This window comes from Arthrobacter sp. fls2-241-R2A-200 (assembly GCF_030209745.1).
In the GTDB taxonomy this organism is placed as follows: Bacteria; Actinomycetota; Actinomycetes; order Actinomycetales; family Micrococcaceae; genus Arthrobacter.
In genome coordinates this window covers 55,332-111,168 of sequence record NZ_JARVRJ010000014.1, presented here as the reverse complement: position 1 = coordinate 111,168, position 55,837 = coordinate 55,332, and the positions used below count along the sequence as shown (strand labels likewise).

The window sequence follows — 55,837 nt, the reverse complement described above, 5'->3', positions numbered from 1 at the left end:
CTTCGAAGTCCGTTTCAGTGCCCATGACTTCCTTCCATTTGCTCGCAGAGATGCCCGATCACGGGGTCAAGGACGGCCAGTCCATCCATGACACCCTTCGGGGATCCCGGGAGGTTGATAATAAAGGTCTTCCCCGAAACGCCGGCGTGGCCACGGCTCAACATCGCCAAGGGTGTTTTGGCAACTCCTGCCCGCCTGATGCCCTCCATGAGGCCGGGAATATGCCGATCCAGTAGCGGCAACGTCATCTCGGGAGTCCGGTCGTCGGCGCTGAGGCCGGTACCTCCGCTGGTGATCACCACCGCAGGATCCTGCGTAAGGAGCGCCCTCAATGCAGCGCCCACCGGTTCGCCGTCGGGAACCACCATGGTGGGGAACGTGGTAAAGCCGTGTTCGGTGAGCCAATCCTGGATGACCGGACCGGTCTCGTCCGGGTAAAGGCCCGCCGCCGCGCGGGTGGAGGCAATCACGACGCCGGCCTTCCGCGGCCCGTGGTGCGGCTCGCAGGCGTTCATGAGCGGGGCTCGGGTGACGCGGGCTGCTCGGCGTCCAGCGACCAATCGCCGCTCTTTCCGCCACTCTTGGCGAGGACCAGAATGTCGGTCAAAACGGCATGCTTGTCCACGGCTTTGATCATGTCGTAGATGCTGAGCGCGGCAACGGACACTGCCGTCAGCGCTTCCATTTCGACGCCGGTAACTCCCCGGGTCTTCACGCTCGCCAGAATCCGGACCGCGTCGGCTGACAATTCAAAGTCCACGGTGACTTTGGCCAGGGGCAGCGGATGGCACAGCGGAATGAGCTCAGGAGTTTTCTTGGCGGCCATAATCCCCGCCACCCTGGCCACCGCGAGCGCATCGCCCTTGGGCAGCTCGCCTGCGCCAAGCAGGGCCAGGACGTCGGGCGTGCTCCGGACAGTCGCTGTGGCTGTTGCCTCGCGGGTTGTCTCGGTCTTCCCGGACACGTCCACCATCTGGGCGGTGCCGTCATGCCGCAGGTGGGTCAGGCCGGGAGGGTTTTTGGGATGTCGATTCACAGCATCCATACTTCCACCTCGGCGCCGTCGGGAAGTTCTGTGACATCGCCGGGGATGTGCACCAAAGCGTTGGAACGGGCCAGCGCGTGGACCAGGTGGGAACCTGCCCCGCCTTCCAAGCGGACTGAACCGTCCCCTTGCAGTGTGCCGCGTCGAACCTGGTGCTTACCCTGTGGGGAGGTCAGGCTCTCCCCCAAGCGTGCAGTCCGGGACGTCCGCAGTGCCGGGGCGCCGTGAACCAAGGACAACGCGGGCCGGAGGAACATTTCGAAAGAAACCAAGCAGCTGACCGGATTACCCGGGAAGCCCAGGAACGGCACCTCGTCGAACGTGCCCACGCCTTGCGGCCCCCCGGGTTGCATGGCAACATGCACAAACTCCACGGGCTGGGCCGCCATGGCCTGGCGGACCACCTCATAGGCGCCCTTGCTCACTCCCCCGGTGGTGAGGATCAGATCCACCGGGTCCTCCGAAGCTCCCGTATGCCGGCGCAGCAGCCGCAGGAGGCTGCCGGGATCGTCGTCATTGATTCCGGCCCTCACTACTCCGAGGCCCGCCTGGCGCATGGAAGCTTCCAAGAGGGTTCCGTTGGAATCGTAGATTTTTCCTGCCGTGAGCTCCTGCCCCGGCTCCACCACTTCATCTCCGGTGGTGACCAGGAGCGCGCGCAAGGGCTTACGGGTCTGGACGGTCATCATTCCGAAGGCCGCCAGGAGGCCGAGTTGGGCGGGGCCCAGCAAAGTGCCTGCGGCGAGTGCCGCGGTCCCTGCTGCGATGTCGCTTCCCGCGTCCCGAACGTAGGTGCCCGGTTTCACTGGCGGCAGCTGCACCACGGCGTCGGGTGTTTCCGGTTGCGGAAAGGAGTCCGGCGTCGCCTTTTCGATGGGCACGACGGCGTCTGCCCCCTCGGGGATCATGGCCCCGGTCATGATCGGTGCGGCGAAGCCGGGGCGGAGCGGTGCTGGCACCGCACCTGCCGGGACCGGTTCAGCGACACTGAGCTGCGCGCCGTCGTCGGGAATGTCCTGGGAGCGCACCGCAAAACCGTCCATCTGGGAATTCGCGAATGGCGGCAGCGACAACGGCGCTCGGACATCCACGGCGAGCACTGCGCCCAGCGCTTCCAGCAACGGCAGGTCCTGGGCGCCCTTGGACCCGGAGATCCCCGATAAGAGGTCCACTACTGCCTGGCGATGGTCCTGGACGCTTCTGGGCACGGTTTTCCTCCTGCGGCATGCCGGCTCAACGTTAGGGTCCGGACGTAACCAGCGTAGTTCTTCGGGTCACAGTTCTTTCAGGTCACTTTGAGATTGATGGTGTGGTAGCCCGTAGCACCGTCCGGGGCCGCAGGAGCCCGGTCTTCGGTCTGCGCAGTGCCGGTGGAATCGGTGGCGCGCACCTGGACTTCGTAGTCACCGGGGCCGAGATCGAAGCTGCATTGCCACTGATACCACGTGTCCGTGGAAATCGCGCTGGCAAGAGTCGCCTGTTGCCATGGTCCACGGTTGGTCCGCAGCTCTACACGCTCAATCCCCCGGTGCTGGGCCCAGGCAACTCCACCGAACTGCACCCTGCCATGTTGGACACTGCGGCCGTTGCGTGGCACATCGATCCGTGATTCGGTCTTGATGGGTCCGTGATCACTCCATCCGCGCGGCGTCCAGTAACCGATGTCATCGGCGAACCGCGTGACTTTCAGCTCCGTGAGCCACTTGGTGGCCGAGACAAAACCATAGAGCCCAGGCACGATCATCCGGACGGGGAAACCGTGCTCCAGGGGTAGCGGTTCACCATTCATTCCTACAGCCAGGAGCGCATCCCGGCTGTCGGTCAAGGCCTCCAAAGGTGTGCCGGCTGTCCAACCGTCACTGCTGGTGGAGAGCACCATGTCCGCTCCCGCCTTAGGTCCGGCCATGGCCAAGAGTTCCCGGACCGGCCATCCGAGCCACAAAGCGTTGCCGATCAGATCTCCGCCTACCTCGTTGGAAACGCACGCTATGGTGATGTGCCGGGCCGTCATGGGCTTGGTCAAGAGGGTGGCGAAATCGAGTTCAACTTCCCGGTCCACCATCCCGGTGACCTTGAGTTTCCAGGTAGGCGGATCGATCCCCGGCACCGTCAAAGCGGTGTCGATGCGGTAAAAGTCCCGGTTCGGGGTGACGAGCGGGCTGATACCGTCCACGGGCAAGGTCGCCCCCGGCGGGATGGCTTGCGCTGCTGTTGCCGGCGCCGGGAGTGCCAGGGAACTCCGAAACCCGGAGGCAGCCGCTGTGGCCCTCGTCATCACGGTGGTCAGGGTTCCGGCAACGACGGCGGCGATGGACGTTCCCGCCAGGGTGTTTAGGAAACTGCGCCGCGCAATGGGCGCCGGGGCGTGAGCTTCCATTCCCGGTGCGGGCGGGCGCGGGGTCCAGGTGGCGAGCCGCCGGATCAGCGCCCGGAGCAGCAACATCGTCACCACGGCGGCAACGACCGGCGCGAAGGCCGCTTGCGTGGTGGCCTGCGCACGGGTCACGACGGCGGTCAGCCCGGCGATCCCTGCCAATCCAGCCAGCGCGAGGCCCAGGCCCGCCCGACGACGCTCCAGGATGCCGGCCAGCGCTGAGAGGACAGCGGCTACTACCACGATGGAAACGATGAGTACGGCCTTGTCCGAGGTGCCGAAGAGTTGGATCACCAGATCCTTGACACCTGGCGGCACAGCATCGATCACTGCGCCGCCGAGGGCTGTTACCGGCGAAACTGACGGGCTCAGGAGGCCGGCGACCAGCTCACCGACGGCGACTCCGGCTGCACCGGCGGCGAGGCCAGCGGCCGCGGCCCACAACCTAGGCCTGTTCATGAAGTGCCTCCCGGGCAGTGGTGGGTGGTTCGAGGTGCCGCGCATTTCGGGTCGGTGGTGTGGTGGGAAGGGACAAAACGAAGCGGCAGCCGCCGTCGACGTTCTGGACGGCGACCGCCCCGCCATGTGCCTTCACGATCCCCGCCACCATGCTCAGTCCGATTCCGGCCCCGTTGTAGCGTCCTTGCAAGGGGTCGGAACTGCTGCGCGACGAATCCTTTTGCCAGCCTGTTTCGAACAGGTGCGGCAGATCCTCCGCCGGAATGCCACCGCAATGGTCCTGCACTGAAACCACTGCGTTCCCGTCATCGCTCCCGACGCTGACATGGACATCAGTATCCGGTTTGCTGTAGAGGATGGCGTTGTGAAGCACGTTCCTCACGGCGCGGGCCAGGCTGGGTCCATCGGCCACCGCCATGCACTCCCTGTTGCCGCCGCCGTCGAGCCTGATACCGCGTTGCGCGGCCAAGGGTGTGAGGTCTGAGATGGCGTCGCTGACCAAGTCATAGAGATCCAGGGCCTCAGCCCGGAGCAGGAGGCTCCCGGCCTGGATTTTGGACAGTTCCAGAAGATCGTTGACCATGGCCGTCATCTGTTCGGTCTGGCCGATGATTTTCCGGTAGTAGCCAGGGACATCGGTGGCCATGCCGTCCTCGAGCGCTTCGGTCATGGCGCGCACACTCGCCAGGGGTGTCCGCAGATCGTGCGAGATCCAGGACATCAGCTCCCGGCGCGCGGTCTCCATGGCCGCTTCACGTTTCCGGGACTCGGCCAAGTTGCGGCTGCTTGCTTCCAATTCGGTGGCGAGCTCTGCCAGTTCTGACGTCATGGCCGGAACGGGCCTACGGCGGTCTTCGACGCCCGAATCGAGTGTTTCACCCCGGCCCAGGCGACGCGCGGGCTCCACCAGCTTGGCGGCGTTGCGGGAAACGCCCGCCCCGAGCATGAGGGACAAGCAAACAGCCACCGCCGATGCCATGCCCAGGATGTACCACATGACTTCGAGGTCCCTGGCGGAGATGAACATGGCGTTGAAGGCGCTGACCATGCCGGCCACCAGGACGGCTACGGTGGCCAGGACCACGAGGCAAATTTGGGTCAGCACCGAAGCCCTGCCAAGTGCCCGCAGCAGCGCCAGCGCTCCTGCTCCAATCACCACGGCCCACAGCAGGACCCAGGCGAGGATCGTGACGAGTTCATTGCCCTGCATGCCCGGATCCTTTCGCCTCGAAGCGATAACCGACGCCCCACACGGTCTTGATGAGTTCGGGCTTGGTGGGGTTGACCTCAATTTTTTCCCGCAAGCGGCGAACGTGCACCGTCACCGTGGAAAGGTCTCCGAAGTCCCAGCCCCACACGGCCTTGATGAGGTCTTCCCTGCTGAATACCTGGTTTGGCCGCCGCATGAGGAATGCCAAGAGATCGAATTCCCGGGCGGTCAGGGCCAAGGGCGTGCCGTGATGCTTGACCGTGCGGGCCGCTGGATCGAGTTCGATTCCGCCGGCTTCCACCGGAGGTTCAGGCGCGAAATCCTTGATGCTCCGGCGCAATACGGACTTCACCCGCAGGACCAGTTCCCGGGGTGAGAAGGGTTTGGTGACGTAGTCGTCAGCACCCATCTCCAAGCCCAGGACGCGATCTTCTTCTGCCCCCAGGGCGGTCACCATGATCACCGGGACGGTCATGCTCAGGCGCAGCCGCCGGCACACCTCAACTCCGTCCAAGCCGGGAAGCATCCTGTCCAGGATCACCAAGTCCGGTTTACGTTCCGCTGCCAGGGCCAGCGCGGTGAACCCGTCCCCCGCGACATCCACTTGGAATCCGGCCTTGAAGAGATATCCGCGCACAACATCGGCGATGGTCTGTTCGTCCTCTACCAAAAGGATCCGACGGTTTCCCGGATCCGCCGATACCGCCGCATGTGTGGTCACGCTTTCAGCATAGGTACGCGAAGGTGCCTCGGCACGCGCTGCGGGCACCAAGTGGGCAAGTGTACGAATTCCGTAAGGACTTCGACGCGCTACAGCGGCGAATGGTCACGTCCCGGGCGCCGATGCCGGCCTTGGTTCAGGAGTTGCCGGCTACCGGGGTGGAAGGGCCAGCGCAGCCCGGCCATCCCTGGCCCGCCTGGCGCGAAGAGATCACCTCGAGGAACAGATTCAGCAAAAACTAAGGGACGGTACGGCTGACATTGGTCGAACCGTTCGATGTGGAGAACGCGTCCGACGTCGCATGGACCGGCAAGAACCTCCGTCCTGGTTTTTAGAGTTCCTCGGCCAGGTCAGGTTCCGCAGAAAGTCGAGTAGTTGCCGAAATCCTCCGGCGCGCCCTCCGCGTATCGTTCCAGGCCGGGACGCTCGGTAAAGGGCTCGGTGACGGCCACGAGAAGTTCGTGCAGCGGAGCAAGCTTTCCATTCGTAGCCGCTGCAAGCGCCTCTTCCACGAGGTGGTTCCGGGGAATATACGCCGGGTTTACACTGTCCATCAGTTCCGCGTCGGGTTCAAGCGCAAGCCACCGCTCCGCCCAGGCGTCAAAGGCCGCAAGGTCAAGGACCATCCCGTGCACGGGACCGAGGTCTCCGCGGGCGGCCTTGCCCAGGCGCCGGAAGAACAGGGTGTAATCCACCGGGCCGTCTTTCAGGATGGCAATAACGTCATCGACCAGACTGGACGCGGCAATGTCTTCTTTTGCGCCGCTTGCAAGGCCGAGTTTGGCCTTCATACCTTCGGACCAGGCTTTGCTATAGTTTTCGCGGAACCCGCCGAGCGCCTCCATTGCCAGAGCCACGGCCTTCTCCTGGTCCTCGTGGATGAGCGGCAATATGGCCTCGGCAAGGCGGGCAAGGTTCCATTCGGCCAGCACAGGCTGATTGGCGTAGGCATAGCGTCCGCTGACGTCGATGGAACTGTAGACGGCGGCAGGATTGAACGCGTCCATGAACGCACACGGGCCGTAGTCGATGGTTCCCCCGAGATGGTCATGTTGTCCGTATTCATGACCCCGTGCACGAATCCCACCAGCATCCAGCGCGCCACCAGGGCTGCCTGTGCAGCGCCGACGGACGAGAGCAATGCAAGGTAGGGGTTTTCCGCCTCGGCATCCTGCGGGTAGTGCCGGCTGATGGCATGGTCTGCCAGCCGTTTCAGCAGGTCCATGTTTTCAGTTGCCCGGGCATATTGGAAACTACCAACGCGCAGGTGGCTGCCCGCTACCCGTGCCAGGACCGCGCCGGGCAGCATAGTGCTGCGGCGGACTTGCCTCCCCGTTGCGACGACGGCCAGCGAGCGGGTAGTGGGGATGCGCAGCGCGTGCATCGACTCACTGATGAGGTACTCCCGCAGCATAGGCCCGAGGACTGCCCGGCCGTCTCCCGCACGGGCGAAGGGCGTGCGGCCCGAACCTTTCAGGTGGATGTCGACGACGCGTCCGGCGCGATCGGTAACCTCACCCATAAGTAGGGCGCGTCCGTCGCCGAGCAAGGGCGAATAGCCGCCGAACTGGTGGCCGGCGTAGGCCTGTGCCACGGGCGTGGCACCGTCGGGAACGTGGTTCCCGACCAGGAGCCGCACCCCTTCGAGGTTGCGCAGGTACTCAGGGTCGAGGTCCAGGTCCTTAGCCAAGGCCTCGTTCAGCACGAGGAGCTCGGGGCCCGGCGCTTCCTCGGCCTGCCAAGGGACGGCGAGTTCGGGCAGTTCGCGGGCGAAACGGCCGTCAATAGTGACAGTGGACTCGGCTGCTGCCGTCATGGTTCATCCTTCTCGCTGTGATTTGGAGATGATTCGCCCATTCGTTGCCGCGAATTGGGCCAGCAATCGGTACTCGGGCGGGCAGTCCCGCTAATGTTCCAGGTCGTCGGGCTCGAACTCACTGAGCGGTGACCCGCCGAATTCTTCCTCTTCGTCGCTGGCGTCCGCTTCCCGTCCGGTGGGGGCTTCACCGAAATCGATGTCTGCTGCTGCTTCCTCAAGTGTGGGCGTGTCCGGCTTGGCCCGCTCGTCCCCGAGGCGGGTAAGCGGCTGGGCGGCTTGTTCCCGCGTCTTCCCGTCGCTCAGGAAGTCTTCCTCTTCACCCGAGACAGCCTCGTCTGACGTCAAAGGGTCCTCCTGCGCAACGTCCAGCTCATCGTCAGGGAGGTTCTGCTCAGTCATGATGATGCCTTCCGCGTTGACCTGAGAGCATGTAGTACTAAGCCTACTGACGATTGCTGGGGATGTGAACATCGAGGGGTTCAGAGTCCGAGGTCCTTGACAGCGGTGACCCAGTTGGTCGCGATCGCCTTCCGGGCTGCGGCGAGGGCGACTTTGTGCGAGCACACGGCCTTGTTCAGTTTGGTCTCGACGGCGTCTTTCGGGTTGGTGGTGCCCGGGGCGCCGACCCGGTTCGGTTCCGGCCACAGGTTGGAGACAGCATTGGTACCGCCCAGCTGGAGCGAAATCAGGTGGTCGTACTCAGTGGAGGACGCACGGGTTTGGCCGTACTGGGTCAGGCTCAGGGCCTTGATCTTGTCAGTATCGGAGGAGGGGGCCCGCACGGTGTTCGTGTAGCCGGACTTGCAGATCGTGGAGCCCAGGTTGTCCTGCGTGACGGCGGGGTCCACAGCGCCGGGGGTGCAGGCCGGGTCTGGCAGGTACAGCCCGGCCGGCGCGTCCACGGTGCGCACCTCGCACTGGCCGGCGACGAGGTTTTCATCGATGGCGACCTTGTCCGGTGAATGCACGACCCTCACGTCCGCCGCGGTGCCGGGAAGCGGTCCCGCCGGGACCGCTGAAACGGAAGGGGCGGTCCCTGCGGCCGGCGCCGAATCCGCTGAGCTGTCCTCGCCGTCGGCCGGAGAGGACGGGGCTGCGGTGGCTGCAGCCTTCGGCGAAGCACTGCGGGTCTTCTGGGAGTTGGCGTAAAGGAAACCGACGACCACGAGTGCGGCAATAATCAGTGCGGCGAACAGAACAAGGCGTTTGCGGGAGAAAGTCATGGGTCCTATGTGTACGGCGGGCGGCGATTCTGTCCTCAAGCGTTTGTAGGACGCAGAGTATCTTCCCACCTCAAGCGGTCAAGCGCTGTCAGGCGCGACGGTTGGAATGTCTAAGACCGACCGGTCATTTCGCCACCGCAGCCTGTCTCGAGGTCAAGTTCGTGATCTGACACTCTCTGAGTTTCCGGGCAGCGTTATCCATCTTCAATACGTTCCTTCTGTGGCTCGGGATCATCTTCTTCGTTGTGATGCTGACCGGGCTGTATACCCTGGCCGCGGGTCGGCGTTCATGGGTCCCCGTGGACAGGCGAGGAAGCGGAGGAATCCTGCTTGTTGCAGGGACAATTGGCTGGACCGTCTCATGGGGGTCTTTGGGTCGTCGCTGCCAAGGCAGGATGCCCTAGAGGCCGAGGCGTTCGGCGATGCGCATCAGCTGGTTGGGCCGGTCCTCGTGATCCAGGACGATCATCGCCCCGGCGCAGTGCTTGGATGCGGCGGTGACCTCCAGGGTGTCGCCCTCTTCATCTGCGTCGAGTGTCTTGTGGCAGTGGAACGAAACGTCAGCGTGCAGTGCGTCAGCGATGTCCTGAGCGCGCTCCTGCGACAGGAACGGGACGTGGTCGGTGCGGAAGGGACAGTCCCCGCAGGGCCGCTTGAGGTTGAAGGCGGTGACGGGTGAGGTGGCCATGGATCTCATGTGTCCTGAGTTTCCCCTCGCCAGCGTCAATAGGTGCCGCCGCGCCTATCCGAGCTCTCACTCGCGTCTCGGTAGCATGGTGATGATCACCGGCTTGCGGAGGGAAACGAGGTTGCCTTGAAATGTCCGCGTCGCTGTTTCAGGTGAGCGTCCTCCGTGCCGTCGGCTGCTCGCTTGCCGTCCTGACGCTGACCTTGGCCATGGGACTCTCGCCGGCCCTGGCACAGGACTGCGGTGTTCTCACGGTCGTTCCAGGGGCGTGCCAAAGTCCGTCTACCCAGCCGCGTCCGGGCCCAACAACCAAAGCAACTGCAACCCCGGCGGCGTCTCCAGCAGCGGCGTCCCCTGCAGTAGCGACCCGTGGCCCGGCAGCACCCCCGGTGGCAGTACCTGCGCAGGAAGCCCCCGTTGTGGCTCCCGCTGTGCCTGCTACGTCCCGTCCAACTGCCTCCGTGCCCGAGGTAGGCCCGCAGACCGGCGCCACGCCGATTCCTGCCATCGCGGCTCCTGTGGGGCCTACCGCTGCAGTCACTGCCGCCGCACCCGCCACCGAGTCACCTGCCATCGCCCCGTCAGGGGCGCCGGCTGGAGCCACCAATTATCCGCAGCCCCCGGGAAGGACTGGGAAGACTGTGGCGGGTGCCGGGTTGCTGGCGCTGGGCGGGCTGTTCGTTGCCGGCGCCGCCCTTGCTGGTCTCACAGGGGGCCGGCCTTGGCGTGGCCAAGGTGGACAGGGAAGGTAAGCCCAGAGGTTCGCTGAGCTATAGAGTATGTGGCTATGACCGCATCAGTCAGCAAGGTCCCGGGCCGAACCGTCCAGCGCGTCGTCATTGTCCACGGGTATGAATCTTCGCCGGATGCAAACTGGTTTCCCTGGCTCCAGAGGGTTCTCGAAGCTGAGGGCAAAGCAGTCACCGTGGTTCCTCTCCCCGATCCGGACTCTCCTGACAAGGGAGCATGGAAGGACGCTGTCAGCTCGGCGCTGGGTGTGCCCGATGCGAGAACGGTAGTTGTGGCACATTCACTTGGGGCGGTCACCTCCCTCCGAGCACTCGCGGCGCTGCCTGAGCCGTGGGAACTGGGCGGCCTGGTCTTGGTGGCCGGCTTCACGGACCCGCTGGAAGCACTGCCGGAACTCGATGGCTTCCTGGCATCGGAGGTTGACGTTGAGCGGGTAGCAAAGAGCATTGGGCAACGAACAGTCATCCGCTCCGAGACCGACCCCTTCGTACCACCTGAAGCATCCGATGACCTCGCCCGGCGCCTGGACGCGCGGCTGCAGGTTTACCCGGGAGCCGGACACTTCATGGCAGAAGACGGCGTCACAAAGTTCCCGGCTCTTCTTGACGCGATTCGGCTCAGGTAGGGGCTCCGGTGAATTAGAGCCCGGGCGGCCAGCTCCGCTTGTCGGGCCTCCGGCGCAGACCCGGCATCAAGCCTCCGGTGTGGTCCTACGGGAGAGGTAGAGACCCACGATGTCGCCGCCGGTATTGAGCAGCATCTTCCTGAGTCCTGGCCGTTTCAGCTTCCCGGTTCTCGCGTTCCCCCGCCTTCTGCTGACCCGTCTTAACCCGAGCAGGTCGTTAATCCAGGTCTGACACTCCAGCTCGTCCCCGCGCTCCGCCACACCACCGATTTATGTGCCCTGCAGGCGGCGGCCACCGTGACACACCGGGCTCAGGTCAACAACCTCGGATCGGAGGTGCCAGCCGTGTCACCATGAAGGAGCTCGAACGTGGTCGGGTGCTCCGGCCGTGGCGTTGGACGGTTCCCAAAACTCTCTTCCCTTTGCGTAGATTCGTCAGCATACTTACTATTCAAAGTGTCCAGGAAGGAGTCCGCCATGAGCATCACCGATGCTACTCTTACCGCAGTCCTAAACCTGCATGATGTACCGATAGAGCTGCACCGTGATCCGGAGCTGCGCGCCGTCGCGTACGTCTTAGCCGCCCTGCAGGGACCAAGCAACGACGTAGAACGGCGCTTCTACGACGCTAAAACGACTCTCTCGACCGTGCCGCGCCGGGCGAAACACCCCGCGAGGTAACCAACCGCGAGATGCTCACGGAGATCCATACAACCCGGCTGTTCTACCGACTCGGCCAACTGCGCACCGGGGTGGATCTCCCACCCCACGAAACGGGCTGATCCTGCGTATGCCTGCAGGAAGGATCGGTCCGCGTCGGCGGAGAGTGCGAGGTTACTGCCGCCTACGAAGCGTTAGGCCTACAAGAACTTGCCGAGCGCGTAGCACGTCCGTGTCAGTGACGAGTCGCAACATCCGCGCAGTGACCAAGTGCAGGAGGACGCCAATTCCGATCAACAGAATACCCGGGAAGGGAAGCAGTAGCCGGGCGATGAGCAATGCCGGCAGCATCCCGCCTAACGCCACTGCGTGTCGGAAAGGTCCGGACAGTGGAAGACCCTTCCGAGGCTGCAATTGTAGGTACGCGTGAGCCAACAGGCCGGTTGCCGCCCAGGTGCCGATCCCGAACGCAATTGCTGCTCCGGCTGCTCCGGCCCGCGGCACCAGAAGGAAGAGGGCCAATACCTCGGTCGCCGCTGCCAGACTCGCCCGGACGGCAACCTGCCTAGCTGCGCCGAGCGCCACGAGTGCCTGGAGAAGCATCTGGGCAAGCAGGAGACCAAGCGCACCGATCGCTAGAACGCGGACGAGAGAAGAGGCGTGACTATAACTTGCCGGAAAGGCAATCGCCAGTATCGGCTCCGGCGCGATAATTAACGCGAACTGTATGGGCAGGAGGCTTAGAGGTACGTACCGCAGAGCAGCTAGGAACCATGCATGAGAATCGGGGCCGGGACCATGATGCGCCAGGTAGGGAAACACTACGCTGGACAATGTTATCCCGACGAAGAAAACGGCGCGTGCCAAGATGTTGGCGACCTGGTACTCCGCTACAGCGGCGTTGCCCCCTGGCCCGTACGCAGATAAATAGAGCACGTCAACCGTCATCACAACACCTAGGGCTATTATCCCGATACCAATGGGGACAGACTGGCGGAACGTCGCGAACGCAGCCAAGGGTCCTCGCCTTGGGATTCGACTCGCCAACGCGAAGAGTCCACCTAGCGTCGCAGCCAAGGAGCCGAGCAAGAAAGCCAGTGCGACTCCGGGCACTCCCAAGCCCAGAACCCCGCCCAGCGACACTCCCACTACGAATCGAATCGCTGTTTCCACTGACTGAACGAAAGCCATGCCGCCAAACAGACGGCAACCTTGAAATGCGCCCAGGAACACATTGTTAATGGCGATCAGCGGTATCGTGCAAGCGACTAGTCCGATAACGATCGGTCCTGCGTCCGGCAGTGGTACTCCCGCGACTCCCTGCGCTACCAGCAGACCGACTAACAGAGCTAGGCCCAATGCGGCATTGCCTACAAGCGCAGAGCGGAACGTTGCGGCGCTGCCGTCCTCCAGGCCGTCCTCCGCCTGCGCCATTCGACGGGCAAGTATCGGGGGCAGCGCCGCGTTCAGAATGAAAGAGCTCAACCCGAAGAAGGACTGCATGACGCTAACGCGTCCGAAATTTTCCGCAGTAAGAAACCAGGCAAGCGCAACCCCGAAACCATAGTTCAAGGCTGAGTTGAATACGAGCCGAAGGACCAGTATGGCACCGCCTGCAGCCCCGCTTGCGGGCTGGCGCACCCCTTGGACTACCGAGATGCGCCAATCGCGCCACGATCTGGTCATGCGCCCCATCTCCAACGGTAGGAATGGATACCTCGGACGGCAAACCCCCAATGGGCCTCGGCGGCCAACGAGTCATCGCACGCCACTCTTACGTAGTGACCCAGCTACCGGGACGCGTATAAGCTCACGACACTTATCGCACGAGCCTCGTTGACCTCGCGAACTGTGTCATGCGCCTCCTCGTAGAAGCCGAGAGGTGCTGCCGAGCCTGGCCCCGCAATCGATCGATCGCTACGCTCTGCATCCAAGCTGTCGATCCGACGAGGCTGCCCGAGAACATTGAAATTTTCAGCTGCTCTTGCACTCCGGTTGCGAACTCTCGTTTATGAGGCTCGTCCTCGCCGGCTATCTGCACCAAGCGCAGATGTGGCTGCTCACAGGCATATGTCAGAACGTCTTCGAACATCTGGATGCCCGGCGCATATTGCCGAAAATTCTCATCGTAAGCGGTCTTCAGCGCGTATACGACACCCGACTGTTCGAGTGACAAACTGATCGCGATTAGCTTGCCGCTCAACCTCAGGAAGTGCAGTCTGAGTAGTCCCTGATCCGCGGCCCACGCAGATAGCTCCTGGTAGAACTGCGTCGTGGAGGGTCGCGACAGGATGGCAGTTCCTTCGTTTCCCTTCCACCCTGCCGCTTCCAAGGTGAGTGCTTGGGCGAGTAGATTCTGCAGATCTTCCTTGCCGTCATGGACCGAGGACGAGATCTCTCCGAGTTGAGCCAGCTTGCGGCGCCTACGCGCCATATCCTGACGACGCGATCGCCCCAGCACCGCGTTCCGGACTGTCTCCCAGGGCTGGCTCACGTCAACGTAGGTCGATCGTCGGATGACATCCCGGCTTACCCGGTAGTCCTGCTCCGCAGCTGCTTCAACGATGGCTTGTTCCGTTGCGCCCACTGGGATAAACCGCATATCCACGCGCTGAGCATTCTCAAGAAGCCGCGGTACTAGGACCCGAATCGCATTTTCATCGGTCGATAGAGGTTCGAATGCAGGCGTTTCAGCATTGACCGGGGCGCGGAAGCCCAGTTGCGTTGGATTGAGAGGCAGCAGGGCAGCCAACTGTCCCCCTCGATGCGCCGAGAGCACCTGCAGCGACCGCCCGGGCTGGAAAGCCCTCATCCACGGGCGGAACCAACCTGGGCGCATGTAGGGCGGGGCGTCGGACGACAGGGCAAAGTCGTCCCATTCCTGCTCCAATGAGTCGTCCAGCGGCCGCAACGCACAGATGTATTCAGCTGACATGATCAACCTCGCCCGACTCGTGGAGTTTCCCTTGGCACGGCACGATCCTCACTATCGCCCATCCTGGAACCCGTTGTCCAGAGCCGTACCGAAAAGCCCCTGTACCCCATTGGAAACAAAACCCACCGGGTCCGTTTTCCCGTTGTCACTGGGAATTCCATCTCGGGGGAGCTCATTTCTCAGCGCGTGCGGAGCTACTCCGACGGGAAGCTGCTTTGGATGCGAGCGGACATTCGGCATTTCGCAGAGCTCAGCGGCCAACTTGCCGATTGACAACCGTGTTCCGCAACCGCCTGGTGGCCAGAATAGTTTTCTTCACGCCATAGAAAACTTTGGGTGAGCTGCGGACCAGAGCTGTCTTCGTTGCAGTTTCGGCGCGTGCCTTGGCTCTGTAGGTCAGGGGCGGATTTCCCAAGGGCTCGATGATCTGCGAGTGGGTCGCGAAGTCGAATTTGTAAGGCTCGGCGCCCTGCAGGAAATCGAATGATTTATGGCCTTGCCGGAAGCTGTCCTCCATCATCCGAATGAGGAGTTCCTTGCCGACACCGTACGCGGCAAAGGCGGGGTCATAGGCAGGAATAAGGGCCAGGTATTCGTCGTGCCAAAGGAACCCGGCGTGTAGCGCCACGTATTGATCCGCAACTTTCAGCGACGAGACTATCAAGTGCCCGTCCAGGAAGAGGCGTCTCAGCATCGCGCGCGCCCGGACGTTGTCCAGTGTTTCGTTACCGCCCCCGTACTGCTCGCATTTCCAGGCACAAAGGAGTTCTAAAGCCTGGATGTCGCGGTCATCAAACAGGTAGGCAACCTCCGCAAAGTTGGCGAGAAGCTTGGCACGCCGTTGGCGCATATGTCTCAGCAGATTCCTGCTGCGGGCGTGGATGAACTCTTCGTAGTTCTCCCAGCTGCCAAATCTATCCCAGACGACGAGAGGCGCGGGTTCCTGCCCGGTGTAGGAGGCGCTTGCCTCGGGATGGAGGTCGTCGAGCGTCTGGGTAGACGTAACCACCTTAGGAATGAAGCGCACAGGCTCGGCGGCGGCCTCGTGCTGCGGGAGAGGCTTTATGTAGTCATAGAAGGGACCGCTGACAAGAGGCCTTTTGCCGTCAACTTCTGCTAGGCGAAAGAAGTGTCCGTTTACGCTGTATATCTTGAATCGAAAGTCCTTGGCCTGATAGAAGTCGCTGGCCAGCGCTGTGAGGAACTCGTCAGAAGCAAAAAAGTCCACGCCGGACCCCCGTTGTTGGCCGTCCAATAAGTAGACTTATTATTGCCCGATCGACACTGGCGGACAATACTTATTTTGCCACAGTCCCTTAGTCCTACGGTTTCCGTTCTTGGCCAAGCGGTCATGCCTTCCCGATGGGAGCATCCGTACTCCCTGTAGCCTCGCATCAATAGGTACGGTAAACGCGGGTTCCCTCCTGAGGTGAAAGGTCCGTCCGGGCCCGCAGCGCCCCCAGCACTTGATCAGGGCGGCCAACAACTTCGGCCCTACACCGGCCTCCTGCCCGGCCGGGCTTGACGGCTCTTAAGACACAGGCACCCCACAACGCCGCCCTGCCATGCTCCCGCCGCCCTGTCCGGATCAGTTCATCCCAGGATCCTGGACTTCACTGTACGGAGCCGCCCCGATACGTTCGGGCCTTAGGCTGCGCCGAGGTTTTCAATGAGTCAACTCGAGGCCTTGCCGTCTCCTCCAGCTGCCCGATAGTCTGGCCGGGAAATACGTACCATGAAAGCGGCATCCGGCGGACCTCTAGGCGGAACCCTTCCCTGCGGGGCCATCACGTGCCGTACCGCGCGGGGCCTTTGGCTCGTAAAGGGGAGCAAGGTTTTAGTCGGCTGCTCATTGTCGTCCCATCCGGACGCAACTGGGCACCAAACCAGGAACAGCGATCGGACGAAGGATGCAGGACGCCGCGCAGGCAGTGACCGAAGAGGCCACGCACCCCAGACATCGCCAGACAGCGCCGGTACGGGGCTCCATGAGCCCTCCGGTCATGGCAAGGCTAAGGGGCTTCTGCGTATTTGCGGGCTGGGTTGCCGCAGCCTTTGGGGTCCGGGCCATCGGCCTGACCAAGGGTTTCGAGCTCTGGGTGGACGAGATGCTCTATGCCCTTCTCGGCGATTCGGTTAGCAGGGGGCACATTCTTCCCACACTGCCGGACGGCCCGTTTTTTCTGCATCCGCCCGGATTCTTTTGGGTTGAAGGCGCAGTTATCCACCTGTTTGGAATAACCGGCAATAATGTGGATTTGGTTATGCAGCTTCGGTGGCTCAACGCCGTTCTGGGTGCTGTGACAGTGGGGCTCGCCTTCCTGCTGGTGAGGCATACGGCGAACAGAACCGCGGCCTGGTTGACGGGTGGCTTGTTGTCCTTCGAGCCTTTCGTGCTACGCAGCAACAGCCATGTCTTCCTGGAAACACTCGCCATGGCAGCTGTCCTGGGCGGGCTGCTCATTGTCGTAACTCAAATGGGCTCCCGATCAACCGGCAAACGTACACTGCTCCTCGTCCTCGCCGGCCTCCTGCTGGGGTACAGCGTCCTGACGAAGGACTTCTTTGCCCTCTGCACGGTGGTTCCTGTGGGTGCCGCCACGGTTTGGCGACAAACCCTGCGCCGGCGTGAGGCCGCCGGAATTCTCTCGGCCATGTTGCTGCCTTACTTGATCTATATGTCCATAGTCGTCGGGCAAGGGATGTTTCCGGACTGGCTCCGGGCCAAAACGGCTGGCATTATGCGCCTCATTGGGGTGCAAAAAGATACAGGCTTTTCTGCGGCGGGTTCACCCAGCCTGGTCTCGCGCCTGATTGATAACGCCAGTCACTTTGGTTCCAGCTACATCCTGCTCGGATTGTGCCCCGTGGCCGCCACGCTACTGTGTCTCAGTCGGCGTCCTGAGCGCCGGCTCATTGGCCTGATAAGCCTCAGCCTTGGAGTGTACGGGGTCTACAGTGCGGTTTTTGGAACCTTCGAGGAGCAATACGGCTACGGCGTGATGATCGCCGGGGTGCTGAGCATCGCGGTGTTAAGTGCGGAAGTTTTTGAACGCGGTCGCCGGTCGCTCAGGTCCATCCTCCTAGTCAGCGCCGTCCTGTTGCTGCTGCTCACCACGGTCCTCGGCGTGAGGCTAGAAACGTCCACTGACAACGGCTTTGCGCAGGCCCGACGGTGGGTCCAGGAAAATTTGCCGGCACAGGCCAAGGTCAGTGTCACTAACGACACCGGAGAGCTCGCTTTCGCCGACGATCCTCGCTTCGGCGTTTGGCCGTCCCCCTCCTTGATGCTTGGTAGCGGGGCGAACTACGTCTTGACCGCTTCTCTTCCCGCTAGTCAGGGCTACGCATATATGGACCCGGGGATGCTGCCGTGGTTGGAGAAGAACGCCAAGCCAGTGTTCTCAGTGGCAGGCTTAACGAACGGTACAACTACCCTGTGGTTCGTCGACACTGCAACTCTCGATGCCGGGGTGCGTGCCGGAGTCAGATAGCCATCGTTCTGCCCATGACCTGGGTGTATGAGCCGGGACAAGCCTATTCCCCGTTGCACATTCAGGGCTCGCAGGAAGTCACGTTGCCTCTTATTTGGTTGTTCGGACCGGCCGCCACGTTGAAGTCCCCGCTTCGGCAAAAGCGATTATCCGTCACTTGGATGTTCTCGAGCTGCCCAGAGAGATCGGTGGAGGCGCCCTCCAAGTCGACAAAGATATTGCCCTTCACCGTGACATCGTGCACCGCTTTGCTTGCGCCGCCGTAATAGCCCGTTCTAATGCCGGAGGGAGATCCCCAGAACCGGTTGTTAGCGATGGTGATGTTATAGATCTCAGACCCCGCCACAGCTAGTTGCATTGCCGCTCCATGGGAGCCGCCGCGGACGTCGTTTTCCAAATATGCGACGTCATGGACCGTGCCGCCGATCGTCTGCGCTACCAGGCCGTCGTCGCCGTCCTCCCCCTGACGTTGGTCTACGTGGTTGCCGACAACCAGCCCGGAATATGAGTCCGTTATGTGGATTCCGTCGAGCTGATCATACTTGCCGCTGGTCGCAACCACTGTTGAATTGTTGTGTACGCAGAAGTTGCTGCTGCCCACTACCGCTATCGAATAAGTGAAGGGGTTCTTGGTTGCCACCCCTTCCACCACGGCGTTCGTGGAGTTCCGTACGTCGACAAGATATTCTTTCAGCCGCCCGGACACATTGCCATCAATAACATCCCCGCTCTGGTCGGCGGTTAGGTCGGCTATGGTGACGTTCTGCGATCCATTGGTAGTGATGAGCGGGTGCCCGCCGAGGGGGCCTTTGGCCTTGAGGAAACGTGACGTCGCCTTTAGCACGGTGCCCGGTCCCGAGCCCTTTAGTGCGACGTTGGCCCTAAGGACCAAGGGCTGATTGATCTGGAATTCTCCAACGGACAGCTGGACTATCCCCCCGCCGCTGGCCGTGGCCTGATCGATCGCTTTCTGGATTGCTGTTGAGTCCCCTGCGTCGGACGCACTAAGGAGAGAGACAGAGGTGGCGCCGCTACCTGTGGCGGTACATGGCCCCACTTTTTTCCCGTTCTGGCTAAAAGCCGAGATGGTCACTATAGCGACAAGCACAACGCCCACCAAGAGGAGCACTTGGAGTCGGTTAGCCCTCATGAATGAACCTTCGCACGCACCGCAAATACATTTCACCGAACGGGGCCATGCGGCGTGCCCAGCTGAACGTTACCGGGACCTGAATAACGTGAATTCAGCATAGCGGACCTACGTGCCCGCGTCCTGTCCTCTCAGCCCCGAAATACCCAGCCCTACACAGGGGCGGATACGAAGCGGCATGGCGGGTTGGGTTGCTGTTTCAGTTTCATCCTCTGGATGCTCCTATGGTCGTCAAATTCAGACATCGCTTCACAGTCTCGGTCTTGAGGACGGCAGTGATAGCCGCGGTGGCGCGGTAGGTGATCAGCGGCACCGCGAGAGACAGCCGGTTCCTTGAAATACCGGGTCAGGCCCATCACGTCCACTATGCGGCGGCCGCCCCCACCGCAGCCGGCGTTCTCAGCGCCAGCTCCTGACCAGTGTCGGCCCAGCCTTGGATTAGAGTTTTAGGCCTCCAGCGTCTGTGTGTTCACCGCATCGAACACCGCTCCGACGTCCTGGGGTGGCAAGTCCAGTCCGTAGATCTTCTTTGCGGCCACCGGCTTCTGCTCGTAGGTGAGAATGGTCAGAAACCTCTCGGGGCAGGAGACAGGCCAGCCGGCGTCAAAACGAAGCTCAGGCCACAGCAACAAACGCAGGTTCGGCAATGGCACCATATTTCTGAGCTACGCGGTGAAGGCGTGATGCGCCTTGAGCGGAGCCAGACGTCGCACTCCTCCCCGGTTAGTGCAAGCCCTACCCGGCGTCCCCACACAAGAGCCCGGCGTCCTCGCCGGAGGACGCCGGGCAGCGGAGGCGAAGTGTGGGAGAGCATGGGTCTGCTTGCCCGCGCTCACATTCCGCCAGTCATTCAAGCAAGGAGGGAGCGGGTGTGGTCGTTAAGGAACATGCCCCGGGGGTCGAACTCCCGGCGAACCTGGATGAAGGTGTCCAGCTCCGGATACAGGCGCTCGAGCCGACTTCGGGTCATGAAGTGAATCTTCCCCCAGTGCGCACGCGGCTCGAATTCTTGCAGTACGGAATCGGCGTCACGGAAAAACTGCCAGTAGTCGGTTCCGGGCTCGGTGGTCAGGGTGATGACAGTGCTGTCGCGGCCTTGGAACTGGGACATGTAGGCGTCGTCGGCCTTCACCCAGCGCACTTCCACAGGGTATTTCTGCTCGCGGTACCTGGTGCGGATCAGGTCCTGGATGGCTTCGACGGCGGCTAAGCCGTCCTCGCTGGCGACAAAATACTCGAGTTCGTGGAACTGGGTGGTGAACCCGCCCGGGTAGATCCGGTATGACCGGTCCAGCCGGGCTCCTTCAACATTGGAGAGTTGCCGTTCGTCCTCAATGAAAGCTACGTTGTAGCGCTTGGTGTAGCTGCGGCCGGCCATTCGGTGATCGGGCGATCCGGGGAGATCCAGCAGCTCGCAAGAGTCGTTCTCAGGGCACCAGAGGAACGAGTAGTGCCTGTTGCCGACAATGTCCGACTGCCACGTCGAGGTGGTTTCCAGCCACGTAGGGTAGGTGATCTGCTCCTGCAGGTAGTAGCTGTCCTCGACGGCCAACTCGACTTCCAGGAAAATCCCCAACGTGCCCAATGCCACCTGCGCGGCCCTGAGTTCGCGGAGTTGGCCTTCGCCAATCTCCACGATCTCGCCATAGCCGTTGATCAGTTTCACCCAGCGGAGGTTGGAGGAGAAACTGCCCAAGTCTTTCCCCGAGCCGTGGGTGCTGGTGGCGAGTGCGCCCGCGATTTGCTGCTTGTCGATGTCCCCTTGGTTACCTAAGGCCAGCCCTTGATCCCACAACGCGTCGCCGAAGGCGTTGATGGTGGTGCCGGCCAGTGCCCTGGCCCGGCGGCCCAAGCGATCGGTTCCGGTGATGGCCGAGAGGCCGGACATGTCCATCAGGACCCCGCCCGTCTGGACCAGCGGGGAGGATGAGTGGCCTGAGCCGACCGCCCGTACCGGCAAGCCTTCGCGAATAGCGAAACGGACGGCGTCGAGGGCTTCTTGTTCGTTCCTGGGCCGCACGGTGAAGGCAGGTGTCGCGCTTTGGTTCCCGCCCCAGTTGGTCCACGTGGCATCGGTGTCGAAAGGGGCCGTGGGGGTAGAGGTGGAGGGTGCACCCACTGCTGGAATGTTGGTGGTCATGGTGGAAGCTCCGTTGCTTTGTTGTGTGCTCATGCGCCGTGGTTGATCATCACATGCTTGGTGCGCGAATAATCGTCCAAGGCATAGAGGGAGAGGTCGCGGCCGTAGCCGGAGCCTTTGAATCCGCCCCACGGTACCTCGCAGGCCAGGACCAAGTGCGCATTAACCCAGACCGTGCCGAAGTCGAGCTGCTTGGGGATGCGGAGCGAGAGGCTGGAATCCTTCGTCCACACCGACGCGGACAGTCCGTACGGGCTCTCGTTGGCCCTGGTGACTGCCTCCTCCGTGGAAGAAAACGTCTCCACGGTGACTACCGGGCCGAAGATCTCGTGCGTGGCGATGTGCGCCCCGGCCGGAACATTGCTGATGACTGTGGGCTCGATGAAGTAGCCGGGGCCTTCGATTGCCGAACCTCCGATAGCCACGTTGAGCCCCGCTGCCCGGGCCTCAGCCAAGGATTCCTTGACCCGTTCGAAATGTGGGAGCGAGATCATGGGGCCGATTTCGATGTCGTCCCCCGCCTCGGGTGACCCGAGAACCAAAGTGCTGACTTCACGGACCAGGTGCTCGGTGAACTCTTCGGCCACGGACTCGTGGACCAGCACGCGGCAGGCGGCGCCGCAGTCCTGGCCGGCGTTCCAGAACCCGGCATTGCGGACGCCCGCGGCGGCTGCACGGAGATCGGCGTCGGGAAAGACAACAACCGGGGCTTTGCCACCGAGCTCCAAGTGGACTCGCTTGACCGACTTCGCGGCGGTTTCCGCCACGGCCTGGCCACTGACGACGCTGCCGGTCAGGGCGACCAACGCGATGGAGGGGTGCTCGGACAACCGCTGCCCAACGGTCCGTCCGCGGCCCGTGACCACGTTGAGGATGCCGTGCGGGATGCGTCCGGCCACGAGTTCAGCAAGTTTCAGTGTGGACAACGGGGTCTGCTCGGAGGGCTTGATGACGATACTGTTGCCGGCGGCGAGGATGGGAGCGATCTTCCAGGCGGCCATCAACAGCGGGTAGTTCCACGGGGTGATGACGCCCACCACGCCCACGGGTTCGCGGAGGATCACGGACGTATGGTCTGTGGCGTAGTCGCCGCCGGCCATGGATGTCAGGGCGCGGGAGGCGCCGGCCATGAACCGGAAGGTGTCCACTGTGCTGGTGACGTCGTCCGCGGCCACTGCCTGGGGCTTGCCGGTGTTGGCGGACTCGAGGACTTCGAACGCAGCACGGTTCTCTTCGATGATGTTGGCGATGAGGTTCAGGACATCGGCGCGTTCCTTGGGGGTGGTGGCACCCCAGGTTTTTTGGGCCGCGACGGCGGCGCTCACCGCGGCGTCGACGTCCTCAGCCGTCCCGGCCTGTACGGAGGTAATGACTGCTTCGGTGGTGGGATTTACGACGTCGATCAGCAGGCCCGCGGAACCCGGGACGAATGATCCGTTGATGAAGTGTCCCGAGGGAGGGAGCGGCAGGGCTGTGCCGGAAGGAGAGGTGGAGCGTCGGACAGCGAACTGCTCGGTCTGGGTGGTAGTCATGATGGTTCTCTTTCAGATGAGGGGGCTGATCAGATCAGATCTGCGGTGACAGCGGCAGCGGGGAAGGGTGCGGGTTCAGTTTGCCGACGGAACACGCGGGCCGCGACGTAGTAGAGGGGAGCCACCACCACGAGTCCGACGATCCAGGAAATGTCCACGCCGCCCATCGCCGCGGCCACAGGGCCCGTGTAGATGGCGGTGGCCGAGAAGGGGACCTGGATCAGGGCACCTGTCAGGTAGGAGCCGATGGCGATCCAGTTGAACCGCCCATACACACCGCCGTCGCGCTTGAAGAAGTCTTCAACCTTGTAATCGCCGTGCCGCAGAAGGTAGTAATCCACCAGGTTGATGGCCGTCCAAGGGACCAAGACGTACATCAGGAAGGACAGGAAGTTTGTGTAGAAGAGGATGAAATTGTCCCGGGCAAAGAGCGCGATGCTGACTGCGACAACGAAGAGGATGACCGCCGCAATGCTGCGGGTTTTGGCGCGCGGCAACCAGGTGGGCCTGAACGTTTGCCCGATGGTAAGGGTGCATAGGACGCCGCAGTAGAGATTCATGGCGTTCGACGCCGCGACGCCGAGGCAGAAGATGCCGACAATGATCAGGGTCCATGGTTGGAGCAATGCACCGAGGCTGCCGACGATTTCGACGTCGCCGGTGCTCATGGACACGGCGAGCGTGCCGACCAAAGCGCCGAGGATCATAGGGAACAGGGTTCCCAGGACACAGCCTGAGTAGGAGGCCCAGAACGCGGGCGCGGACCCCGTGCCCTGCGGCATGTAGCGGGAGTAGTCGGAAACGTAGGGCGCGTACGCCAACTGCCACAGGGCAGAGACGGAGATGGTTCCCATGAAGCCGACCCAGTTGAAGTTGCCCTTCTCCAGGAAGTTCGCGGGCAAGCCGTGGACCACCAGGATCCAGCCGAACGCAAGCAGCAATGCCAACCCTGCGGCCACGCTCAGGACCCGGGCGTATGCGTGGATCAACCTGTAGCCGAAGATGGTGGCGATGACGCTGACCACGCCGATGATGAGGATGCCGCCATCAACGCTGATGCCTGGGCTGACTGCGGCCATGGCCTCGCCGCCGAACACCAGGTTCGCGGCGAAGAACCCGAGGTACATCACAACTACGATGACAACAATCAACAAGGCGCCGAAGGAGCCGAATTGCCCGCGGGTCTGGATCATCTGGGCCACACCCAGTTGGGGGCCTTGGGCGGAGTGGAGCGCCATGAAGATGCCGCCCACCACGTTCCCGATGATGATGCCAACGATCGCCGGAACGAAACCCAGGCCGAACACCGTGGTGGCGAGCCCGCCGGTCACGATGGTCATGATCATGATGTTCGAGCCGAACCAGATGGTGAAGAGGTCCCGGGCCTTGCCGTGACGCTCATTCAACGGGATGGGCTGGATGGTTTTGTCTTCGAGCCGGGGAACTTCGGCGGAAGCATTGGGCTTGCTCATGACGCGCTCGATGAGGCAGATTGGAGTTCACGGGCAGCCGAGGCGTTGCTACGGTTGACCATCAATCCGAGCAAGTCGAAGACCAGGGTCGCCGCTGCAACGGAGGTGATGTCCGCATGATCGTAGGCGGGAGAGACTTCCACGACGTCGGCACCAACGATGTTGATGCCGTCCAGGCCGCGGAGCAGCGCCAGGAGTTCGCGGGAGTGAAGCCCGCCCATCTCTGGGGTGCCCGTGCCGGGGGCAAAAGCCGGGTCCAGGACGTCAATGTCGATGGAGACGTACACCGGGGTGTCGCCGATCCTCTCCTTTACCCGCTGGATTGCTGCGGGGACGCCAATCACGTCCAGGTCCGAGCAGCGTAGGATCTGGAAGCCGAACTCGTGGTCGCGGAGGAAATCGTTTCGGTCATAGACCGGACCGCGGATACCAACATGCATCGACTTATCCTCCACAAGGAGGCCCTCCTCGAATGCCCGACGGAAGATGGTTCCGTGGGTAATGGGCTGGTCGAAGTAGGTATCCCAGGTGTCCAGATGGGCGTCGAAGTGCAGCAGAGCCACCGGACCACGAACCTTGTTCAAGGCCCGGAGCATAGGCAGTGCGATGGTGTGGTCGCCGCCAACGGCGATGAGCCTTTTGTCCTCCCCGATAAGGGGCAATGCCTGCTCTTCGATCTCGCGGACTGCGCGGGTGATGTCGTAGGGGGTGCAGGCGATGTCGCCGGCGTCCACCACTTGAGCTTCATAGACCGGTTCAACGTTCAGCTCCGGGTGGTATCCGGGGCGGAGGAGCCGGGAGGCCTCGCGGACTGCGGCAGGACCGAAACGGGCTCCGGGCCGGAAGGAAGTTCCGCCGTCGAACGGGACTCCGACGATCGCGACGTCGTAGTCCGGGACGCGGTCAATTTGGGGGAGACGTGCAAACGTGCCGAGACCTGCGTACCGGGGCACTTTGGTTGCGTCGACAGGGCCGATGGGCTGGTGCGTTGTCATTCCGGGTCCTTAGCGTGAGGGGTGTGCTCGCCGTTGAGCGGGAAGTAAGTAATTCCATTCTTGGTGACACGGATCACTCGGAATAGGGTTACATTGACTACAAATGGCGGAGCCGTTTAGACGAATGTCTAAACGGCTCTGAGTCCGCGCCATCGCCGCAAGAACAAGGGAACTGGAGCGCGTCGGAATGGCAATTACCGTGGCTGAACTCATAGACGAACCTCAACTCGGCCTTGCGCTCTTGGCCGGATCCGCGGGCCTCGACAACCGCATCACCTGGGCGCACACGTCCGACCTGCCCAAGTTGTGGGAATGGGTCACAGGCGGTGAACTCATGATGACCAATGGCCTGTCCATACCCCCCGACGCGGAGGGCCAAGTGGCGCTGGCCGAAGCCCTCATGGACAGTGGTGCGAGTGCTTTGGCCATCGGCGAGAAGATGCACGCACCGCCGCTCACCAAGGAATTCCTTGAGGCCTGCAACAAACTGCCGCTGCCCTTGCTCAGCATCCCCTATCCCCTGCCCTTCATCGCCATCGCCCGTTCTGTCGCCGAGTCCTCCCTGCTCGAAGAATCTCGGCGACTGCGCCAGACAGCCCGCGTTTACGATCTGCTTCGAACAGCCGGGGCCTCGGAGGACGACTGGCAGAGCCTTGTCCAGAGGCTGGCAACGGAGCTCGACGCGGATCTGTTCGTAGTGGATCGTCGCTGTCTCCATCCTTGGCACCCAGACGGACACGAACTGCCGGACTTCCTCGCCGATTCCTGGGCTCCGATGTCCGGGCAGGTATCCCTCGCCGGGAAGAATTTCCAATGGCATCGGACACGGGGCAGGCACGTGCTGACCATGGATAATTCCGACGCATGCCAACGCGCTACTGGTGGTGCTGCCCAAGAGCGAACCACACCCGGACGCCGTCGTACTACTTCACGCCGCAACCGTGCTGGGACTGCAGCTTTCCCGCATCGTCCTGTCACTGGAAGGCCGCCACCGTCTGGCCGGCGAGTTCATGCTGCAGGCCATGGATGGACGCTTGGGCGTTGCCGAGATGGAGAGCCGACTGGCAGATTTCGAGGTTCCTGCCCAGAATTTCTTGCTCGCCTCCCTGACGGTGGAGGACGGCGGCAGGCTTGCTGACGTACACATCGAATTGTGGAGGCACGGTGTTGCTTCGGCATCCCTGAAGCGGAACAACAGGCTTCATGTGGCGGTCTCGGCTGATGTGGCCGACGATCTACTGGTGCATTGCGCAGGTGTGGCCGCCTCGATCGGTATCAGCGCCCCGTCGGCCGTTGCTAACATCCAGCGGGCACTGCAGGAATCACTCTGGGCCCTGGGTTCCGCCCGCGCGAACAAGGTGGGACTGGCCCACTATGCGCAGGGACCGTCATGGCTGGGACTCACCGGGTTCGAGGAAGGAACCGCGCTGGTCCGGCGACTACTGGGGCCCATTTTCGACTACGAGCAGAGCCAGGACGGGGACCTCATTCTCACGCTACGGACGTATCTGAACTCGCAGCGTTCGTGGCAAAAGACGGCTGCGGCGTTGTTCGCACACCGGCAAACCATCATCTACCGGATGCGGAAAATCGGTGAACTGACAGGGCTGGACATGGGTGAAACATCGACGGTGGCCCAGTTGTGGTTCGCACTCCAGATTCACGAGGCGATGCACCAATAGCTTGTGCTTCTTCCGACGGACCCGCTATGGTGCGAACCGTGTCACCAGGTCGTACAACGCTTTTGATCGCCGTCGGAACTGCGTGCAGGGCTATGGAAGCGGTGTTCTCGGGGAAGATGTTGGATTGGATGGTCGACATCCCGTTCGCCTCGGACCTCTGGATGAAGGCGTCGAGAAGTTGATTCCCGAGCCCGCGGCCGCAGGCTTCCTGGGCAATGAAGATGGAGTGCTCGACGACGCCGCGGTAGACCGTCCTTGAGGATATCGGGGAGGCGGCGACCCACCCCACGATGTTGCCGTGGTCTTCGGCAACGAGGCGCAGCTCCGGGTGGCGGGTAGCGTTGAAGTCTCCAGCTTGGCGGTGCGGTTTCGAAGGTGGCATGGCCTGTACCGATGCCAGCAGCTCAGATGGCCTCGACCGCTGACCAGTCGCCATGTTCCATCGGGCGGACTACCAAATGGTTGGTGCTGGTCATGGTGTGGCTGGTTCCCTGCTGCCCGTGGTGCGGCCCGGTAGCGAAACCAATCGTGACCGGGACGGGTTCCGACGATGCGCAGCACGAAACTGCCGCGTCTGCCGTATCGGCGGGAAGGCTGGTGGAGCAGACCCCGGTTTCGGGCAGTTCCAGTTCCAGTGCATCTGCTGCTGCTGTGTCTCCGGCGAGGGCGGCTGCGATGGAGCGGACTTGTTCGTAGCCGGTGGCCATGAGGAAGGTTGGTGCCCGGCCGTAGGACTTCATTCCTGCCAGGTAGAAGTCTTTCTCGGGGTGGGCTAGGAGCCGTGCGCCGTGGGGCGGGACGGTTCCGCAACTGTGGAAGTCCGGATCAATCAATGGTCCCAGCGCTTTAGGGGCGTCGAGTGCCGGGTCCAGGTCCAGCCGCAGTTCGGAAAGGATGCCCAGGTCCGGGCGAAAGCCGGTGGCCGGGATGACTTGGTCGACCTCCACCGCCCGGCCGTCGGTTGCGTGGACAGCCACGCCGGTGTCGGTGGTCTCGATGCGGCGGGTGTGGAAGCTTGTCAGGAGCTGGACGGCGCCGGAGTCGACGGCGGTGCGCAGGCGGGTGCCGAGCTGGCCCCGGGCGGGGAGTTCGTCGGCGTTGCCGCCGCCGTAAGCCCTGGCGGGGGTGGCGGCGCGGATGGCCCAGACGACTTCGGTTCCGGGATTGGTGCGTGCAAGGCGGGCGAGGTCCAGGACCATGTTCGCGGCCGAGTGCCCGGACCCGATGACGAGGGTCCGGTGGCCGGCGAAATGGCCTCGCGTGACGTCAGGCAGGGCCCCGGTGATGGTCCCGGCGGCGCGGGCTTCGGTTTCGCCGGGGACGGGAAGCCCGTTGGAGCCCAGCGGTGCGGGGGTGTTCCAGGTTCCGGAGGCGTCGATTACTGCCCGTGCCGGAACCTCGGTCATTTCTCCGTTGTGATGTTGGATGTGGAGCAGGAACGGTACTTCGTCGCGGCCCTGGCACGCTGCGCTGCGTGGGTGCCGGAGGGTGAACTGGGGAAATCGAACTGCTCAGGACCATAACCAATCGTGCAAACGGTGACAATTTCAGGCGTGAGAACCCGCAAGGCTGGTTCTCACCAAAGAAACTTTACGGGGACCACACCATGAAATCCAGAACCACGCCTGGAACGAGCCTCACCTAGTTCTCTCCCGAGAAGCCGCCCAAGTGTAGCTCGTTGAGCAGATTGTTTTCTTCTGCGTCGGTGAGGCCGGCGCCACGATTCTCAGCTGAAGTCAATGGAGGCTCTTGCGCCAGGATGTCTGTGAGCGTGTCGCGAAGGGGACGCAGTGTCAGCCCCGCTGCAACCGCGCGCGTATTGGCGCGCGCGTTCATGCCGTACCAGGCATGGTCTGCCAGCCACAAGGGCAAGGACCGCTTACCGGACCACGGGTTCACCCCCTGAGCCAGGAGCCAGTCCTCTGACGCTGTGACCACAGGACCTGCATGGTGGGCGACTGATCGCGCGATCTCGATGTGTTCCGGGAACCGCACAGGATTCCCGACGGCGTTGAAGATCCCGCTACTTTTCTCCTCCGCGAGGTGGAGGAGCCAAGTAGCGAGGTCGCGGACATCAATGAGTGCGGTGGGGAGTTCCGGCGTGTCCTGCACAAGCACAGCACCGGCTTCGTTGGAGGGATTGGCGAACCGGCGAACCCAATACGTCGTGCGCTCCGAAGGATCACCGGGTCCGCCGATGAGTCCGGCACGAGCGATGGCGGTACGGTCGGGACCGTAGGCTTCCAAGACAGCATCCTCACAGGCCACCTTCGCAGGCCCGTAGTCATCGGGTGGGCTTATTCTGTCTGCTTCCAGTGGAGGTAGGCGGGGCGCGTCCTCGTCAGCACCTACTTCTTCCTGAGAGGCATATACGTTGCAGGTCGAAACGAACACATACCGGTCCGCGAGCCCTTGAAGGTCTCGGACTGCCCTGCGGACATGAATGGGCTGCCTTGCCACATCGATAACCGCGTCCCAGTGTTCCGCCGCGACTCCAGTCAAAGCAGTGTCATCATCCCGATCGGCGCGAACGAGCCGAACTCCGGAAGGCACGGCATCTCCTCTAGCAAGGCATGTGACCTCATACCCCGACGTCAGAGCAGTCTTTGCCACCGTGTATCCGAGCCACGCCGTTCCCCCGAGCACAAGAATCTTCATGACTGGAGAATTCCAGCATTCATTCAGCAACGCATCAGTTTTCACCCTCAGCACAATCAACCAAAGTGTGGCCGGGACAGTACGCCGAGGAAGTCGGTGGTAATCAGGATCTCTCCTCCCCTGGCGTGTCTTGGGCAGGGCTGTGAGACCAATGGCGTGCCTCCCAGATCAAAGCGTGGAGCGTCAGCGCAGTCACCATCGCCAACGCTGCAGCCGCGAGGAAGAACGGAGTGAACTGTCCGAGATAGAAGTACCACGGCGGCGGAAGTTCCTGCTGGAAAGCGCTGGAGTAGCCGGCAAAAGATGAGTAAGCCATGGATCCGTAAGCACCTACGCAGCCAACCGAGCCTAAGATCACGGCTACAACCCACAGGACAACGACGAAGGGGTTGACCCTCGGCCGGTGCCCGGATGCCATCACCGGGGTCTCCGCTGAACCCCGTTCCCTGACTTCACGGACCTCGACCCGCTCGATCCCCTCGCGGGCGGGTACCCCGTCCAATTCATTCTCCATGACCCGTTCCCGTTGAACACCGTGCCACCTGTGGTCACGCGTCGTACGCGCTATGCCTGGACATCGCTCGCCTCTTTCTGCCCGTCGTTCCCATCGTGCCAGAGAGGGATACGACCGCTAAGGCACAGCGTTCAACAAGGAGGCCGTCGCGCCGCGACATATTTCTATCGGCCCGGAGCGGAGTGCTCCGCAGGGCTGTCCCCCGTATCCTCTGTGCCTTGGGCGACGGCTTCGGGCTCTTCCTCCGGCTCGAAGGTGTTCAGCTCCGTGCCCGCACCCAAGCCGACCCCGCTTGCCGGGTCCGCAACGATGCCATCTCGCCCCAAACCATCGGGACCAGCCTTCCCGCTCTTGGTGGAATCTTGTTCACTACTGCCTGCCGTCATGGTCGCCTCCAGGATCAAACAGCTGCTGACGGGCCCACGGTAACACTCAGATTCGGGCAGAGTAAGCACGCTGCATGTTTCGCCATGGGCACACCAAACACCACATCCTGAACGCGTTCGGGTCAGGCAACTGCTTTCTCGACAAGGCTGCGGATCTTTGCCTCCGTCGCGGCATCCAGCGAGGTGATGTTCCACGCAACCGGGTGCATGTGTACACCCTCCTCGAAGGCAGGGTTCACAACCTCACCGAAGCCGAACGCGATAAAGTCCTTATCCGGTTTGATGTAGCAGACGTCCTTTCCGTCCTTCACGTAGAAAGGTAGCCCCCAGCGGACGATCGGCTCTAACGAGGGCGCGGCCTCCCAGATGATGCTATGGAGGCGTTCGCCTATCTCGCGGTACTGCGCCGGGGCTTCACCGAGTTTGGCGAGGACGGCCGCGTCACCCTTTTTCGTGAACATCGTGGTCAGGTCTCCTTCATGTAGTCCCTAGGCAATTGTTATAGCCGGCTCCGGCTACCGCACTCATGACGTGATCGTACGCCCGCGTCGGATACCCAATCGACTTCAACCGTGCAGTCGGTCGATCTCATCGGACAAATCCTTGTCGTCTACCCCCCGATAACGGCACGACCATCTTCGCAACTGGACGCCGAGACCCATGTCCCGCAAGATAATAAGTATGCTGAGGAATTCGACGTCGAAAGAGCGCCCTGCGGAACACCCATGGCAGGAAAAGTCATGGAGGGAACAGTCATGAGCGAACAGCGACGACGGGACCTCGGTGAGTCTGATGCCCCCATTGAACACCAGCTCAAAGAGTCGTTCGACAAGACGATCGGTGAGGGTGCCGAACGCCTGCACCGGACAACGAGGAACATCCTCGTTACAGGCGTGTTCGGTGGTTTCGAGATCGGCCTCGGAATCATGGCGTACCTCGCTGTCTTGCACGAGACGGGGAACCATCTGCTGGCAGGGCTGGCTTTCAGCATCGGGCTGGTTGCCCTCCTGCTCGCCCACAGCGAGCTGTTCACCGAAAACTTCCTGATGCCTGTTGCCGCTGTGGTTGCGAAGGAAGGCAGCCTCCCTCAACTGGCAAAGCTCTGGGTTGGCACCCTCGTGGGGAACCTGGCTGGTGGCTGGGTGTTCGTATGGATCGTGATGCAGGCGTTTCCCGAGTGGTCCAAGGTGGTGGCTGAGAGCGCGCACCACTACATTGACGTCCCCTTGTCGCTGCAGACGATTGCCCTTGCGATCCTTGGCGGCAGCACCATCACCCTCATGAGCCGGATGCAACAAGGCACCAACAACGACGTTGCCAGGATCGTTGCCACGATCATCGGCGGGTTCCTGCTTGCCGGACTACCGCTCTTCCACTCAGTACTGGACTCCTTGTTGATCTTCGCCGCGATCCATTCCGGAACGGGAATCGGCTATGGCCAATGGCTGGGCTGGTTCGGCTATACCCTTCTGTTCAACGTAGTGGGCGGGATCGCACTGGTGACTCTTCTCCGGCTTGTGCGCACCAAGGAGCTGATCGAGGAACGGCGCGCAGAAGTGTCGGCCGATCCTGGCCCACGCAGCGAATCATGAAGCAGTCACGTTTCCCAGGAGACGGCAAAGCGGGCTTCGATGTGTCACTGCTCACCAGTGTGGCGTAGCCTGAATTTATGACTGTTCAGCTGGGCATCCCGGCACTTCCCAGTGGTGACCGTGCCGGCGGAAACCTTGCAAGCGGCTTGGTACCGCCTCCACGCCCGGCTGATACTCCGGCCGGGCTGTGGGATCGTTACGGTCGGCGCGCCACGGACATGCGCCTGTCTTTGACGGACAAATGCAACTTGAGATGCACCTACTGCATGCCGGCCGAGGGGTTGGAGTGGCTCTCCAAACAAGCTGTCATGACCAAGGACGAGATCGTCCGGATCGTTCGGCTAGGAGTGGAAGCACTGGGAGTGCGGGAGTTGCGGCTTACCGGAGGTGAGCCGCTGGTCCGCGCCGACTTGCCGGACATCATCGCGGCCATCCGCGGTAACCATCCGGAACTGCCCATCTCCATGACCACCAATGGCGTCGGGCTGGACAAGAAAGCCGCCAGCCTCAAGGCCGCCGGCCTGACCCGTATCAACGTCTCACTTGATTCCCTCCACGAGGAAACCTTCACCAAACTTACCCGGCGCCCCTTCCTGGACCGCGTCCTCGCCGGCGTCGATGCCGCTTGGGCCGCAGGCCTCGGACCGGTCAAGCTCAACGCGGTCCTGATGCGGGGCATCAACGACACCGAGTCCCCCGACCTCTTGGAGTGGGCTCTGGGACGCGGTTACGAACTGCGATTTATTGAACAGATGCCCCTTGACGCTGACCACGGCTGGACTCGTCGCACCATGATCACGGCCGCGGAAATCCGCACGCTCTTGTCCCGCGACTTTGTCCTCAGCCCGGACAGCCGCGCAAGGGATGGCGCCCCGGCCGAAAGATTTGACGTTCGACGCCGGGACGCAGCGTCCGGTGAAGCGACCGGGCCGGTGCTTGGCACGGTAGGGATCATCGCCTCGGTCACCGAGCCCTTCTGTTCGGACTGCCGCCGCACCCGCATCACGGCTGAAGGCAAGATCATGAGTTGCCTGTTTTCCCGTGAAGAATTCGACCTGTTGGGCCTGTTGCGCTCCGGTGCCACGGACGCAGAGCTGGTGGCGCGTTGGCAGGACGCGATGTGGGCAAAGCCCAAAGCCCACGGCATGGACCACACGGGCCTGGGAGCACCGGACTTCGTCCAGCCGGACCGCAGCATGAGCGCCATCGGAGGCTGAATCCTTGCTTGTACGATACTTCGCTGCCGCACGCGCAGCGGCAGGTGTGGACGAGGAAGTGCACGCGCTTCCGGAAGGAACCAACCTGCACGCGCTACTCGAGGTGGCCCTCGCCGTCGAACGTCCACTTCCTCCCGAAGGCACTCCGCCGCTGGCGCGTATCGTGGCCCGGAGCAGCTTCCTACGCAATGAGGTTGCCGTCCGGGACCACTCCATGGAATTGGGCTCGGAGGACGTCATCGACGTCCTGCCTCCCTTCGCCGGAGGCTAGAGCCCTCACCCGCCAAAGACCCGGCCCGCTAGAGCCCGAAGGTCTCGTTGTCCTCGAAAGGCCCGACGACGGTGATGGTGCGCGGAGCCTCGGCAAGTTCCCGGGCCAGTTCCTGGACCTCGTCAACGGTCACTGCTTGGATTCGTGCGAGCGTCTCATCAATGTCCTGGAACTCTCCGGACACCAGTTCCGCCCGTCCCAGCCTGGACATCCGGGAGCCGGTGTCTTCCAGCGCCAAGACGATCCCGCCACTCAGTTGGCCAACAGCCTTCCGGAGCTCTTCCTCGGTGATCCCATCCTGGGCGAGCTTATCCAGCTCAACACCGAGCAGATCCACTACCTGCCGAACCTTCGACGGCGTGCATCCGGCGTACATGCCGAAGTACCCGGCGTCGGCGTAAGCCGCCGTGAAGGAATAGGTGGAGTAGACAAGGCCGCGCTTTTCCCGGATCTCCTGGAACAACCTTGAGGACATTCCCCCGCCCAGGACAGCATTCAGGACGCTCATCACGAACCGACGATCGTCCGTGGCCACCATCGTGGGGCAACCCATAATGATGTTGGCCTGCTCCACCGGACGTTTGACCACATGGAGGCCGGGCGTTCCGGAAATGACGGCCTGGTTCGTCGCACGGCGCTGGACAGGGGAAACTCCCGGCTCAAGCTGCCAGCCGGCCGCGGTCAGGGCATCGAGCACCAGGTTGCAGACGACGTCGTGATCCAAGCCACCGGCGGCGGTAATGACAAGTTCCTCGGGCCGGTAATACCGCTGGTAGTGCTCCCAAACCGAGTCCCTTGCCACAGCTCTGATGGCATCCGGAGTTCCACCGATCGGACGGGCCAACGGGTGGGTGCCCAGCACCGCCTCAACGAACTTTTCATGGGCAACATCTGTGGGGTCATCGCTATCCATGGCGATTTCCTCAAGGATCACATCGCGTTCCTGCTCAAGTTCAGCGGGATCCAGCACGGCACCTGTGACCATGTCCGCAATCACATCGATCGCCATGGGGAGGTCGGTGTCGAGCACCCGGGCGAAGTAGCAGGTGCTCTCCTTTGCCGTCGCCGCGTTGGATTCCCCGCCCACCTCGTCAAAGGCGGACGCGATCTCCAGTGCTGTGCGGCGCTTGGTGCCCTTGAAGAGCAAATGCTCAAGAAAGTGCGTGGACCCGTGCTGGCCCTCGGCCTCATCACGCGAGCCAACTGCCACCCAGAAGCCAATAGTCGCCGAACGCTGCCCGGGCATGGCCTCGGTGAGGACGCGGACGCCGCCCGGTAGCACCGAGCGCCGAACCACAGACCCGCCTTCGGCTCCGTGGATCAATTCGCCACCAGGGAGAGTTTGCTCCAAGGGCAAGGGTACGACTGTCATCAAAGCCTTTCGGGTTAAGGTCCGAAGGGGCCGGTGGAGCTTTTTCAAGCCCACCAGCCCCGCCGGGTACTACTTCAAGGAACTACTCTGCGGAAGCTTCTACAGCCTCAGCCGCTACGTCCTCGGAGGCTGCGCCTTCTTCATCGGCGACAACCGGTGACAGCGAGAGCTTGCCGCGGTCATCGATCTTGGTGATCTCCACCTGGACCTTCTGGCCCACGGAGACGACGTCATCAACGTTGTCCACGCGCTTGCCGTTGGCCAGCTTGCGGAGCTCGGAGATGTGCAGCAGGCCGTCCTTGCCCGGGGTAAGGGAAATGAAAGCGCCGAAGGTGGTGGTCTTGACGACCGTACCCAGGTAGCGCTCGCCGATTTCCGGAACCTGCGGGTTGGCAATGGCGTTGATAGCGGTTCGTGCTGCATCTGCAGACGGACCGTTGGTGGCGCCAATGTAGACGGTGCCGTCATCTTCGATGGAGATGTCCGCGCCGGTGTCTTCCTGGATCTGGTTGATCATCTTGCCCTTGGGGCCAATGACCTCGCCGATCTTGTCCACGGGGATCTTGACGGCGATGACGCGCGGGGCGAACTCGGAGAGCTCGTCCGGGGTGTCGATCGCGGCGTTGATGACCTCGAGGATGTGGAGGCGCGCTTCACGGGCCTGCTTCAGTGCTGCTGCCAGCACGGAGGCGGGAATGCCGTCAAGCTTGGTGTCCAGCTGGATAGCCGTGACGAACTCCGACGTACCGGCTACCTTGAAGTCCATGTCACCGAAAGCGTCTTCGGCACCAAGGATGTCAGTCAAGGCTGCGTAGCGGGTCTGGCCGTCAACCTGGTCAGAGACCAAGCCCATGGCGATACCGGCAACGGCTGCCTTCAGGGGCACACCGGCGTTGAGCATGGAGAGCGTCGAGGCACACACCGAGCCCATGGACGTCGAACCGTTGGAACCGAGAGCCTCGGATACCTGGCGGATGGCGTACGGGAACTCTTCACGGCTCGGCAGGACCGGAACCAAAGCGCGCTCTGCGAGGGCGCCATGGCCGATTTCGCGGCGCTTCGGGGAACCAACGCGGCCCGTCTCACCGGTGGAGTACGGCGGGAAGTTGTAGTTGTGCATGTAGCGCTTGCGCGTTACCGGCGACAACGAGTCGATCTGCTGTTCCATCTTGAGCATGTTCAGCGTGGTGACACCCATGATCTGGGTTTCGCCGCGCTCGAAGATGGCAGAACCGTGAACGCGCGGCAAGACCTCAACCTCAGCGGTGAGCTGGCGGATATCCGTCAGGCCACGGCCATCGATGCGGATCTGGTCCTTGAGGATGCGCTGGCGGACAACCTGCTTGGTCACGGAGCGGAAAGCTGCGGACAGCTCCTTCTCGCGGCCTTCGAAGTTTCCGGCAAGTGCCCCAAGGACCTCGTCCTTGAGCTCGTCGGAAGCGGCGTCGCGCTCCTGCTTGTCGGCGATCTGGAACACAGCGGCCAGCTTCTCGGCCGCGGCAGACTCAACTGCGGCGTAGACGTCGTCCTGGTAGTCAAGGAAGACGGGGAACTCGACAGTGGGCTTGGCAGCGCGGGCTGCCAGGTCTGCCTGTGCATCGCACAGTGCCTTGATGAACGGCTTGGCAGCCTCGAGGCCCTCGGAAACAACCTCTTCGGTGGGAGCGGTGGCGCCCTGTTCCTTGATGAGGTTCCAGGAGTTGTCGGTGGCTTCTGCTTCGACCATCATGATGGCGACATCGTCACCTGCAACGCGGCCGGCAACGACCATGTTGAACACGGCGTTCTCGAGCTGCGAGTGCTTCGGGAAGGCAACCCACTGCGAACCCTGCTCATCGGCGATCAGTGCAACACGGACACCGCCGATCGGGCCCGAGAACGGGAGGCCGGAAAGCTGCGTGGACATCGACGACGCGTTGATCGCGACGACGTCGTACAGCTCATCGGGGTTGATCGCCAGGACGGTGACGACGATCTGGACCTCGTTGCGCAAGCCCTTAACGAAGGCAGGGCGCAGCGGGCGGTCCATGAGGCGGCAAGCCAAGATGGCTTCGGTGGACGGGCGTCCCTCGCGGCGGAAGAACGAACCCGGGATGCGGCCGGCAGCGTACATGCGCTCTTCGACGTCGACCGTCAGCGGGAAGAAGTCAAAACCCTCGCGCGGCTGCTTGCCTGCCGTGGTGGCCGAAAGCAACGCAGTGTCGTCGTCGATGTAGACCATCGAGGCGCCAGCGGCCTGCTTGGCGAGGCGGCCGGTTTCGAAGCGAATGACGCGCTTGCCGAAACGGCCGTTGTCGATAATGGCTTCGGAGAACTGGATTTCGGGACCCTCCATAGAGAGTCACCTCCGTTTCTGTTAGCGGAAGTCCGCCGCATCAACCCAGGCCTCTTCTTTATTCCTGGCCTGTACGACACCCGGTCATCGATCGAGATCCACGGGCGTTCACGGCCACAGAGGGCCTTCCCGGGAATCACTACCGAGGACCGCGAATGCGCGATGCGGTTGATTCCTGTTTTTAGTTTTTGGTGAAGAAGGTGGCCCGTTCCGCCGGGGTCCGGGCCACGCCTAAAGGCAGACTAGCGACGCAGGCCGAGGCGCTCGATGAGCGAACGGTAGCGGGCGATGTCAGTGTTCTTCAGGTAGGAAAGCATGCGCTTGCGACGACCAACCATGGCCAGCAAACCGCGCTGGGTGTGGAAGTCGTGCTTGTGCTCCTTCATGTGCTCAGTCAGATCCTTGATCCGCTGGGTCAGGACAGCAACCTGCACCTCGGGCGAACCGGTGTCGCCTTCAGAGGTTGCGTATTCCTTGATGATGGACTGCTTGACAGCGGCTTCAAGTGCCACGTGAACTCCTAGAGTTGTGCCGTGCGTCCCGATGCAGCGCCTCGCTGACGGGTTGCCCTTGCTGCGTCGCCGCACACAAAAACAGGTCCAGCCGCCACGGACTGCAGCCGGACCACTTATCAGTTTACCGGGAGGTCAGCGTTGTTGTCGAAATGCCTCGGGCCCGGTCAACAACTCATGGGCCTGGGCTACGTCCAGGCGCATCTGCTCCACGAGGGCTTCGGGTCCGCGATAGGCCACCATGCCCCGCAGGCGGCGGGTGAATTCGACGGCGACGCATTGGCCGTAGAGGTTGAAGTCCTCCACGTTTTCCTCCGGGCGATCGATAACGTGCGCTTCCACTTGGCGGCTGACGCCATCGAAGGTGGGGTTGGACCCCACGGAGATCGCGGCGGGCCACCGCGTGCCGGACTGATCGACCAGCCAACCGGCGTAGATGCCATCCGCCGGGATGAACCCGGTGGAGTCGTGGGCGAGGTTTGCGGTTGGGAAGCCAAGGTCACGGCCACGGGCAGCACCGTGAACCACTTCGCCGCGCATGCGATGGGGCCTGCCCAGCAAGGCTGCCGCCGTCGTGACGTCGCCCTCTGACAATGCTTCCCGGACCCAGGTCGAAGAGCAGCGGCGGTCAGAGCCGCCGTCGTCGATGGATACTCCGGCGCCGTACTCGTTGACCACCTGGACGCCAAAGCCAAACTGCTCGCCCAAGTCCTCCATGGTGGCTACATCGCCGGAGTTGCCGGCGCCAAAACGGAGATCGTGGCCGATCACCACATGGCTTGCCTGGAGACCATCCAGAAGCACGTCGCGGACAAAAGCCTCCGGCGACATGGCGGCAAGGTCAAGGGTGTACTTCATGACGAGCACGGCATCCACGCCCGCCGCACCGAGGGCCTGGAGCTTGTCCTCAAGCCCCATGAGCAGCTCCGGCGCGGAACCCGGCCGGTGGACCTGGGCCGGATGGGGATCAAACGTCACGGCAACCGAAGGGATGTCGTGGCGCTTAGCGGCGCCGGTCAACTGCGAAAGAACATGCTGATGGCCCCGGTGGACGCCGTCGAAATTACCGATCGTAACGGCAGTCGGGCCGAAGTCCCTGGGGACCTCGGTGGGATCGTTCCAAATGTGGACCATCAACCTCGCCTTTTACTGCAGATGTTCATTGTGCCCGGCAGCTTCCGGCGCCGGAACATATTAAGGTTACCCGCCACTCGCAGCGGCTCAGGACGGCCTCCGGCGGTTCAGCCACAACAGCCCAAGGATAGGCAGCACCAGGGGCACAAAACCGTACCCGCGGCCGAACAGCGACCACACGGTATCGTGTGGGAACAGGACCGGATCGAAGAGGCTGATGGCCCCCACCACGAGCACACCCACAAGTTCGGTCAGCACCGCAGCCAGGGACACCTTGAACCAGGTGCGCCCCGGCTTGGCCAGGGAGACCGTTGCGAGGATATAGACGACGGCGGCAAAGGCCGACAGGATGTGCGAAAGCGGCGCATCAGCGAACTTCGTAGCGATTTGATAGCCTGCCCGAGCTGTTGCGGAGAGCGCGAATATCGCATACACGGCAATCAGCAGACGCCCCGGGCCCGTATTCCGGGTGTCCTTGGCAGGCTGTTGAAGCTGCTGGTTGCGTTCAGTTCCAGTCACGTTGTGCTCTTCCTTCAAGTCAGTACCAGATCTGGTTCATGCGTGCGGCCATGACCATGATGGTCACGCCCACCGCTGCGAGGACAAAGTTGGACCAGCGCGTGCGTTCCAGCACGGCCCAATACACAGCGCCCAGCGGAATCATCAGCGCAGTGATCATGTAGCCCCAGAACTCCCAGGTCTCCCCCGCAATCCGCTCACCCAACGCTACGCGCACAATCGAGCCCACAAGGTAGACCAGCAGGGCAAGTTCGACGGCGAGCACGGAAAGGATGGTGGGGTCGTTGGGGGCTTTCTTCATGAGACCGGCGACCAAGCACATGACGGTGGAGACGAGACCGACCACGAGGATTGAGTAGAAGTAACCGTCCATGCCTACTTCGCCTCCCGCGCGTCGGCGCCCGCATCTGAGCCAGGTCCGGCGCCTGTACCCGGGGCAAACACCAGTACGGGTTTGGCGAAGCTGCCCGTATCGGCCAACAGAGCAACAAGCTCCCCCGACGGCGCGAACGCCGCCGCCGGCCGCTCGGCCGTCGCGGCATCCGGAGTGCCGGCTCCCGGACCTCCGGAGATACGGCGCCCATAAGAGATTTCTATTGCTTCGTCTTCGGTCAGTTCCCGATTGGGCATCAGGGCGCGCGCCGCCAAGGACATGTCCAAGACGTCGAGTTCCTCGGCCAGTTCAGCCAGGGTGTGGGCTTGGTCCAGCGTGTAGGGACCCACCTGCGTCCTGCGCAATACGGTGAGGTGTCCTCCCACGCCCAAGCCTGCGCCCAGGTCCCGTGCGAGGGCCCGGATGTACGTTCCGGAGGAACACTCCACGGTGACGTCGACGTCGATGACCCTGCCGCCGTCGACCCGTTGGACATTGTGGACGTCAAAGCGGTGAATAGTGACCGGGCGGGGAGCAAGCTTGACCTCTTGGCCGGAACGGACGCGCGCGTAGGAACGTTCGCCATCGACCTTGATGGCGCTGACGCTGCTGGGAACCTGTTGGATAGTCCCGGACAGGGCTGCGACCCCTGCTGCAATGGCAGCGTCCGTGACATCAACCGCGCTGCGTGATTCAGTGACCTCACCCTCGGCATCGTCCGTGATGGTGGATTCGCCCAGCCTGATGGTGGCCGTGTACGTCTTGGAGGTGCCCACGATGTAGGTCAGCAGGCGGGTTGCCTTATTGATTCCAAGCACCAGGACACCTGTGGCCATGGGATCAAGGGTGCCCGCGTGACCAACTTTCCGGGTGCTGGCCAGTCGCCGCATCCGGCCAACCACATCGTGGCTGGTCCATCCCTGCGGTTTGTCAACGATCACCAGTCCAGAAAGCACGCTTACCAGTATATGGGTGGCTAGGATGGCTCCCATGCCTGAGCTTGCCGCGCACGTCCGCGAAGTCCCCGTGAACCAGATCCGTGAGATCACCGAAGCCGCGTGGGCGACGCCTAACGCAATCGTCCTCAGCATCGGGGAACCCGGCTTTGCCCTGCCGCGGCACGTCCTCGATGCCGGAATTGCGTGCTTGGACCGGGACGAGACCAATTACACGCCCAATGCCGGGATACCTGCCTTGCGCGAGGCTTTCGCCGCCCGCTTCCGGGAGCAGCAGGGCGTGGATATCAACGCCGAGCGGGTGTACGTGGTGGACGGGGCGCAGCAGGGCCTTCACTTGGCCATGAGCCTCTTGCTGTCCCCCGGCGACGAGATCCTGATCCCGAACCCCGGCTATCCCACTTTTGCCATGACCAGCCGCCTGCTCCATGCCGTCCCGGTGCAGTATCCGCTTTACCCGCACAATGATTTCCAGCCGCATATCGAGGACATCGAAGCCCTGATCACCCCGCGGACCAAAGTGCTCATGCTGAACTCGCCGTCGAATCCCCTGGGCGCCGTCATCAGCGAAGAAAGCACCCGCCAACTCGTGGAACTCGCTGTCCGCCACGATCTCTGGATCATCTCCGACGAATGCTACGAGGCCTTCACCTTCGACGTCCCGCACGTCAGCGCGGCCCGGTTCGACAGCAACGTCCCTGGCGAGGCGCGGGTCTTCACGTCCCTGACGCTGTCCAAAACGTACGGCCTCACCGGCCTCCGTATCGGTGCGCTCATCTGTCCTCCCGGCCTCGAGCAGAAGATGAACAACGTCATGGAGGCCATTGTCTCCTGCGTTGCATCGCCCTCGCAGTACGCCGCGTTGGCAGCGCTGACGGGCCCGCAGGACTACGTGATGTCGGCGTGGGAGCACTACCGCAGCAACCGGGATGTAGCTTCGGCTGTCCTTGCGGCCAAGGGAATTCCCTTCCTGGGAGCCCAGGGGGCGTTTTATCTATGGGCCGATGTCTCACATGTAAGCCGCGGGAATGTCCGCGCCTGGGTGCGACAGTTTTTGGCCGACGCGAGCGTATCGTTCGCGCCGGGAACCGCCTTCGGGTCGATTGGCGAGGGCTGGATCAGGATCGCCCTTTGCGGCAGCCAGCAAGAACTGCTCGACGGCGTCGGCAAGCTGCCGGCCCGGGAAGAGCCCACGTGAAACCGGCTGGCTAATAGGCAGTGCGCCGGGTGTGGTGCCGCCAGGCTTCGAAGGGCTGCCCGGACGATTCCAGGGGTGAGTGCTCCACGGGAAGCAACTCGGGCCTGGAACCGGCGAAATACTCGTAAAACACGGCGTCACTGAAGCCCGCGCGGGCAGCGCCGTACCGGTCCGCCGCATAGTAGACGCGGCCAATCCTGGCCCACAGCGTTGCGGACAAGCACAGCGGGCACGGTTCACAGCTTGTGTAGAGCACGGCACCGGACAGATCGAAGCGATGGGTAGCCGCCGCGGCCCGCCGGATCGCCACTACCTCCGCGTGCGCCGTGGGGTCGAAGTCACGTGTTACCCGGTTCACGCCTTCATGCACAGTTCCGTCCGCCATCACCACGACGGCGCCAAAGGGGCCGCCGCCGTCGGCTACGTTTTGCACGGCTAGCTGCACGGCACGATTCAGGAACTCATCGCGCGTCAGGGATTCCTCAGGCTGCTGGGCACTGTGCGTCGACATGCTCTGATCTTAGCGAGGCCGGGCAGCAAAAAGACCGGTTCCCAGTGCGGAAACCGGTCTTTCTGTTGTCCTTTAGCGGTTGGCGTCCTCATCGAGTTCGTCGTCGCCGGCGAGGTCAGTGTCCTCTTCGTCGAAGTCGTCCTCGTCGATGTCGCCCTTGTACGGGTCGGCTTCGCCTGCGTGCTTCGCGTTGGCAGCCAAGGCGGCCACCTCGGCGTCGCGCCGCTTGGCTTCGCGGAGCAGTTCTTCAAGGTTCGAGGCGTTGACCGGAATCTGATCGGCTACGAACTCGAGCGTGGGCGTCAGGCGCACGGTGATGTTGCGGCCAACTTCCTGCCTCAGCACACCCTTGGCCTTCTCCAATGCCTTGGCGGCATCGGAATGGGCTACTTCGTCACCGAACACGGTGTAGTAGATGGTGGCGTGCTGAAGGTCGTTGGTGACGCGGGCGTCAGTGACCGTGATGCCCTCGACGCGCGGATCCTTGACCCGACGTCCGAGGGCCTCAGCTACGACGACCTTTATCCGCTGTGCCAGCTTGGCAGCGCGTGCGGGATCAGCCATGACTTCCTCCTGGGAAAGTAGAAACGGGTATGGAACGGGTCCGCCGGGGTAACCCGACGGACCCGTTCCAACGGAACCTAAACGCGCGGCTTCTCGCGCATTTCGAAGGTCTCGATGATGTCGCCTTCATTGATGTCATTGAAGGAGCCAAGACCGATACCACACTCGAAGTCGGTACGGACCTCGGTGGCGTCATCCTTGAAACGCTTGAGCGTCTCAACGGTGAGGTTGTCACCGATGACCTTGCCATCGCGGCTGACACGTGCCTTGGTGTTACGGCGGATGACGCCGCTGCGGACGATCGAGCCGGCGATGTTTCCGAACTTGGAGGAACGGAATACTTCGCGGACCTCGGCCGTACCGAGCTGGACTTCCTCGTACTCCGGCTTGAGCATGCCCTTGAGGGCCATCTCAATGTCATCGATTGCTGCGTAGATGACGGAGTAGAAGCGCATGTCCACGCCTTCGCGGTCGGCCAGTTCGGCCACCCGCTCGGCAGGCTTGACGTTGAAGCCGATGATGATGGCGTTGTCCACCGTGGCCAGGTTGACGTCGTTCTGCGTGATGGCACCCACACCGCGGTGGATGACACGGAGCTGAACGTCGTCGTCGCCGACGTCGATCTTGAGGAGGGCGTCTTCGAGGGCTTCCACGGCACCGGACACGTCACCCTTGAGGATGAGGTTGAGGGTGTCGATCTTGCCCGCGGCAACGGCCTGGTCGAAGTCTTCGAGGCTGATGCGCTTGCGGCGCTTGGCCAAGGCAGCGTTGCGGTCGGCAGCTTCACGCTTCTCAGCGATCTGGCGTGCTGTCCGCTCGTCCGGGGTCACCAGGAAGGTGTCACCTGCACGCGGCACGTTGGAAAGACCCAGGACCTGGACCGGACGGGACGGGAGGGCGACGTCAAGCGCTTCGCCGTTCTCGTCGAACATCGCACGGACGCGTCCATGTGCTGTACCGGCCACGATCGTGTCACCCACGGCCAAGGTACCGGACTGGACCAGGACGGTAGCCACGGAACCGCGGCCCTTGTCCAGGTTCGCTTCGATGGCAATGCCTCGAGCGTCCTTGTCCGGGTTGGCCCGGAGATCCAGCGCGGCATCGGCCGTCAGGAGAACAGCGTCGATCAGTTCGTCAATGTTGAGGTTCTGGCGTGCAGAGACCTCAACGAACATGGTGTCGCCACCGTATTCTTCGGGAACCAGTCCGTACTCGGTCAGCTGACCCTTGACCTTGTCAGGGTTGGCGCCTTCCTTGTCGATCTTGTTGACCGCGACGACGATCGGCACGTTGGCCGCCTGGGCGTGGTTGAGTGCTTCCACCGTCTGCGGCATAACGCCGTCGTCGGCTGCAACAACCAGGATCGCGATGTCGGTGACCTTGGCACCACGAGCACGCATGGCCGTGAAGGCCTCGTGACCGGGGGTGTCAATGAAGGTGATGTCGCGGGCGTTGCCCTCGTGGACGTGGCTGATCTGGTAAGCACCGATGTGCTGGGTGATTCCACCGTGCTCGCCGGCCACAACGTTGGAGTTGCGGATGGCATCGAGCAGGCGGGTCTTACCGTGGTCAACGTGACCCATGACGGTGACGACCGGCGGGCGTGCCTCCAGGACGTCGTCGCCTTCGGCGTCGAGTTCATCCTGGATGTTGATGTCGAACTGGTCGAGCAGCTCGCGCTCTTCGTCCTCCGGCGAAACAACCTGGAGCTTGTAGCCAAGTTCGGCGCCAAGCAGGCCAAAGGTGTCTTCGTCCAGGGACTGGGTGGCCGTTGCCATTTCACCAAGGTGGAACAGCACGGTCACCAGCGAGGCGGGGTTCGCATCGATCTTCTCGGCGAAGTCCGTGATGGAGGAGCCACGACGCAAACGGATGATGGTCTCACCATCGCCGCGGGGTACCGATACGCCACCCAGCGACGGAGCACTCATCTGCTCCAGTTCCTGGCGCTTTGCACGCTTCGACTTGCGCTGCTTGCCACGACCGGCGCCGCCCTTACCGAAGGCACCCTGGGTACCACCGCGACCGCGGCCACCCTTGCCGAAGCCACCGCCGGCGGGAGCTCCGCCACCGGTACCTGCGCCAGGTGCGCCACCGGGACGACCCGGACCGCCGCCACCCGGACGGCCAGCGCCACCGGGGCGACCTGCGCCACCGGGAGCCGGACGCTCGGTGCGGTTGGGCATCATGCCCGGAGTAGGACGGTTTCCGCCGGGGCCTCCTGCGGGACGCGGGGCACCCGGACGGGGTGCACCGGGACGCGGAGCGCCCGGACGGGGACCACCGGTGCCTGCTGCAGGACGGGGACCGCCTGCACCAGCTGCGGGCCGGGGACCACCGGGACGCTCGCCGTCGTTACGGCCGCCCGCGCGGGGCATGCCCTGGGACGGTGCGAACGGGTTGTTGCCCGGACGCGGCGGACGATCGCCGTCGCCGCCACGACCACGGGGCATGCCCTGGGAGGTAGCAAACGGGTTGTTGCCCGGACGGGGACCGCCGGGACGCGGAGCCTGGCCGCCCTGACGGGACGGAGCCGGCGTCTCTGCCTTAGGGGCAGGACGGGCGCCGGGCTTCGCAGAAACGGACGACGTCGGAGTCGACGGCGTCGAAGCTGTGGGGCTGGGCGCGGGGCTGCCCTGTGCAGGACTTCCCTGTGCAGGACTGCCAGCAGCTTTGCCGGGCGCTGTCGGAGCAGCAAACGGGCTTGCGGCAGCGGGGTTCGGCGCAGCAGCTTGGCTGGGCGCCGAAGCGGCCGGAGCCGGTGCGGCGGGGGCCGGAGCCTTCGGCGCGGCAGGACCGGGAGCCGGCGCGGCCGGGCGGGATGCTGCGGGTGCTTTCGGTGCTGCTGCCGGCGCGGCGGACTTTGCAGCGCCTGCACCGGGGTATGCGTCGCGAAGCTTCTTCACGACCGGAGCCTCAATCGTTGATGAGGCGGAGCGAACGAATTCGCCCAATTCCTGCAGTTTTGTTACTGCATCTTTGGAAGTAATACCGAGCTCTTTGGCGAGCTCATGTACGCGGACCTTGGCCACATTTCTCCTGTCTCGGTCCGCACCGAGCCAGGCACGAACCGTCTACTTCTTACTGCGGGCCTTCACCGTTTGAGCGGCAGAAAGGCCCATTGCAGAGCGCAACAAAGTTGTCATCGTTACGCACTCATCGCTGGGAACTCATCGGGTTTCCATCAGTTTTCTGACCCGCTTTCAGGTTTGGACGGTTTTCCTGCGGCGGCCGGGGCCTCCACAGGTGGCATGCCAGGCAGGAAGAAGCGTTCGACGGCGGCAGTATCGCCGGCACCCCGAAGGGCCCTGCCAAACGCGCGCCGCTTGATCGCCAATGCCAAGCACTTGTCGTTGGGGTGCAGCCACGCACCCCTGCCGGCCATCCGGCGTCGAACGTCGACGATGACCGCGGACGAAACGCTGCCTTGGGCGACAAGCCGGACAAGCTGGGACCGGGAGCCTTGCTTCCGGCATCCGATGCAGGTACGAACCGGGCCGTGGCCGGGTTCAAGCAGTTCAGCCACGACGTGTCCAACCTGCCTTACGCTACTGGCACCCGATGCCCGAATTGCACAAGCAACCGAGGCACACCGAGGCGCGCGGATACCGGAGGTAAGCCCGGTTACTTCTAGTCTAGCCCCCCGGCGCCGCAGTACTGAAACCGCAGCACCGAAACCACGGCACCGAAACTGCTGTAAGACTACTGGTTCTTGGCGGCCGCTGCGTCCGACACGATATCGATCCGCCAACCGGTCAGCTTCGCGGCGAGTCGTGCGTTCTGGCCCTCTTTGCCGATGGCCAACGACAACTGGTAATCCGGAACTACCACGCGGGCCGAGCGAGTGGCTTCGTCCGTGATGGTGACCGAATTCACCCGCGACGGCGAGAGTGAGTTGCCAATGAAGGTGGCGGGGTCGTCACTGTAGTCGACGATGTCGATCTTTTCGTCGTTGAGTTCGGTCATGACAGCCCGGACCCGCGAACCCATCTCGCCAATGCAAGCACCCTTGGCATTGATGCCCGGAGCGTTTGCTTTGACGGCAATCTTGGTGCGGTGACCAGCTTCGCGAGCCAGTGCCACGATCTCGACCGAGTGGTCCGCAATCTCCGGAACTTCCATTTCGAAGAGCTTGCGAACAAGGCCCGGGTGCGAGCGGGACAACGTAATCGAAGGACCCTTTGCCCCGCGATGCACGTCAATGACGAAGGCGCGCAGACGGCTTCCATGCGTGTACTTTTCGCCGGGAACCTGCTCGGGCGGCGGCAGGAGTGCCTCCACGGTGCCGAGGTTGACCTGGACCATGTGCGGGTTGTTGCCCTGCTGGATCATTCCGGCCACGAGTTCACCTTCGCGGCCCTTGAACTCGCCGAGCACGTTGTCATCTTCAACGTCGCGGAGGCGCTGGAGGATGATTTGGCGCGCCGTGCTTGCCGCAATCCGGCCGAAACCCGCCGGGGTGTCCTCGAACTCGCCGATCGGCTCGCCGTCGTCGTCAATTTCGGTGGCCCAAATGGTCACGTGGCCGCTCTTGCGGTCCAACTCCGCCCTGGCCTTCTCGAAGGCACCGGGCGTCTTGTGGTAAGCCACCAGCAATGCTTGTTCGATGGTGGGAATCAGGAGATCCAGCGGGATTTCACGCTCACGCTCCAGGAGTCTCAGTGCGCTCATGTCAATATCCATTAGGCCTCCTCAGAAGGTCCATTGTGTTCGTCTTCCAGCGCAGCCTCGGGGAGGTGGCTGAACTCTATCTCGACTTTTCCTTGGCGGATCCTGTCGAAAGGAATGGTGATGGGGTCACCTTGCTTGGGCTTCATGCCCTTCTTGACTTCATGCTCGGGAATGAGCGTGACGTCCGAGGTCCCAACGGACGCAATTCTGCCCAGAATGTTCTCGCCTTGTTTGACATTGACCCGGACCATGCGACCGCGGGCGCGGTGCCAGTGGCGGGGTTCAGTCAGCGGACGCCCAATGCCGGGCGAAGAAACTTCGAGGTCGTATGGACGTCCGTCATCGTGGGGATCGTTGTCCAGAATATCCGACAATGCCTTGGAGACCTCCGCGATGGCATCGAGACTGACACCACCGGTTTGCTCTTGCGGCAGGTCGACGACGACGTGGACGGTCCGGTGCGATCCCGCAACATGGATGGCTACATCTTCGAGGAAGAGCCTGCTGGCGACGACGGCGGGCTCAAGCAGCGCTTTGAGCCTGCTTTCCTCCGGGTTGTGGATGGTGGCCGACGAGTTCGATGTTGTCCGGTCCGTTGAAGCCGTGGCTTCCGAGTCACTCACGATGCTCGCCGCCTCCCGATAGATGTTGTTGTGACTACTAGCCTAACGATTTTCGGAGGCGCTTGGTGCACGGACCTTACCGCCACCATGACACGATGGTGAGTTGTGAACGGGCAGAGCAGCGAAAGACAAACTGGGCAGAGGTGGGGACAAGTCCTCCTCCTGTCCTTGGTGGCACTCCTCGTTCTGGGCACGGGAATGGTTCTGGTTCCGCGTGAATCCGCCGCTCCCGCCCCACTCTCCTTCTCGGCTACTGCGCGCATCAGCGCGTTGACGGACGCCGTGCGGCTTCGTGAGTCATCGGCACGTTTAGCCCTCACCGGGAGCCCCGCCGGTGGAGGGAGCGACGCGAAAGAGGTCGCGCTAAAAGATGTTGTGACTTTGCTGACAACCCATGCCAGCGCCCTCCTTGGCCCGGATGGAGACTTGCCGGATGGAGTCAAGCCGGATGGGCGTTCGCCGAGCGGAGCTTCGACGGGCACTGCCACTGGCCCAGGTGCGCCCGCTGCTACCACGGCGGATCTCGTGTCGGACCTGGCCGCCAGCGGCCGACGTCGGATGGACGACGCACGCAAGGCCGACGGCGGGATCGCGCGGCTGCTGGCCGCCGTCGGATCCGCGCAGCTACTGGAGTCCGGCAAACTGGCTACCCTTTGGCAGTTGCCGGCCCCGTCCCTGGCGCCCTCATCGTCGACGTCGTTGTCGACGGCGGCGTCCAATGAACCGTCCAGCAGCCCCGCCGCCATTGCTTCCTGCCCGTCGGCCACTCCCCCGCCCGAGTCCGCCCATGCGTCCACAGCTGCAGCCTTGGCGGCCAGCGTGGCTGCGGGCCACCGGGCCGTCTACCTGTACCAAGTCGCCCTCAAACGCTTAGGCGGAGCCGATGCGTCATCGGCCGCAAAAGGCTTGCAGGACCACGAATCACAACTCAAACAGGCTGAAGACTTGACCCGTGCGGAGTGTACCGAGGTTCCCATGCCGGAGGCTGGCTACCGCCTTGACGCAGGGTTCAGCAGGGACCCTGCGGCGTCCCTGGGCGCGCTGGAAATTGGGTCCCTGGCCGTCTGGGGTGACCTGGTCGCTTTGTCCTCCGGGCCAGCCCGGGATTGGGCCCTGGAAAACTTGCTGGAGACCGCACGGCGAGGACAGCAATGGGGAGCGGCCCTGCCTGAGTTGCCGGGGATAAACCTCCAGCCGGGTTCCTTGCCCACGTTGCCGACAACCTCTGCAAGCCCGTCGCGGTAGGCAGACTCCGGGAGAGACGGGCAAAGATAAGCAAGGGTAAGCGAAAGTAGGCGAGCCTAGCCATGCTGGCCTTGAGGGCTGGCTGGTGCTTGGCTTGATGCATGGCCTCCATCGAAACCACCGCTAAGCATGAGAACGAGCCCCATCGGGATGATTTGGCGCACAGGTTGAACTGGCTGCGTGCCGGCGTCCTCGGCGCCAACGACGGTATTGTTTCCGTCGCCTCCATCCTGGTAGGCGTTGCTGGCGCCACCACGAACACGGGAAACATCTTGGCGGCCGGTGTAGCCGGCTTGGTGGGTGGCGCAATCTCCATGGCTTTGGGCGAATATGTTTCGGTCAGCAGCCAAAGCGATACCCAAAGAGCGCTGATCGAGAAGGAGCGCCGTGAACTCGCCGAGCAACCCGAGGAGGAACTCGACGAGTTGACGGCCATCTACGAGAGCAAGGGCCTCAGCCCCAAAACAGCCCGCGCCGTGGCAGAGGAACTCACGGAACACGATGCCTTGGCGGCCCACCTCTCAGCGGAACTCAACATCCATGAGGACGACATCGTCAGTCCTTGGAGCGCCGCGTTCGCTTCTGCTGTGGCGTTCACCTTGGGGGCGGTGCTGCCTTTGCTTGCCATGCTCCTGCCACCAGCCGGTATGCGCGTCCCGCTCACATTCGCCGCGGTTTTGATCGCACTGGCTATCACTGGCGCTGTCGGCGCCTGGATCGGCGGGGCACCTCGGCTGCGGGCTGCGGTCCGCGTTGTTCTCGGCGGGGCTTTGGCCCTGGCCGCGACGTTCTCCATCGGAACCCTGCTGGGGGCCAGCGGCGTTTTCTAAGGGCTGTGCGCTGGCCCGGAGTTAGGCTGATCGCGTGAACCTTCGAGCGATCGTGCCCATTCCTGGTGATTTGCATGCCCGCTACAACCGGAGCTCTGCTGGACGGGACTGGCTGGCCAGCCTGCCAGGGCTGATCGCCGGGGCGCTGGATCGCTGGGATCTCAGCATAGACCTCGTCCCCGGCCAAGAGCCGTGGAATGGCCACGGCTCACTCGTAGTTCCGGTGGTCCGCCAAGGCGGTCAACGCGCTGCCTTGAAAATTGCCTTTCCGCACGAGGAAGCGATGGCGGAAAAGCACGCGCTGGCACTGTGGGAAGGACGCGGAGCAGTACGGCTCCTGGCATCGGAAGCCTCAGACTGCTCGGCCGTGCTCGAACGGCTTGACGCCTCGCGCCGGCTCCAAGACACGACCCTGGATGAGGCCCGGGACGTTTGGGGCGCCATTATGCGCCAGCTCTCCATTGAGCCGGATCACCGCCCTGAGTGGGCTGACCTGGATCACGTTGCGGCCACTGCCGAGCGATGGAGCGATGAATTGCCCGCGGATTGGGAGCGCTTGGACCGGCCGTTTCCCAGGTGGCTTCTCGAAGCGGCGCTGGAAGTGTGCCAGACGCGGGGAGCCGTGGGTCGCCGCTCAGGCAGGGACGTGCTCGTTCACACGGACCTTCATTTCATGAACATCCTCGCCACGATGCCTGATGAGCAAGCGCGGCGAGGCGCGTACCTGGCCATCGACCCGCAGCCCCAAATCGGTGAGGCAGAGTTCGCGGTGGCTCCGATTTTGTGGAACCGGATCCGGGAGCTGCCGCGGAACAGTCCTGAGGAGGGTCTCTTGGAGCGCTGCCACGACTTCAGTGTGGCCGCGGGCCTGGACCCCGAAACGGCCCGGCAGTGGACCATTGCCCGGGAGGTGGAAAATGCTGTGGCTTATGCCGGGAAGGCCGGACACGAGGCAGACTTAGCCCGTTCGCTCTGGGTGGCCAGCACATTGGCAGGCAAGACCCTGGACGGGCTTCCGCCGGCCCACGCCCTGCCCGCCCCGGGCGAGGCAGCCTGACCAAACCCGAGGCAGGCCAAACGGCACCAGGATGCCGCCCAACACGTCACCTGGCGACGTTGTCGTTCCAGACGTCAAGGCCAAGTTTGATGATCAGCGCAGCGACCACGATCAAAAACACGATCCGCACAAACTTGCTCCCCTGGGACACCGCCGCCCTGGCGCCCAAATAGCCCCCGGCCATGTTGGCAAGCCCTAGGACCAGCCCCACACCCCACATCAAAGCGCCGTGGGGCAGGAAGAAAATCAGGGCACCGGCGTTAGTGGCCATGTTGACGATTTTGGCCTTGGCGCTGGCCTCCAGGAACGCGTACCCCATGGCCGAAACCAAGGCAATAACCAGGAAGGAACCGGTGCCCGGCCCGATCATTCCGTCATAGAAACCGATCACCGCCCCAATGAGACACGCCACGACATAATGCCTGTGGCCCTCGTGGCGCAACGCTGTGAGCTCGCCGGCGCTGGGCCGAAGGGCAGTGAAAATGGCGACGGCGATCAGGGCCACCACAATGATGGGCTTAAACACGCTCGCGGGCAGCGAAGCGGCCAGGATGGCTCCACAGAAGCTGCCGGCCAACGCGATAACGGCCATCGGAACTGCAGTCTTCAGGTCCGGGCCCACCCGGCGATAGTACGTGGCGGCACTGGTGGTGGTGCCAAAAATCGACCCCATTTTGTTCGTCGCCAGAGCCTGGACGGGCGTGATGCCAGGAACCAACAGCAGGGCGGGGAGCTGGATCAGCCCCCCGCCTCCTACCACGGCGTCAACCCATCCGGCTGCGAATCCTGCCACCACGATGAGGATGAGGGTGGTCAGCTCGATTGATTCGAAGCCGGAAATCAACGGCTTCGAACGGCGTTGACCACGTAGTCCACGGCCTTGTCTACGGCAACGTTCTCGGCTTCGCCGGTGCGGCGGTCCTTGACCTCCACCACACCGTCCACGAGCCCACGCCCAACAGCCAGGATGGTCGGCACACCGACCAGCTCGGCATCACCGAACTTTACCCCGGGTGATACCTTCGGGCGGTCATCGTAAATGACGTCGAGTCCTGCTGCCTCCAGCTCGGCGGAAATCTTCTCAGCCGCCGCAAAGATTTCCTCACCGCGGCCCACTGCCACAACGTGGACGTCCGCAGGGGCGACCGTCCGGGGCCATACGAGGCCGCGATCGTCATGGTTTGCTTCAGCCAAGGCGGCTACCGCGCGCGTTACACCGACGCCGTAGGAGCCCATGGTGACCACCACTTGCTTGCCGTTCTGGTCCAGTACCTTCAAGTCCAGGGCCTCCGCGTACTTGCGGCCCAGCTGGAAGATGTGGCCCATTTCGATGCCGCGGGCGGTTTCCAACGGACCGGAGCCGTCAGGCGCGGGATCCCCTGCCCGGACTTCGGTGCATTCGATGACGCCATCCCACGTGAAGTCACGGCCAGCCACCAACCCAAAGACGTGCTTGCCCCCAGCATTGGCGCCGGTGACCCAGCTGGTACCGGAGACAACCCGGGGGTCCACCAGGTAAAGCACCTTGGACGAGCCTTCAAGGCCCAGAACAGGTTCGGCCAAGGACAGGCCGGGGCCGATGTAGCCCTTGACGAGCCAAGGCAGCTTCTTGAGGTCTTCTTCGTTGGCAGCTTCCAGCCCGATTTCACCGGCAATCGGCAAGAAGGAACCGATGTTGGCCTCTACCCGCTTGAGATCCACCGCACGGTCGCCCGGCACGCCGATAACAACGATCTGGCGCTCACCGGTGGGCAGCGTCACGGCAAGAACCACATTCTTGAGCGTGTCAGCAGCGGCCCAAGCGCCGCCGTCGGACTCGCTGCGCGGAGCCAGGCGGTTCGCCGCATCCACCAGGGTATCGATGGTCGGGGTGTTCGGAGTGTCCATCACCTGGGCGGCGGGCGCGTTGGTGAAGTCGATCTCCGGCGGAACAACAGTGGTGACCGCCTCGACGTTGGCATAGTAGCCACCGGCTGAACGGACGAAGGTATCCTCACCGATCTCGGTCGGGAACAGGAATTCCTCGCTCTTGGATCCACCCATGGCGCCCGCCGTGGCAGCCACGGGAATAACTTCCAGGCCGAGGCGCTCGAAGATCTTCACATAAGCGGCACGGTGGGCAGCGTAGCTGGCGTCCAGGCCGGCGTCGTCGATGTCGAACGAGTAGGAGTCCTTCATGATGAACTCGCGTCCGCGCAGGAGGCCTGCCCGGGGACGGGCTTCGTCGCGGTACTTGTTCTGGATCTGGTAAAGGCTCAGCGGCAGGTCCTTGTAGGACGAGTACAGGTCTTTCACCAGGAGCGTGAACATTTCCTCATGCGTGGGGGCAAGGAGGTAGTCCGCACCCTTGCGGTCCTGCAGACGGAAAAGACCTTCGCCGTACTCGGTCCACCGATTGGTGGCCTCGTAAGGTTCGCGCGGCAGCAACGCCGGGAAGTGGACTTCCTGGGCCCCGATGGCGGCCATTTCCTGGCGGATGATCTCCTCGACCTTCCGCAGGACGCTCAGGCCCAAGGGAAGCCACGTGTAGATGCCGGGCGCGGCGCGGCGAATATAGCCGGCCCGGACCAGGAGCTTGTGGCTTGCGACCTCGGCGTCGACGGGATCTTCGCGCAAGGTGCGCAGGAACAGCTGGGAAAGACGAAGGACCACGTGTTCGTATCCGTTTCTATGGCAAATGTGGCGAAATCAACTGCCTACCAATCTACCGGTTCCGCACGTGGCGCAGACGCCGGCAACAACAGAAGAGCCACGCCGTCGCGTCTGGAAGCCCCTGGCCGCTTCCGGCTGGTCATCCTGCGATGGCGTGGCTCAGCGGCCGATCGGCCGCAGGCTCTGTCGTGTGACTAGTCTTCCGTTCCCTCCAGCGGAACGGAATCACCTGCGACTGGGATGCGTTGGTTACTGCCGAGCTCCAGGATGGTGTGGCTGCCCGCGGCACCCTTCAAGGTCATTGTCATGAATCCCCCATCAACCATCCGCGCCCCAACGACACGGCTTGGGACGAACTTATGTGATTGCGGCCACATTTTCAAGAAGACGATTTCTCGCTGGCTCAACGTCGTCGCATTCCCCTTGACCGTTGCCGCTGGCAGGCATATCTTTTTAATTCATCAGGTGATGAATTACGTGCATTCACGGAGGCCGGCATGTCCCACATCGCACACCACAACGTCCGACCAGCCGAAGCGGCCCCAGGAGCCGGCGTTGGACAGAAGGAAGCCATCGCCGTAGCTGGCCTCCATATCTCGCGCGGACGCACCAAGATCCTCCGCGGGCTGGATTTCACCGTCGACGCCGGGCAGATCACCGGACTTCTCGGCCCGTCGGGAAGCGGCAAGACCACTCTTATGCGCGCCATCGTAGGGGTCCAAAGGATCACCGCCGGATCCATCGATGTGCTCGGCCTTCCGGCAGGGAGCGCCCCGCTCAGGAACGACGTCGGCTACGTCACCCAAGGCGCCAGCGTCTACGGCGACCTCAGCGTCGAAGCCAACGTCAAGTACTTCGGAGCGATGCACGGGGCAACGTCCGCCGATGCTGCCGAGGCGATTGCCGCCGTCGGGCTGGAGTCATTCGCGAAACAGAAAGCGGCGGACCTTTCCGGAGGCCAATTCAGCCGCGTTTCCTTGGCCTGCGCATTGGTTTCCCATCCCAAGCTGCTGGTGCTCGACGAACCCACGGTGGGACTGGACCCGGTTCTTCGCGCCGAACTCTGGGAACGCTTCACCGCCATGGCGGCTGACGGGACCACGCTTTTGGTGTCAAGCCACGTCATGGAGGAAGCATCGCACTGTTCATCATTGCTGCTCCTTCGGGACGGGTTGCTCCTGGCTCACCTGACACCGGCCGAGCTCGCTGAGCGTGGCAGAAGCGATGACCTGGAGAAGGCATTCCTGACCATGATCAAAACCTCCGACCGAACCAACCTCGATGATGGGCACAACGAAAGTCCGGTGGCACGATGAACCCCCGAATGACCCTGGCAACCACCACCCGCGTCTTGGGACAACTCCGGCACGATCACCGCAGCGTGGCACTCATCCTCGTGGTGCCGGCCTTGCTGCTGACTGCCGTCTACTTCCTGTACGAAAACGAGACCCTTCCGCCCGGCGTGCCACGGACATTCGACCGGGTCGGCCTGATGATGCTGGCAATCTTCCCGTTCGTCGTGATGTTCCTGGTCACCTCGATCACCATGCTGCGTGAACGGACGTCCGGCACCCTGGAACGCCTTCTGACGACGCCCATCCACAAGGCAGATCTGCTCTTCGGCTACGCGCTCGCGTTTTCCATCATGGCGGCACTGCAGTCCGTGGTGGCCA

The 55,837-nt window shown here is 62.9% G+C and carries 54 protein-coding genes and 2 pseudogenes (2 of these 56 only partly in view); 15 read left to right on the top strand and 41 right to left on the bottom strand.

Annotation, left to right across the window (positions count from 1 at the left end; genetic code table 11):
• The 11 genes and pseudogenes from QRN42_RS15320 to QRN42_RS15270 all read right to left on the bottom strand — a co-directional run.
• Positions 1–25, bottom strand: partial view of a molybdenum cofactor biosynthesis protein MoaE gene (locus QRN42_RS15320; protein ID WP_284980007.1) — the 5' end (the start) only. It extends 431 nt beyond the left edge of the window; 25 of the gene's 456 nt are visible here — the first part of the coding sequence; it begins with the start codon at positions 23–25; its stop codon lies off the left edge, out of view.
• Positions 15–515 (bottom strand): MogA/MoaB family molybdenum cofactor biosynthesis protein, encoded by a 501-nt coding sequence (locus tag QRN42_RS15315; protein WP_284980063.1) that lies wholly within the window; start codon positions 513–515, stop codon positions 15–17. Before QRN42_RS15315 ends, QRN42_RS15320 begins: the two co-directional genes overlap by 11 nt.
• The gene (gene moaC, locus QRN42_RS15310; protein ID WP_284980006.1) at positions 512–1,045 is read right to left on the bottom strand and encodes a cyclic pyranopterin monophosphate synthase MoaC; all 534 of its coding nucleotides are present in this window, start codon (positions 1,043–1,045) and stop codon (positions 512–514) included. The genes QRN42_RS15315 and moaC overlap by 4 nt, the downstream gene beginning before the upstream one ends.
• Entirely contained in the window at positions 1,033–2,253 is a 1,221-nt protein-coding gene (locus tag QRN42_RS15305) for a molybdopterin molybdotransferase MoeA (RefSeq protein WP_284980005.1), read from the bottom strand. The genes moaC and QRN42_RS15305 overlap by 13 nt, the downstream gene beginning before the upstream one ends.
• A 77-nt stretch (positions 2,254–2,330) precedes the next feature.
• Positions 2,331–3,878 carry a molybdopterin-dependent oxidoreductase gene (locus QRN42_RS15300; RefSeq protein WP_284980004.1) on the bottom strand — a complete coding sequence of 516 codons (1,548 nt, stop codon included), beginning with the start codon at positions 3,876–3,878 and terminating at the stop codon, positions 2,331–2,333.
• On the bottom strand, positions 3,865–5,088 hold the full coding sequence (locus QRN42_RS15295) for a sensor histidine kinase (RefSeq protein ID WP_284980003.1): 1,224 nt from the start codon (positions 5,086–5,088) through the stop codon (positions 3,865–3,867). Before QRN42_RS15295 ends, QRN42_RS15300 begins: the two co-directional genes overlap by 14 nt.
• Positions 5,075–5,809, bottom strand: a complete 735-nt coding sequence (locus QRN42_RS15290) for a response regulator transcription factor (RefSeq protein ID WP_284980002.1) — start codon at positions 5,807–5,809, stop codon at positions 5,075–5,077. The genes QRN42_RS15295 and QRN42_RS15290 overlap by 14 nt, the downstream gene beginning before the upstream one ends.
• Positions 5,810–6,159: 350 nt before the next feature.
• Positions 6,160–7,625 (bottom strand): annotated as a pseudogene (locus tag QRN42_RS15285) (protein adenylyltransferase SelO).
• Between the two features lie 90 nt (positions 7,626–7,715).
• The gene (locus tag QRN42_RS15280) at positions 7,716–8,027 is read right to left on the bottom strand and encodes a hypothetical protein (protein WP_284980001.1); all 312 of its coding nucleotides are present in this window, start codon (positions 8,025–8,027) and stop codon (positions 7,716–7,718) included.
• An 80-nt stretch (positions 8,028–8,107) separates the two neighbouring features.
• Positions 8,108–8,851: a hypothetical protein gene (locus tag QRN42_RS15275; protein WP_284980000.1), complete on the bottom strand. Its 744-nt coding sequence runs from the start codon at positions 8,849–8,851 to the stop codon at positions 8,108–8,110.
• A gap of 400 nt (positions 8,852–9,251) precedes the next feature.
• Entirely contained in the window at positions 9,252–9,539 is a 288-nt protein-coding gene (locus QRN42_RS15270; RefSeq protein ID WP_284979999.1) for a hypothetical protein, read from the bottom strand.
• Between the two features lie 131 nt (positions 9,540–9,670).
• Here QRN42_RS15270 and QRN42_RS15265 point away from each other — a divergent pair, with 131 nt between their 5' ends.
• The 3 genes from QRN42_RS15265 to QRN42_RS15255 all read left to right on the top strand — a co-directional run bounded on the left by QRN42_RS15265 (position 9,671) and on the right by QRN42_RS15255 (position 11,595).
• Positions 9,671–10,291: a hypothetical protein gene (locus QRN42_RS15265; RefSeq protein WP_284979998.1), complete on the top strand. Its 621-nt coding sequence runs from the start codon at positions 9,671–9,673 to the stop codon at positions 10,289–10,291.
• 35 nt (positions 10,292–10,326) lie between these two features.
• On the top strand, positions 10,327–10,914 hold the full coding sequence (locus QRN42_RS15260; RefSeq protein WP_284979997.1) for an RBBP9/YdeN family alpha/beta hydrolase: 588 nt from the start codon (positions 10,327–10,329) through the stop codon (positions 10,912–10,914).
• A gap of 477 nt (positions 10,915–11,391) precedes the next feature.
• Positions 11,392–11,595: a hypothetical protein gene (locus tag QRN42_RS15255; RefSeq protein ID WP_284979996.1), complete on the top strand. Its 204-nt coding sequence runs from the start codon at positions 11,392–11,394 to the stop codon at positions 11,593–11,595.
• 153 nt (positions 11,596–11,748) lie between these two features.
• Here the strand turns inward: QRN42_RS15255 and QRN42_RS15250 are convergent, their stop codons facing one another.
• The 3 genes from QRN42_RS15250 to QRN42_RS15240 all read right to left on the bottom strand — a co-directional run bounded on the left by QRN42_RS15250 (position 11,749) and on the right by QRN42_RS15240 (position 15,737).
• Complete coding sequence (locus tag QRN42_RS15250; protein ID WP_284979995.1) at positions 11,749–13,260, bottom strand: oligosaccharide flippase family protein; 1,512 nt, start codon at positions 13,258–13,260, stop codon at positions 11,749–11,751.
• A gap of 133 nt (positions 13,261–13,393) precedes the next feature.
• Entirely contained in the window at positions 13,394–14,509 is a 1,116-nt protein-coding gene (locus QRN42_RS15245; protein WP_284979994.1) for a GNAT family N-acetyltransferase, read from the bottom strand.
• A gap of 250 nt (positions 14,510–14,759) precedes the next feature.
• Positions 14,760–15,737, bottom strand: a complete 978-nt coding sequence (locus QRN42_RS15240; protein ID WP_284979993.1) for a GNAT family N-acetyltransferase — start codon at positions 15,735–15,737, stop codon at positions 14,760–14,762.
• A 682-nt stretch (positions 15,738–16,419) separates the two neighbouring features.
• Between QRN42_RS15240 and QRN42_RS15235 the strand changes: the two genes are divergently transcribed.
• Positions 16,420–18,003: an ArnT family glycosyltransferase gene (locus tag QRN42_RS15235; protein ID WP_284979992.1), complete on the top strand. Its 1,584-nt coding sequence runs from the start codon at positions 16,420–16,422 to the stop codon at positions 18,001–18,003.
• A 61-nt stretch (positions 18,004–18,064) separates the two neighbouring features.
• Here the strand turns inward: QRN42_RS15235 and QRN42_RS15230 are convergent, their stop codons facing one another.
• The 6 genes from QRN42_RS15230 to speB form a co-directional block, all read right to left on the bottom strand.
• Positions 18,065–19,153 (bottom strand): right-handed parallel beta-helix repeat-containing protein, encoded by a 1,089-nt coding sequence (locus QRN42_RS15230; RefSeq protein ID WP_284979991.1) that lies wholly within the window; start codon positions 19,151–19,153, stop codon positions 18,065–18,067.
• Between the two features lie 446 nt (positions 19,154–19,599).
• A complete protein-coding gene (locus QRN42_RS15225; RefSeq protein ID WP_284979990.1) occupies positions 19,600–19,809 on the bottom strand; it encodes a hypothetical protein in 210 nt (69 codons plus the stop codon).
• Positions 19,810–20,003: 194 nt separating this feature from the next.
• Complete coding sequence (locus QRN42_RS15220; RefSeq protein WP_284979989.1) at positions 20,004–21,326, bottom strand: D-arabinono-1,4-lactone oxidase; 1,323 nt, start codon at positions 21,324–21,326, stop codon at positions 20,004–20,006.
• Positions 21,323–22,825, bottom strand: coding sequence for an aldehyde dehydrogenase family protein (locus tag QRN42_RS15215; protein WP_284979988.1), 1,503 nt, complete (start codon positions 22,823–22,825; stop codon positions 21,323–21,325). The genes QRN42_RS15220 and QRN42_RS15215 overlap by 4 nt, the downstream gene beginning before the upstream one ends.
• 29 nt (positions 22,826–22,854) lie before the next feature.
• Positions 22,855–24,297, bottom strand: coding sequence for a purine-cytosine permease family protein (locus tag QRN42_RS15210; protein ID WP_284979987.1), 1,443 nt, complete (start codon positions 24,295–24,297; stop codon positions 22,855–22,857).
• The gene (gene speB / locus QRN42_RS15205; RefSeq protein ID WP_284979986.1) at positions 24,294–25,292 is read right to left on the bottom strand and encodes an agmatinase; all 999 of its coding nucleotides are present in this window, start codon (positions 25,290–25,292) and stop codon (positions 24,294–24,296) included. Before speB ends, QRN42_RS15210 begins: the two co-directional genes overlap by 4 nt.
• Before the next feature lie 187 nt (positions 25,293–25,479).
• Here speB and QRN42_RS15200 point away from each other — a divergent pair.
• Positions 25,480–25,788 (top strand): annotated as a pseudogene (locus tag QRN42_RS15200) (PucR family transcriptional regulator ligand-binding domain-containing protein); the annotation flags it as partial.
• 385 nt (positions 25,789–26,173) lie between these two features.
• Positions 26,174–26,974 carry a PucR family transcriptional regulator gene (locus tag QRN42_RS15195; protein ID WP_284979985.1) on the top strand — a complete coding sequence of 267 codons (801 nt, stop codon included), beginning with the start codon at positions 26,174–26,176 and terminating at the stop codon, positions 26,972–26,974.
• On the opposite strand, the gene QRN42_RS18040 is transcribed toward QRN42_RS15195, so the two are convergent.
• The 6 genes from QRN42_RS18040 to QRN42_RS15165 all read right to left on the bottom strand — a co-directional run bounded on the left by QRN42_RS18040 (position 26,862) and on the right by QRN42_RS15165 (position 30,993).
• On the bottom strand, positions 26,862–27,356 hold the full coding sequence (locus QRN42_RS18040) for a GNAT family N-acetyltransferase (RefSeq protein WP_350224889.1): 495 nt from the start codon (positions 27,354–27,356) through the stop codon (positions 26,862–26,864). The two genes, QRN42_RS15195 and QRN42_RS18040, sit on opposite strands and share 113 nt — an antisense overlap.
• A gap of 22 nt (positions 27,357–27,378) precedes the next feature.
• Entirely contained in the window at positions 27,379–28,380 is a 1,002-nt protein-coding gene (locus QRN42_RS15185; RefSeq protein WP_350224888.1) for an NAD(P)-binding domain-containing protein, read from the bottom strand.
• 235 nt (positions 28,381–28,615) lie between these two features.
• Positions 28,616–29,632 carry an NAD-dependent epimerase/dehydratase family protein gene (locus QRN42_RS15180; protein ID WP_284979983.1) on the bottom strand — a complete coding sequence of 339 codons (1,017 nt, stop codon included), beginning with the start codon at positions 29,630–29,632 and terminating at the stop codon, positions 28,616–28,618.
• A gap of 103 nt (positions 29,633–29,735) precedes the next feature.
• Complete coding sequence (locus tag QRN42_RS15175; protein WP_284979982.1) at positions 29,736–30,146, bottom strand: hypothetical protein; 411 nt, start codon at positions 30,144–30,146, stop codon at positions 29,736–29,738.
• A 164-nt stretch (positions 30,147–30,310) separates the two neighbouring features.
• Positions 30,311–30,532, bottom strand: coding sequence for a hypothetical protein (locus QRN42_RS15170; RefSeq protein WP_284979981.1), 222 nt, complete (start codon positions 30,530–30,532; stop codon positions 30,311–30,313).
• A 122-nt stretch (positions 30,533–30,654) separates the two neighbouring features.
• Positions 30,655–30,993 (bottom strand): DUF1801 domain-containing protein, encoded by a 339-nt coding sequence (locus tag QRN42_RS15165; RefSeq protein ID WP_284979980.1) that lies wholly within the window; start codon positions 30,991–30,993, stop codon positions 30,655–30,657.
• Positions 30,994–31,272: 279 nt separating this feature from the next.
• Between QRN42_RS15165 and QRN42_RS15160 the strand changes: the two genes are divergently transcribed.
• From QRN42_RS15160 to QRN42_RS15150, 3 genes are all read left to right on the top strand, one after another.
• Positions 31,273–32,124, top strand: a complete 852-nt coding sequence (locus QRN42_RS15160; RefSeq protein ID WP_284979978.1) for a formate/nitrite transporter family protein — start codon at positions 31,273–31,275, stop codon at positions 32,122–32,124.
• A gap of 77 nt (positions 32,125–32,201) precedes the next feature.
• Complete coding sequence (gene moaA, locus QRN42_RS15155; RefSeq protein WP_284979977.1) at positions 32,202–33,341, top strand: GTP 3',8-cyclase MoaA; 1,140 nt, start codon at positions 32,202–32,204, stop codon at positions 33,339–33,341.
• Positions 33,342–33,345: 4 nt separating this feature from the next.
• A complete protein-coding gene (locus QRN42_RS15150) occupies positions 33,346–33,612 on the top strand; it encodes a MoaD/ThiS family protein (protein WP_284979976.1) in 267 nt (88 codons plus the stop codon).
• 28 nt (positions 33,613–33,640) lie between these two features.
• Here QRN42_RS15150 and QRN42_RS15145 read toward each other — a convergent pair whose 3' ends face one another.
• From QRN42_RS15145 to truB, 7 genes are all read right to left on the bottom strand, one after another.
• Positions 33,641–34,984 (bottom strand): M16 family metallopeptidase, encoded by a 1,344-nt coding sequence (locus QRN42_RS15145; RefSeq protein WP_284979975.1) that lies wholly within the window; start codon positions 34,982–34,984, stop codon positions 33,641–33,643.
• Positions 34,985–35,066: 82 nt separating this feature from the next.
• Entirely contained in the window at positions 35,067–37,319 is a 2,253-nt protein-coding gene (locus tag QRN42_RS15140) for a polyribonucleotide nucleotidyltransferase (RefSeq protein WP_284979974.1), read from the bottom strand.
• 242 nt (positions 37,320–37,561) lie between these two features.
• Positions 37,562–37,831 carry a 30S ribosomal protein S15 gene (rpsO, locus tag QRN42_RS15135; RefSeq protein WP_039240590.1) on the bottom strand — a complete coding sequence of 90 codons (270 nt, stop codon included), beginning with the start codon at positions 37,829–37,831 and terminating at the stop codon, positions 37,562–37,564.
• Positions 37,832–37,966: 135 nt separating this feature from the next.
• Positions 37,967–38,965, bottom strand: coding sequence for a bifunctional riboflavin kinase/FAD synthetase (locus tag QRN42_RS15130; RefSeq protein ID WP_284979973.1), 999 nt, complete (start codon positions 38,963–38,965; stop codon positions 37,967–37,969).
• An 87-nt stretch (positions 38,966–39,052) separates the two neighbouring features.
• On the bottom strand, positions 39,053–39,502 hold the full coding sequence (locus QRN42_RS15125) for a hypothetical protein (RefSeq protein ID WP_410551079.1): 450 nt from the start codon (positions 39,500–39,502) through the stop codon (positions 39,053–39,055).
• A 1-nt stretch (position 39,503) separates the two neighbouring features.
• Positions 39,504–39,857: a hypothetical protein gene (locus QRN42_RS15120; protein WP_284979971.1), complete on the bottom strand. Its 354-nt coding sequence runs from the start codon at positions 39,855–39,857 to the stop codon at positions 39,504–39,506.
• Between the two features lie 2 nt (positions 39,858–39,859).
• Positions 39,860–40,813, bottom strand: a complete 954-nt coding sequence (gene truB / locus QRN42_RS15115) for a tRNA pseudouridine(55) synthase TruB (RefSeq protein ID WP_284979970.1) — start codon at positions 40,811–40,813, stop codon at positions 39,860–39,862.
• A 34-nt stretch (positions 40,814–40,847) separates the two neighbouring features.
• Here truB and QRN42_RS15110 point away from each other — a divergent pair, with 34 nt between their 5' ends.
• Positions 40,848–42,011 (top strand): pyridoxal phosphate-dependent aminotransferase, encoded by a 1,164-nt coding sequence (locus QRN42_RS15110; protein ID WP_284979969.1) that lies wholly within the window; start codon positions 40,848–40,850, stop codon positions 42,009–42,011.
• A gap of 10 nt (positions 42,012–42,021) precedes the next feature.
• Here the strand turns inward: QRN42_RS15110 and QRN42_RS15105 are convergent, their stop codons facing one another.
• The 6 genes from QRN42_RS15105 to rimP all read right to left on the bottom strand — a co-directional run bounded on the left by QRN42_RS15105 (position 42,022) and on the right by rimP (position 48,380).
• Entirely contained in the window at positions 42,022–42,522 is a 501-nt protein-coding gene (locus QRN42_RS15105; RefSeq protein WP_284979968.1) for a nucleoside deaminase, read from the bottom strand.
• A 72-nt stretch (positions 42,523–42,594) separates the two neighbouring features.
• On the bottom strand, positions 42,595–43,086 hold the full coding sequence (rbfA, locus tag QRN42_RS15100) for a 30S ribosome-binding factor RbfA (RefSeq protein WP_284976586.1): 492 nt from the start codon (positions 43,084–43,086) through the stop codon (positions 42,595–42,597).
• A gap of 77 nt (positions 43,087–43,163) precedes the next feature.
• A complete protein-coding gene (gene infB, locus QRN42_RS15095; protein ID WP_284979966.1) occupies positions 43,164–46,118 on the bottom strand; it encodes a translation initiation factor IF-2 in 2,955 nt (984 codons plus the stop codon).
• A 152-nt stretch (positions 46,119–46,270) separates the two neighbouring features.
• On the bottom strand, positions 46,271–46,612 hold the full coding sequence (locus tag QRN42_RS15090; RefSeq protein ID WP_284979964.1) for a YlxR family protein: 342 nt from the start codon (positions 46,610–46,612) through the stop codon (positions 46,271–46,273).
• A gap of 176 nt (positions 46,613–46,788) precedes the next feature.
• A complete protein-coding gene (gene nusA / locus QRN42_RS15085) occupies positions 46,789–47,769 on the bottom strand; it encodes a transcription termination factor NusA (RefSeq protein ID WP_284976583.1) in 981 nt (326 codons plus the stop codon).
• A complete protein-coding gene (gene rimP / locus QRN42_RS15080; protein ID WP_284979963.1) occupies positions 47,769–48,380 on the bottom strand; it encodes a ribosome maturation factor RimP in 612 nt (203 codons plus the stop codon). The genes nusA and rimP overlap by 1 nt, the downstream gene beginning before the upstream one ends.
• A 171-nt stretch (positions 48,381–48,551) precedes the next feature.
• Between rimP and QRN42_RS15075 the strand changes: the two genes are divergently transcribed.
• The 3 genes from QRN42_RS15075 to QRN42_RS15065 all read left to right on the top strand — a co-directional run bounded on the left by QRN42_RS15075 (position 48,552) and on the right by QRN42_RS15065 (position 51,512).
• The gene (locus QRN42_RS15075; RefSeq protein ID WP_284979962.1) at positions 48,552–49,625 is read left to right on the top strand and encodes a DUF4439 domain-containing protein; all 1,074 of its coding nucleotides are present in this window, start codon (positions 48,552–48,554) and stop codon (positions 49,623–49,625) included.
• 101 nt (positions 49,626–49,726) lie between these two features.
• On the top strand, positions 49,727–50,455 hold the full coding sequence (locus QRN42_RS15070; protein ID WP_284979961.1) for a VIT1/CCC1 transporter family protein: 729 nt from the start codon (positions 49,727–49,729) through the stop codon (positions 50,453–50,455).
• A 34-nt stretch (positions 50,456–50,489) separates the two neighbouring features.
• Positions 50,490–51,512, top strand: a complete 1,023-nt coding sequence (locus QRN42_RS15065) for an aminoglycoside phosphotransferase family protein (RefSeq protein WP_284979960.1) — start codon at positions 50,490–50,492, stop codon at positions 51,510–51,512.
• A 46-nt stretch (positions 51,513–51,558) separates the two neighbouring features.
• Here QRN42_RS15065 and QRN42_RS15060 read toward each other — a convergent pair whose 3' ends face one another.
• Positions 51,559–52,356 (bottom strand): sulfite exporter TauE/SafE family protein, encoded by a 798-nt coding sequence (locus tag QRN42_RS15060; protein WP_284979959.1) that lies wholly within the window; start codon positions 52,354–52,356, stop codon positions 51,559–51,561.
• On the bottom strand, positions 52,353–54,164 hold the full coding sequence (locus QRN42_RS15055) for a proline--tRNA ligase (protein ID WP_284979958.1): 1,812 nt from the start codon (positions 54,162–54,164) through the stop codon (positions 52,353–52,355). The genes QRN42_RS15060 and QRN42_RS15055 overlap by 4 nt, the downstream gene beginning before the upstream one ends.
• A gap of 497 nt (positions 54,165–54,661) precedes the next feature.
• Between QRN42_RS15055 and QRN42_RS15050 the strand changes: the two genes are divergently transcribed.
• Both QRN42_RS15050 and QRN42_RS15045 read left to right on the top strand, forming a co-directional pair.
• Positions 54,662–55,480: an ABC transporter ATP-binding protein gene (locus QRN42_RS15050; protein ID WP_284979957.1), complete on the top strand. Its 819-nt coding sequence runs from the start codon at positions 54,662–54,664 to the stop codon at positions 55,478–55,480.
• Positions 55,481–55,488: 8 nt separating this feature from the next.
• A protein-coding gene (locus QRN42_RS15045) for an ABC transporter permease (protein WP_284979956.1) crosses the window boundary here: on the top strand, positions 55,489–55,837 show its beginning. 395 nt of this gene lie beyond the right edge of the window; only the first 349 of its 744 coding nucleotides appear in the window; the start codon lies at positions 55,489–55,491; its stop codon lies off the right edge, out of view.

What these genes read in the sequence shown, in the direction of transcription:
- QRN42_RS15315 (WP_284980063.1), bottom strand. Translation starts at nt 515, where the DNA reads ATGAACGCCTGCGAGCCGCACCACGGGCCGCGGAAGGCCGGCGTCGTG.
- moaC (WP_284980006.1), bottom strand. Translation starts at nt 1,045, where the DNA reads ATGGATGCTGTGAATCGACATCCCAAAAACCCTCCCGGCCTGACCCAC.
- QRN42_RS15300 (WP_284980004.1), bottom strand. Translation starts at nt 3,878, where the DNA reads ATGAACAGGCCTAGGTTGTGGGCCGCGGCCGCTGGCCTCGCCGCCGGT.
- QRN42_RS15295 (WP_284980003.1), bottom strand. Translation starts at nt 5,088, where the DNA reads ATGCAGGGCAATGAACTCGTCACGATCCTCGCCTGGGTCCTGCTGTGG.
- QRN42_RS15280 (WP_284980001.1), bottom strand. Translation starts at nt 8,027, where the DNA reads ATGACTGAGCAGAACCTCCCTGACGATGAGCTGGACGTTGCGCAGGAG.
- QRN42_RS15275 (WP_284980000.1), bottom strand. Translation starts at nt 8,851, where the DNA reads ATGACTTTCTCCCGCAAACGCCTTGTTCTGTTCGCCGCACTGATTATT.
- QRN42_RS15270 (WP_284979999.1), bottom strand. Translation starts at nt 9,539, where the DNA reads ATGGCCACCTCACCCGTCACCGCCTTCAACCTCAAGCGGCCCTGCGGG.
- QRN42_RS15265 (WP_284979998.1), top strand. Translation starts at nt 9,671, where the DNA reads ATGTCCGCGTCGCTGTTTCAGGTGAGCGTCCTCCGTGCCGTCGGCTGC.
- QRN42_RS15260 (WP_284979997.1), top strand. Translation starts at nt 10,327, where the DNA reads ATGACCGCATCAGTCAGCAAGGTCCCGGGCCGAACCGTCCAGCGCGTC.
- QRN42_RS15255 (WP_284979996.1), top strand. Translation starts at nt 11,392, where the DNA reads ATGAGCATCACCGATGCTACTCTTACCGCAGTCCTAAACCTGCATGAT.
- QRN42_RS15250 (WP_284979995.1), bottom strand. Translation starts at nt 13,260, where the DNA reads ATGACCAGATCGTGGCGCGATTGGCGCATCTCGGTAGTCCAAGGGGTG.
- QRN42_RS15245 (WP_284979994.1), bottom strand. Translation starts at nt 14,509, where the DNA reads ATGTCAGCTGAATACATCTGTGCGTTGCGGCCGCTGGACGACTCATTG.
- QRN42_RS15235 (WP_284979992.1), top strand. Translation starts at nt 16,420, where the DNA reads ATGCAGGACGCCGCGCAGGCAGTGACCGAAGAGGCCACGCACCCCAGA.
- QRN42_RS15230 (WP_284979991.1), bottom strand. Translation starts at nt 19,153, where the DNA reads ATGAGGGCTAACCGACTCCAAGTGCTCCTCTTGGTGGGCGTTGTGCTT.
- QRN42_RS15225 (WP_284979990.1), bottom strand. Translation starts at nt 19,809, where the DNA reads ATGGTGCCATTGCCGAACCTGCGTTTGTTGCTGTGGCCTGAGCTTCGT.
- QRN42_RS15220 (WP_284979989.1), bottom strand. Translation starts at nt 21,326, where the DNA reads ATGAGCACACAACAAAGCAACGGAGCTTCCACCATGACCACCAACATT.
- QRN42_RS15215 (WP_284979988.1), bottom strand. Translation starts at nt 22,825, where the DNA reads ATGACTACCACCCAGACCGAGCAGTTCGCTGTCCGACGCTCCACCTCT.
- QRN42_RS15210 (WP_284979987.1), bottom strand. Translation starts at nt 24,297, where the DNA reads ATGAGCAAGCCCAATGCTTCCGCCGAAGTTCCCCGGCTCGAAGACAAA.
- speB (WP_284979986.1), bottom strand. Translation starts at nt 25,292, where the DNA reads ATGACAACGCACCAGCCCATCGGCCCTGTCGACGCAACCAAAGTGCCC.
- QRN42_RS18040 (WP_350224889.1), bottom strand. Translation starts at nt 27,356, where the DNA reads ATGCCACCTTCGAAACCGCACCGCCAAGCTGGAGACTTCAACGCTACC.
- QRN42_RS15185 (WP_350224888.1), bottom strand. Translation starts at nt 28,380, where the DNA reads ATGACCGAGGTTCCGGCACGGGCAGTAATCGACGCCTCCGGAACCTGG.
- QRN42_RS15180 (WP_284979983.1), bottom strand. Translation starts at nt 29,632, where the DNA reads ATGAAGATTCTTGTGCTCGGGGGAACGGCGTGGCTCGGATACACGGTG.
- QRN42_RS15175 (WP_284979982.1), bottom strand. Translation starts at nt 30,146, where the DNA reads ATGGAGAATGAATTGGACGGGGTACCCGCCCGCGAGGGGATCGAGCGG.
- QRN42_RS15170 (WP_284979981.1), bottom strand. Translation starts at nt 30,532, where the DNA reads ATGACGGCAGGCAGTAGTGAACAAGATTCCACCAAGAGCGGGAAGGCT.
- QRN42_RS15165 (WP_284979980.1), bottom strand. Translation starts at nt 30,993, where the DNA reads ATGTTCACGAAAAAGGGTGACGCGGCCGTCCTCGCCAAACTCGGTGAA.
- QRN42_RS15160 (WP_284979978.1), top strand. Translation starts at nt 31,273, where the DNA reads ATGGAGGGAACAGTCATGAGCGAACAGCGACGACGGGACCTCGGTGAG.
- moaA (WP_284979977.1), top strand. Translation starts at nt 32,202, where the DNA reads ATGACTGTTCAGCTGGGCATCCCGGCACTTCCCAGTGGTGACCGTGCC.
- QRN42_RS15145 (WP_284979975.1), bottom strand. Translation starts at nt 34,984, where the DNA reads ATGACAGTCGTACCCTTGCCCTTGGAGCAAACTCTCCCTGGTGGCGAA.
- QRN42_RS15140 (WP_284979974.1), bottom strand. Translation starts at nt 37,319, where the DNA reads ATGGAGGGTCCCGAAATCCAGTTCTCCGAAGCCATTATCGACAACGGC.
- QRN42_RS15130 (WP_284979973.1), bottom strand. Translation starts at nt 38,965, where the DNA reads ATGGTCCACATTTGGAACGATCCCACCGAGGTCCCCAGGGACTTCGGC.
- QRN42_RS15120 (WP_284979971.1), bottom strand. Translation starts at nt 39,857, where the DNA reads ATGGACGGTTACTTCTACTCAATCCTCGTGGTCGGTCTCGTCTCCACC.
- QRN42_RS15110 (WP_284979969.1), top strand. Translation starts at nt 40,848, where the DNA reads ATGCCTGAGCTTGCCGCGCACGTCCGCGAAGTCCCCGTGAACCAGATC.
- QRN42_RS15105 (WP_284979968.1), bottom strand. Translation starts at nt 42,522, where the DNA reads ATGTCGACGCACAGTGCCCAGCAGCCTGAGGAATCCCTGACGCGCGAT.
- rbfA (WP_284976586.1), bottom strand. Translation starts at nt 43,086, where the DNA reads ATGGCTGATCCCGCACGCGCTGCCAAGCTGGCACAGCGGATAAAGGTC.
- nusA (WP_284976583.1), bottom strand. Translation starts at nt 47,769, where the DNA reads ATGGATATTGACATGAGCGCACTGAGACTCCTGGAGCGTGAGCGTGAA.
- QRN42_RS15070 (WP_284979961.1), top strand. Translation starts at nt 49,727, where the DNA reads ATGGCCTCCATCGAAACCACCGCTAAGCATGAGAACGAGCCCCATCGG.
- QRN42_RS15050 (WP_284979957.1), top strand. Translation starts at nt 54,662, where the DNA reads ATGTCCCACATCGCACACCACAACGTCCGACCAGCCGAAGCGGCCCCA.